General features: G+C 70.0%; 49 protein-coding genes and 4 pseudogenes (1 of these 53 running past the window's edge). 26 read left to right on the top strand and 27 right to left on the bottom strand.

Going from position 1 to position 57,190, the window contains the following annotated elements; all coding sequences use genetic code 11:
* Nucleotides 1-578, top strand: partial view of a chitinase gene (locus tag BIV23_RS14960; protein ID WP_071381374.1) — the 3' portion only. 1,141 nt of this gene lie to the left of the window's left edge; 578 of the gene's 1,719 nt are visible here — the last part of the coding sequence; its start codon lies off the left edge, out of view; its stop codon occupies nt 576-578.
* A 71-nt stretch (nt 579-649) separates the two neighbouring features.
* Here the strand turns inward: BIV23_RS14960 and BIV23_RS14955 are convergent, their stop codons facing one another.
* On the bottom strand, nt 650-1,054 hold the full coding sequence (locus BIV23_RS14955) for an ATP-binding protein (RefSeq protein WP_071381307.1): 405 nt from the start codon (nt 1,052-1,054) through the stop codon (nt 650-652).
* 189 nt (nt 1,055-1,243) lie between these two features.
* Between BIV23_RS14955 and BIV23_RS14950 the strand changes: the two genes are divergently transcribed.
* Nucleotides 1,244-2,095, top strand: coding sequence for a helix-turn-helix domain-containing protein (locus BIV23_RS14950; protein WP_071381306.1), 852 nt, complete (start codon nt 1,244-1,246; stop codon nt 2,093-2,095).
* Nucleotides 2,096-2,103: 8 nt separating this feature from the next.
* A complete protein-coding gene (locus tag BIV23_RS14945) occupies nt 2,104-2,304 on the top strand; it encodes a DUF397 domain-containing protein (protein ID WP_071381305.1) in 201 nt (66 codons plus the stop codon).
* 80 nt (nt 2,305-2,384) lie between these two features.
* Here the strand turns inward: BIV23_RS14945 and BIV23_RS14940 are convergent, their stop codons facing one another.
* The 5 genes from BIV23_RS14940 to BIV23_RS14920 all read right to left on the bottom strand — a co-directional run bounded on the left by BIV23_RS14940 (nt 2,385) and on the right by BIV23_RS14920 (nt 6,861).
* The gene (locus BIV23_RS14940) at nt 2,385-2,975 is read right to left on the bottom strand and encodes a prolipoprotein diacylglyceryl transferase (protein WP_071381304.1); all 591 of its coding nucleotides are present in this window, start codon (nt 2,973-2,975) and stop codon (nt 2,385-2,387) included.
* 101 nt (nt 2,976-3,076) lie between these two features.
* Nucleotides 3,077-4,561 (bottom strand): GntP family permease, encoded by a 1,485-nt coding sequence (locus BIV23_RS14935; protein WP_071381303.1) that lies wholly within the window; start codon nt 4,559-4,561, stop codon nt 3,077-3,079.
* Between the two features lie 121 nt (nt 4,562-4,682).
* On the bottom strand, nt 4,683-5,093 hold the full coding sequence (locus BIV23_RS14930) for a RidA family protein (RefSeq protein WP_071381302.1): 411 nt from the start codon (nt 5,091-5,093) through the stop codon (nt 4,683-4,685).
* Nucleotides 5,093-5,854 (bottom strand): IclR family transcriptional regulator, encoded by a 762-nt coding sequence (locus BIV23_RS14925; RefSeq protein WP_071381301.1) that lies wholly within the window; start codon nt 5,852-5,854, stop codon nt 5,093-5,095. Before BIV23_RS14925 ends, BIV23_RS14930 begins: the two co-directional genes overlap by 1 nt.
* Entirely contained in the window at nt 5,851-6,861 is a 1,011-nt protein-coding gene (locus BIV23_RS14920) for a sugar kinase (RefSeq protein ID WP_079173160.1), read from the bottom strand. Before BIV23_RS14920 ends, BIV23_RS14925 begins: the two co-directional genes overlap by 4 nt.
* Nucleotides 6,862-7,023: 162 nt before the next feature.
* Here BIV23_RS14920 and BIV23_RS14915 point away from each other — a divergent pair, with 162 nt between their 5' ends.
* Together BIV23_RS14915 and BIV23_RS14910 are read left to right on the top strand one after the other, a co-directional pair.
* Nucleotides 7,024-8,298 carry an amino acid deaminase gene (locus tag BIV23_RS14915; protein WP_071381300.1) on the top strand — a complete coding sequence of 425 codons (1,275 nt, stop codon included), beginning with the start codon at nt 7,024-7,026 and terminating at the stop codon, nt 8,296-8,298.
* 292 nt (nt 8,299-8,590) lie between these two features.
* Nucleotides 8,591-10,201 (top strand): N-acyl-D-amino-acid deacylase family protein, encoded by a 1,611-nt coding sequence (locus BIV23_RS14910; protein ID WP_071381299.1) that lies wholly within the window; start codon nt 8,591-8,593, stop codon nt 10,199-10,201.
* A 10-nt stretch (nt 10,202-10,211) separates the two neighbouring features.
* Here BIV23_RS14910 and BIV23_RS14905 read toward each other — a convergent pair whose 3' ends face one another.
* On the bottom strand, nt 10,212-11,069 hold the full coding sequence (locus BIV23_RS14905) for a trypsin-like serine peptidase (protein ID WP_071381298.1): 858 nt from the start codon (nt 11,067-11,069) through the stop codon (nt 10,212-10,214).
* A gap of 135 nt (nt 11,070-11,204) precedes the next feature.
* On the bottom strand, nt 11,205-12,980 hold the full coding sequence (locus BIV23_RS14900; protein ID WP_071381297.1) for a P-loop NTPase fold protein: 1,776 nt from the start codon (nt 12,978-12,980) through the stop codon (nt 11,205-11,207).
* Nucleotides 12,981-13,114: 134 nt separating this feature from the next.
* Here BIV23_RS14900 and BIV23_RS14895 point away from each other — a divergent pair, with 134 nt between their 5' ends.
* Nucleotides 13,115-14,326, top strand: a complete 1,212-nt coding sequence (locus BIV23_RS14895) for a pyridoxal phosphate-dependent aminotransferase (RefSeq protein WP_071381296.1) — start codon at nt 13,115-13,117, stop codon at nt 14,324-14,326.
* A 103-nt stretch (nt 14,327-14,429) separates the two neighbouring features.
* Nucleotides 14,430-14,861, top strand: coding sequence for an SCO4983 family protein (locus BIV23_RS14890; protein WP_071381295.1), 432 nt, complete (start codon nt 14,430-14,432; stop codon nt 14,859-14,861).
* A gap of 21 nt (nt 14,862-14,882) precedes the next feature.
* On the opposite strand, the gene BIV23_RS50290 is transcribed toward BIV23_RS14890, so the two are convergent.
* Nucleotides 14,883-15,050: a hypothetical protein gene (locus BIV23_RS50290; protein ID WP_177239896.1), complete on the bottom strand. Its 168-nt coding sequence runs from the start codon at nt 15,048-15,050 to the stop codon at nt 14,883-14,885.
* 232 nt (nt 15,051-15,282) lie between these two features.
* A complete protein-coding gene (locus BIV23_RS14885; protein WP_071381294.1) occupies nt 15,283-17,100 on the bottom strand; it encodes a phosphoenolpyruvate carboxykinase (GTP) in 1,818 nt (605 codons plus the stop codon).
* 291 nt (nt 17,101-17,391) lie between these two features.
* On the opposite strand from BIV23_RS14885, the gene trhA reads away from it, so the two are divergent.
* The 4 genes from trhA to BIV23_RS14865 all read left to right on the top strand — a co-directional run bounded on the left by trhA (nt 17,392) and on the right by BIV23_RS14865 (nt 21,184).
* Nucleotides 17,392-18,105 (top strand): PAQR family membrane homeostasis protein TrhA, encoded by a 714-nt coding sequence (trhA, locus tag BIV23_RS14880; RefSeq protein WP_071381293.1) that lies wholly within the window; start codon nt 17,392-17,394, stop codon nt 18,103-18,105.
* 125 nt (nt 18,106-18,230) lie between these two features.
* Nucleotides 18,231-19,784: an MFS transporter gene (locus tag BIV23_RS14875; protein ID WP_071381292.1), complete on the top strand. Its 1,554-nt coding sequence runs from the start codon at nt 18,231-18,233 to the stop codon at nt 19,782-19,784.
* Between the two features lie 11 nt (nt 19,785-19,795).
* A complete protein-coding gene (locus BIV23_RS14870) occupies nt 19,796-20,428 on the top strand; it encodes a TetR family transcriptional regulator (protein ID WP_079173167.1) in 633 nt (210 codons plus the stop codon).
* A gap of 33 nt (nt 20,429-20,461) precedes the next feature.
* The gene (locus BIV23_RS14865) at nt 20,462-21,184 is read left to right on the top strand and encodes a Mut7-C RNAse domain-containing protein (protein WP_071381290.1); all 723 of its coding nucleotides are present in this window, start codon (nt 20,462-20,464) and stop codon (nt 21,182-21,184) included.
* On the opposite strand, the gene BIV23_RS14860 is transcribed toward BIV23_RS14865, so the two are convergent.
* The 5 genes from BIV23_RS14860 to BIV23_RS14840 form a co-directional block, all read right to left on the bottom strand.
* On the bottom strand, nt 21,181-23,592 hold the full coding sequence (locus BIV23_RS14860; RefSeq protein ID WP_071381289.1) for a galactose oxidase early set domain-containing protein: 2,412 nt from the start codon (nt 23,590-23,592) through the stop codon (nt 21,181-21,183). The two genes, BIV23_RS14865 and BIV23_RS14860, sit on opposite strands and share 4 nt — an antisense overlap.
* Nucleotides 23,589-24,758: a glycosyltransferase gene (locus BIV23_RS14855; RefSeq protein WP_071381288.1), complete on the bottom strand. Its 1,170-nt coding sequence runs from the start codon at nt 24,756-24,758 to the stop codon at nt 23,589-23,591. Before BIV23_RS14855 ends, BIV23_RS14860 begins: the two co-directional genes overlap by 4 nt.
* Complete coding sequence (locus BIV23_RS14850) at nt 24,755-26,401, bottom strand: ArnT family glycosyltransferase (RefSeq protein ID WP_071381287.1); 1,647 nt, start codon at nt 26,399-26,401, stop codon at nt 24,755-24,757. Before BIV23_RS14850 ends, BIV23_RS14855 begins: the two co-directional genes overlap by 4 nt.
* Nucleotides 26,398-27,666 carry a glycosyltransferase gene (locus BIV23_RS14845; RefSeq protein ID WP_071381286.1) on the bottom strand — a complete coding sequence of 423 codons (1,269 nt, stop codon included), beginning with the start codon at nt 27,664-27,666 and terminating at the stop codon, nt 26,398-26,400. Before BIV23_RS14845 ends, BIV23_RS14850 begins: the two co-directional genes overlap by 4 nt.
* A 215-nt stretch (nt 27,667-27,881) precedes the next feature.
* Complete coding sequence (locus tag BIV23_RS14840) at nt 27,882-29,918, bottom strand: thioredoxin domain-containing protein (RefSeq protein ID WP_079173158.1); 2,037 nt, start codon at nt 29,916-29,918, stop codon at nt 27,882-27,884.
* Nucleotides 29,919-30,115: 197 nt separating this feature from the next.
* Between BIV23_RS14840 and BIV23_RS14835 the strand changes: the two genes are divergently transcribed.
* Nucleotides 30,116-30,682 (top strand): Uma2 family endonuclease, encoded by a 567-nt coding sequence (locus BIV23_RS14835; RefSeq protein ID WP_071381284.1) that lies wholly within the window; start codon nt 30,116-30,118, stop codon nt 30,680-30,682.
* A 609-nt stretch (nt 30,683-31,291) separates the two neighbouring features.
* On the opposite strand, the gene BIV23_RS14830 is transcribed toward BIV23_RS14835, so the two are convergent.
* From BIV23_RS14830 to BIV23_RS46240, 4 genes and pseudogenes are all read right to left on the bottom strand, one after another.
* Complete coding sequence (locus BIV23_RS14830; RefSeq protein ID WP_071381283.1) at nt 31,292-32,965, bottom strand: DUF262 domain-containing protein; 1,674 nt, start codon at nt 32,963-32,965, stop codon at nt 31,292-31,294.
* A gap of 2 nt (nt 32,966-32,967) precedes the next feature.
* A complete protein-coding gene (locus tag BIV23_RS14825) occupies nt 32,968-33,993 on the bottom strand; it encodes a hypothetical protein (RefSeq protein WP_071381282.1) in 1,026 nt (341 codons plus the stop codon).
* On the bottom strand, nt 33,983-35,245 hold the full coding sequence (locus BIV23_RS14820; protein ID WP_071381281.1) for an AAA family ATPase: 1,263 nt from the start codon (nt 35,243-35,245) through the stop codon (nt 33,983-33,985). Before BIV23_RS14820 ends, BIV23_RS14825 begins: the two co-directional genes overlap by 11 nt.
* 528 nt (nt 35,246-35,773) lie before the next feature.
* Nucleotides 35,774-35,929: pseudogene (locus BIV23_RS46240) on the bottom strand (DUF255 domain-containing protein); the annotation flags it as partial.
* Nucleotides 35,930-36,136: 207 nt separating this feature from the next.
* Here BIV23_RS46240 and BIV23_RS14815 point away from each other — a divergent pair.
* Nucleotides 36,137-39,340 (top strand): tetratricopeptide repeat protein, encoded by a 3,204-nt coding sequence (locus tag BIV23_RS14815; protein ID WP_071381280.1) that lies wholly within the window; start codon nt 36,137-36,139, stop codon nt 39,338-39,340.
* 9 nt (nt 39,341-39,349) lie between these two features.
* On the opposite strand, the gene BIV23_RS14810 is transcribed toward BIV23_RS14815, so the two are convergent.
* Together BIV23_RS14810 and mca are read right to left on the bottom strand one after the other, a co-directional pair.
* The gene (locus tag BIV23_RS14810) at nt 39,350-39,589 is read right to left on the bottom strand and encodes a hypothetical protein (protein WP_079173157.1); all 240 of its coding nucleotides are present in this window, start codon (nt 39,587-39,589) and stop codon (nt 39,350-39,352) included.
* Complete coding sequence (mca, locus tag BIV23_RS14805; protein WP_079173156.1) at nt 39,582-40,463, bottom strand: mycothiol conjugate amidase Mca; 882 nt, start codon at nt 40,461-40,463, stop codon at nt 39,582-39,584. The genes BIV23_RS14810 and mca overlap by 8 nt, the downstream gene beginning before the upstream one ends.
* Before the next feature lie 103 nt (nt 40,464-40,566).
* On the opposite strand from mca, the gene BIV23_RS14800 reads away from it, so the two are divergent.
* Both BIV23_RS14800 and greA read left to right on the top strand, forming a co-directional pair.
* Nucleotides 40,567-40,965 (top strand): DUF4307 domain-containing protein, encoded by a 399-nt coding sequence (locus BIV23_RS14800; protein ID WP_071381277.1) that lies wholly within the window; start codon nt 40,567-40,569, stop codon nt 40,963-40,965.
* Nucleotides 40,966-41,136: 171 nt separating this feature from the next.
* Nucleotides 41,137-41,637, top strand: a complete 501-nt coding sequence (greA, locus tag BIV23_RS14795; RefSeq protein ID WP_071376893.1) for a transcription elongation factor GreA — start codon at nt 41,137-41,139, stop codon at nt 41,635-41,637.
* Between the two features lie 81 nt (nt 41,638-41,718).
* On the opposite strand, the gene BIV23_RS14790 is transcribed toward greA, so the two are convergent.
* From BIV23_RS14790 to ilvA, 3 genes are all read right to left on the bottom strand, one after another.
* Nucleotides 41,719-42,576: an ABC transporter permease gene (locus BIV23_RS14790; RefSeq protein ID WP_071381276.1), complete on the bottom strand. Its 858-nt coding sequence runs from the start codon at nt 42,574-42,576 to the stop codon at nt 41,719-41,721.
* A complete protein-coding gene (locus tag BIV23_RS14785) occupies nt 42,573-43,583 on the bottom strand; it encodes an ATP-binding cassette domain-containing protein (RefSeq protein WP_071381275.1) in 1,011 nt (336 codons plus the stop codon). Before BIV23_RS14785 ends, BIV23_RS14790 begins: the two co-directional genes overlap by 4 nt.
* A gap of 201 nt (nt 43,584-43,784) precedes the next feature.
* The gene (gene ilvA, locus BIV23_RS14780; RefSeq protein ID WP_071381274.1) at nt 43,785-45,014 is read right to left on the bottom strand and encodes a threonine ammonia-lyase; all 1,230 of its coding nucleotides are present in this window, start codon (nt 45,012-45,014) and stop codon (nt 43,785-43,787) included.
* Between the two features lie 207 nt (nt 45,015-45,221).
* On the opposite strand from ilvA, the gene BIV23_RS14775 reads away from it, so the two are divergent.
* From BIV23_RS14775 to BIV23_RS14765, 3 genes are all read left to right on the top strand, one after another.
* Complete coding sequence (locus BIV23_RS14775; protein ID WP_177239902.1) at nt 45,222-45,725, top strand: MarR family winged helix-turn-helix transcriptional regulator; 504 nt, start codon at nt 45,222-45,224, stop codon at nt 45,723-45,725.
* A 156-nt stretch (nt 45,726-45,881) separates the two neighbouring features.
* Nucleotides 45,882-46,385 carry a sigma factor-like helix-turn-helix DNA-binding protein gene (locus BIV23_RS14770; RefSeq protein WP_071381273.1) on the top strand — a complete coding sequence of 168 codons (504 nt, stop codon included), beginning with the start codon at nt 45,882-45,884 and terminating at the stop codon, nt 46,383-46,385.
* A 64-nt stretch (nt 46,386-46,449) separates the two neighbouring features.
* Nucleotides 46,450-46,698, top strand: coding sequence for a hypothetical protein (locus tag BIV23_RS14765; protein WP_071381371.1), 249 nt, complete (start codon nt 46,450-46,452; stop codon nt 46,696-46,698).
* A 93-nt stretch (nt 46,699-46,791) separates the two neighbouring features.
* Here BIV23_RS14765 and BIV23_RS14760 read toward each other — a convergent pair whose 3' ends face one another.
* Nucleotides 46,792-47,946 (bottom strand): cystathionine gamma-synthase, encoded by a 1,155-nt coding sequence (locus BIV23_RS14760; protein WP_071381272.1) that lies wholly within the window; start codon nt 47,944-47,946, stop codon nt 46,792-46,794.
* A gap of 199 nt (nt 47,947-48,145) precedes the next feature.
* Here BIV23_RS14760 and BIV23_RS14755 point away from each other — a divergent pair, with 199 nt between their 5' ends.
* From BIV23_RS14755 to BIV23_RS51785, 6 genes and pseudogenes are all read left to right on the top strand, one after another.
* Complete coding sequence (locus tag BIV23_RS14755) at nt 48,146-49,264, top strand: hypothetical protein (RefSeq protein ID WP_071381271.1); 1,119 nt, start codon at nt 48,146-48,148, stop codon at nt 49,262-49,264.
* Nucleotides 49,265-49,407: 143 nt separating this feature from the next.
* Nucleotides 49,408-50,121, top strand: a complete 714-nt coding sequence (msrA, locus tag BIV23_RS14750) for a peptide-methionine (S)-S-oxide reductase MsrA (RefSeq protein ID WP_071381270.1) — start codon at nt 49,408-49,410, stop codon at nt 50,119-50,121.
* A gap of 389 nt (nt 50,122-50,510) precedes the next feature.
* Nucleotides 50,511-50,864 carry a hypothetical protein gene (locus tag BIV23_RS14745; protein ID WP_071381269.1) on the top strand — a complete coding sequence of 118 codons (354 nt, stop codon included), beginning with the start codon at nt 50,511-50,513 and terminating at the stop codon, nt 50,862-50,864.
* The gene (locus BIV23_RS14740) at nt 50,861-52,111 is read left to right on the top strand and encodes a DNA/RNA non-specific endonuclease (protein WP_071381268.1); all 1,251 of its coding nucleotides are present in this window, start codon (nt 50,861-50,863) and stop codon (nt 52,109-52,111) included. The genes BIV23_RS14745 and BIV23_RS14740 overlap by 4 nt, the downstream gene beginning before the upstream one ends.
* 6 nt (nt 52,112-52,117) lie before the next feature.
* Entirely contained in the window at nt 52,118-52,648 is a 531-nt protein-coding gene (locus BIV23_RS14735) for an SMI1/KNR4 family protein (protein WP_071381267.1), read from the top strand.
* Between the two features lie 105 nt (nt 52,649-52,753).
* Nucleotides 52,754-52,828, top strand: a pseudogene (locus tag BIV23_RS51785) (DUF4291 domain-containing protein); the annotation flags it as partial.
* Between the two features lie 401 nt (nt 52,829-53,229).
* Here the strand turns inward: BIV23_RS51785 and BIV23_RS14730 are convergent.
* Nucleotides 53,230-54,213, bottom strand: coding sequence for an HNH endonuclease (locus tag BIV23_RS14730; RefSeq protein WP_071381266.1), 984 nt, complete (start codon nt 54,211-54,213; stop codon nt 53,230-53,232).
* A 232-nt stretch (nt 54,214-54,445) separates the two neighbouring features.
* Here BIV23_RS14730 and BIV23_RS53925 point away from each other — a divergent pair.
* Both BIV23_RS53925 and BIV23_RS46225 read left to right on the top strand, forming a co-directional pair.
* Nucleotides 54,446-54,571, top strand: a pseudogene (locus BIV23_RS53925) (peptide-methionine (S)-S-oxide reductase MsrA); the annotation flags it as partial.
* A gap of 124 nt (nt 54,572-54,695) precedes the next feature.
* Nucleotides 54,696-55,287, top strand: a pseudogene (locus tag BIV23_RS46225) (DUF4291 domain-containing protein).
* A gap of 225 nt (nt 55,288-55,512) precedes the next feature.
* Here the strand turns inward: BIV23_RS46225 and BIV23_RS49605 are convergent.
* Entirely contained in the window at nt 55,513-55,956 is a 444-nt protein-coding gene (locus tag BIV23_RS49605; RefSeq protein WP_143079084.1) for a hypothetical protein, read from the bottom strand.
* Nucleotides 55,957-57,190: the final 1,234 nt, after the last annotated feature.

Genomic DNA, 57,190 nt, shown 5'->3' with positions numbered 1-57,190 from the left:
TCTATGCGCTGATGCAGACGTACGGCTTCGACGGCGTCGACATCGACCTGGAGAACGGCCTCGACGCGACGTACATGACACAGGCGCTGCGCGCCCTGTCCGCCAAGGCCGGCTCGTCCCTCGTCCTCACGATGGCCCCGCAGACGATCGACATGCAGTCGACGTCGAACGCGTACTTCCAGACGGCCCTCAACGTGAAGGACATCCTGACGGTCGTCAACATGCAGTACTACAACAGCGGTTCCATGCTGGGCTGCGACGGCAAGGTCTACAGCCAGGGCTCGGTGGACTTCCTCACCGCCCTCGCCTGCATCCAGCTCCAGGGCGGCCTCTCCCCGTCCCAGGTGGGCCTCGGCCTGCCCGCCTCGACGAGCGCGGCGGGCAGCGGCTACGTGTCACCGACCGTGGTGAACAACGCCCTCGACTGCCTGACGGCCGGCACGAACTGCGGCTCCTTCAAACCGTCCAAGACGTACCCCGACCTCCGGGGCGCCATGACCTGGTCCACGAACTGGGACGCGGCATCGGGCAACGCCTGGTCGAACTCGGTGGGGGCGCATGTACATGCGCTGCCGTGAGGTGAGATAGACGCGGCGGTCACGCCCGGACCCAGAGGGTCCGGGCGTTGCCGCCTGCCGTGATCAACTGGCTAGGCCGCCGCGAGTTCGCACCACACGTACTTCCCCCGGTCCCCGAACCGTGCCGACGGCTGCCACCCCCACACCTGCGCGCAGGCCGACACCAGCCCCAGACCCCGCCCGTCCTCCGACTCCCCCACCTCCTCCAGCGGCAACGGAGGGTCGGGCGGCGCCGGGTCCGTGTCCCACGCCCCGATCCACACGACGCCCTCCGGGGTGCGGCGGACCCTGAGCGCGGCGGGGCCCTTGGTGTGCCGTACCGCGTTCGACACCAGCTCTGCCGCCAGCAGTTCGGCGGTGTCCACCAGTCCGATCAGGCCGTGCAGGGTGAGGATCAGGCGCAGGGTGCGGCGGCACACCGTGACGGCTCTGGGGTCGTTGGGGATGTGGAGGGTGTAGTCCCAGGTTTCGGGCATGCGTCATCAACTCCGGTGGAGGTGGATTTCGCGCGCAGGGTGGCAACGCCGCGTAAACGCGGTGCACTTCCGCTGCGTGTGCGGTACGTCACTGACGGTAGGGCATAAATTTCATTCGCTGCAAGCAGGTCGCGTAACGTGACCCCGAACGAGTCACCTCACCAGGGCCGTTGAGGAAAGAAGGGCGCTGTGCCAGCACGACGGCACCCCACAGCACGCCAGGTACGCCTGGGCACCGAACTACGCAGGCTGCGCGAGGCCGCCGGACTCAAGGCAACCGAGGCAGCCGGCCTGCTGGGGACGAACTCCGTCCAGATGAGCCAGATCGAGTCCGGTATCGCGGGCGTGAGTGAGCAGCGGGTCCGGCGGCTCGCCGCCAACTACACCTGCTCCGACGCCGAGTTGATCGAAGCGCTCGCCGACATGGCGACCGACAGAACCCGTGGGTGGTGGGAGGAGTACCGGGGCACGCTGCCCGCCGCCTACCAGGATCTCGCCGAGCTGGACCATCACGCGAGGTTCCGCAACGACGTGGCGGTGATCCACGTGCCCGGACTTCTCCAGACCGAGAACTACGCCCGAGCCCTCTTCGCCTACATGAACCCCGAGTTCCCGGACAGCGAGGTGGATCTCCGGGTTGCACATCGAATGAAGCGGAGGGTCGTCATCGAGGGCGCCGACCCCATCCCGTACGAGACCGTGATCCATGAAGCGGCGCTGCGGATCAGGGTGGCCGGGCGGGCAGCCTCCCGGTCCCAGCTCGGCCGCATCCTGGAGGTGTCCGAGGCCGACCACGTCACGGTGCGGGTCGTCCCCCTCGCGCTGGACGACTTCGCCGGAGCTGGAAGCACCATGGTGCACCTGGGCGGATCGGTCCCACGGCTGGACACCGTCGTACGCGACGCTCCCCACGGCACGGCCTTCGTGGACTCGGAGGCCCAACTGGAGCACTTCCGAAGGCTCTTCCGTAAGGTGAAGGAACAGGCACTGTCCCCTCAGCAGTCGCGCGATCTCATCCACCGGCTCACGAAGGAGTTGTGAGGACCCGCATGAGCGCCCCCACCTCGTGGAAGAAGTCGTCCTACTCCGGCGGCGGTGAGGGGAACGACTGCGTCGAAGTGGCCGACCAGGACACCCACATAGCCCTCCGCGACTCCAAAGCCCCCGCCCGAGCCACCCTCACTTTCCCCGCCACCGCCTTCGCCCCCTTCATCGACGCCCTGAAGCGGTCCAGCCGGTGGCGCTGGTGACAGCCAGGGTGAGGAAGGTTTGGGCGGGACTCCAGGACGCCCGCCCGAGCCACCCGCGCCTTCCCTCGCCGGGGTACCCGTCAGTCGCCCTGCTCGGCTTCCTCGCCGTCCTCGAAGTACGCGTCCAGCACCGCGTCGATCTGCTCGTCCCACTCCTTGAAGCGGGACTTCGACGTCGCCTCGATCTCGATCGGGTACCAGCGGCGCTCGGGGGTGTGGACCGTGATCGTGTAGCGCTTGCCGAAGCGGGGGGACTCCGTCTCGACCGCCGCGATCTCGTCCCAGCGGAACTCGCAGGACTCCTCGTCGAGGCGGAGGCGGATGCCCTTGCGGTCGGCCACTATCCGCGCCCGGCGGTCGGACGCCTCGAAGACCGGGCCGTCGCCGTCCGTGGCGTCGGGGGACGCGTCAGTCCCGTCGGCCTCCCCGGGCTCCGCCGGCTTCCCGGACTTCTCCGACTTATCGGAATCGACCGACTCCTCCGGTTCGTCCGACTTCTCGGGCTCCCCCGGTTCGGCGGCCGTCGCCTCCTTCGTCGTCGACGTGTCCGCCTTGGCCGGAGCCGTGAGCCCCGGGATGAAGGCCGGGTCGAAACCGGCGCCCGTGACGGGCTCGGTCTTCAACGGCTCGGCCTTCGACGGCTTGCTGCTCGCTCCTGTGCGCTGCTCCACGGCGGCAGTATGGACGACTTCCCTGTGCCGGAACCAGTCGGACCGCTCATCCCAGGGGCAACATCAGTCACCTTCGGAGCCTTCAGGGCCTTTCCGAGGCTTCAGACGAACAGGCTCACCGCCGCCGCCACCGCGAAACCGGCCACCGAGAGCACGGACTCCAGGACGGTCCAGGTGCGCAGCGTGTCGCGTTCGCTGATGCCGAAGTACTTGGCGACCATCCAGAAGCCGCCGTCGTTCACGTGCGAGGCGAAGATCGAGCCCGCCGAGATCGCCATGATGACCAGGGCGACGAAGGCCTGGGAGTGGTCGCCCTCGGTGAGCAGCGGGGCCACGATGCCCGCCGTCGTCACGATCGCCACCGTCGCCGAGCCCTGCGCCACCCGCAGGACGAGCGAGATCAGGTAGGCGAGGACGATCACCGGGAGGCCCACGCCGTGGAAGGTGTCCGACAGGGCCTGGGCCACTCCGCTCGCCTTCAGCACCGCGCCGAAGACCCCGCCCGCGCCCACGACCAGCAGGATGTTGCCGACCGGCTTCAACGACGAAGTGGACACCGCCTCAAGGGACTTGCGGGTCCAGCCGCGCCGGATGCCGAGCAGGTAGTACGCCATGAGCAGGGCGAGCGTCAGGGCCACCATGGGGGTGCCGAAGAACTGGAGGACCGAGCGGGTGGGGGACGGGTCCAGGACGATGGAGGAGAAGGTGGCCGCGAGGATCAGGATCAGGGGGGTGCCGATGATCGCCAGGACCACGCCCAGGGGCACCGGCTTCTCCCGTGGTTCCACGCCGTGCGCGCGCTGTTCCGCCGTCACCGCCCGCTTCGCCTCCGCCGCCGCTTCCACCATGTCCTGCGGTACGGCGACGAAGATCCGCCGGCCGATCCAGGCGGAGAAGGCCCACGCGGCCAGCACGGCGGGGATGCCGCAGACGACGCCCATGAGGATGACCCAGCCGAGCTGGACGTGCAGGAGGCCGGCGGCCGCCACCGGGCCGGGGTGCGGGGGCAGGAAGGCATGGGTCATGGAGAGGCCGGCGAGCAGGGGCAGGCAGTAGAGGAGGATCGACTTGCCGCCTCGTTTCGCCGCCGCGTAGACCAGCGGGGCCAGGACGAAGATGCCCACGTCGAAGAAGACCGGGATACCGAAGACCAGGCCCGTCAGGCCCATGGCCAGCGGGGCGCGCTTCTCGCCGAACAACGTCAGCAGGCGCGCGGCCAGCACCTCCGCTCCCCCGCTCACCTCCAGGATCGCGCCGAGCATCGTGCCCAGCCCGATGATGATCGCGACGTGGCCGAGGATGCCGCCCATGCCGGACTCGACGGTGGAGACGGCGCTGGAGCTCTGGACGGTGCCGAAGAGTTCGGTGACCGAGAGGCCGGCCAGCAGGCCCACGGCTATGGAGACGGCGAGGAGGGCCACGAAGGGCTGGAGCCTGACCTTGATGATCAGGAAGAGGAGGAGGGCTATGCCGATCCCGGCGACCGTGAGGAGTCCGGGGGTGCCGTCCAGGAGGAGGAGCAGGCCTCCGGTGTGGGGCGGCGGGGGTGGTGTGATGGGGGCGGACGCGGCCAAGGAGCAGGACATTCGGGGGTCCTCTTCGTCAATGCATCGTGCTTCTGGGTAGGGGGGAGCGCGGCACGGCGGCCCGGGGGTGTGGGGCGCCGTGCCGTGCGGGGCGTGCGGGTGGCGGGAGACCGTCAGGGACTCAGCCGAGTACGGCGAGCGCGTCGATCTCGATGAGGAGGCCGGCCGGGAGACCGACGTAGACCGTGGTCCGGGCGGCGGGCGGCTGGGTGAGGCCCTGCTCCTCGAAGTAGGTGTTGTAGATCTCGTTCATCTCGGCGAAGTGGTCCACGTCCGTCAGATAGACGCGGATCATCATCACGTCGTCCCAGCCCGCGCCGCCCTCTTCGAGGATCGCCTTGACGTTGGCGAGGGTCTGGAGGGTCTGCTCGGCGAGGGTGGGACCGGCCGGCGTCGGGGGCCTGCCGTCCTCGGCGGGCAGGAAGCCGACCTGGCCGGCGACCTGGAGGATGTTGCCCTTCTTCACACCGTGCGAGAACTTCGCGGGCGGGGTGGTGTGGGTCTTGGGGGTGAGCGCGGTCTTCTCGGTCATCAGGTGGTTTCCTTGATCGGGGTTCTGCCGGAGTACTCGCCGCTGATGGCGTCCGCCGTACGGCGCACCAGCGGGAGCAGGGTGAGGAGTTCCTCGGCGGTGACGACCACGTTCGGCGCGGAGACCGACATCGCGGCGACCACCCGGCCGTCGGCGCCGCGGACGGGGGCGGCGACGCAGTTGATGGACTCCTCGTGGCCGCCGAGGTCGGTGGCCCAGCCCTGTTCGCGCACCGTGGCGAGTTCCCTGCGGAAGGCCTCGGCGTTCGGGGTCGAACGGGCCGTGTACATCGGGTAGTCGAGCTGGTCCGTGACGGCGCGGCGCTCGGGTTCGGGCAGGTCGGCGAGGAGGAGCTTGGCGACGGCCGCGACCGTGATGGCGACGGGCTTGCCGATCCTGGAGTACATGCGGACCGGGTAGCGGCTCTCCACCTTGTCGATGTAAAGGACCTCGTTCTCCTCGTAGACGGCGAGGTGCACGGTGTGGCCGCAGGCCTCGTTGAGGCGGACGAGGTGGGGGTGGGCGATCTCGCGGATGTCGAGGTTCTCCATCGCCTCCTGGGCGAGGGCGAACAGGCGGGCGCCGAGGCGGTAGCGCTGGTCGGACTGGCGGTAGACCAGGCCGTGTTCGTGCAGCGTGCGCAGAAGGCGCAGCGCCGTGGACTTGTGGACGCCCAGGCGGTCGGCGACCTGCCCGAGGTCCGCGGGGCCCTCGGCGAGCAGCGGCAGGATGCTCAGGGCGCGGTCGACGGTCTGACTCATGGGGTGTTCGCCTCCTGTTCGGCCGCGTCGGCCTGCGTCCAGCCGGGGCCGAGTCGAAGTCTCCCCCATGCGGCGCCGTCGAGGTCGCTCAGGCGGTCGGCGTGGTCCCGGGCGGGCGGCGGGGCGAGGTCGCCGGCGGTGGTGAGGGCCGCGGCGGCGAAGAGGTGGCCGTACCGCAGCCGGGCCGGCAGGGGCAGGCCGCGCAGGGTGGCGGAGAGGAAGCCGGCGGCGAAGGCGTCGCCGGCGCCGGTGGTGGCGACGACGTCCACGCGCAGGGCCGGTTCGAGGACGGGCGGCCGACGGCTCGCGAACGCCGTCGCGCCCCTCGCACCCCGCTTCACCACCAGCACGTCCGGCTCGGGCAGCGCCTCGCGGACGGCCTCGGGGCCGCCCTCGATCCCCCAGGCCTGCGCCGCCTCGTCCTCCCCCACGAACACCACGTCCGCGCGCCGGGCAAGGTCCAGCAGCACCAGCGGCCCATCGGCCGTACGCCACAGCCCCGGCCGGTGGTTCACGTCGAAGGAGAGCAGCGGCCGACCGGCGCGGGGTGCCGTGAGCGCGTCCATCAGCTCCCGGCACTCGGGCGACAGCGCCGCCGTGATCCCCGACAGGTGCAGCACCCGGCCCGCCCGTACCGCCGCCAGGTCCACGTTGCCCACGCTCATCGCCGACGCCGCCGAACCGGTCCGGTAGTACGCCACCTCGTGCGCGCCCGTGCCGCGGTCGCCGGCCGTGCGGAAGTAGATGCCCGTCGGGCGGGCAGGGTCCCGGTGTACGGCGCGGACGTCGACCCCGTACCCGGCGATCCGCTCCACCAGGTGCTGTCCGAACCCGTCCGCCCCCACCCGGCTCACCCACCGCGCGGAGTGCCCGGCGGCCGCCAGCACGCAGGCCACGTTGGACTCGGCGCCGCCGATCGCGCGGTCGAAGGAGGGCACGTCCGCGAGGCGGCCCGGGGCCCCGGGCAGGAAGGTGACCATGGACTCGCCGAGCGCTACGACGTCCACAGGCTCGTGCGGAACGGTTCCGGCGTAAGCAGCGTCGTCGATGATGGCTCCTGTCGATGTCCGGGCGGCGGCTCCGTTGACCCGGTGTCGGCGAGATGCTAGACACCAGTGAGCAAGACATGCAATGAGCGTTGCACATATTGCAACAGTCAGGAGAGGTCCATGCGCACCGAAGCGCTCGCCCGGCTGGCCGAGGAACGTGTCGACCACCGCTTCAAGGGCCTGCCGCCCGATGCCGACGGCCTGACCGTCGGCGCCCTGGCCGCCCAGCGCCGCAACCTCTTCCGCCCGGCCGACGGCTTCGCCACCCCCGTCCTCGCGCTGTCCGCCGAGCGTCTGGAGCACAACCTGGCGCTGATGGAGGCGTACGCCGCCCGGCACGGGCTGGCCTTCGCCCCGCACGGCAAGACCTCCATGGCCCCGCAGCTCTTCCACCGCCAGCTCGAACACGGCGCCTGGGGCATCACGCTGGCGGTACCCCACCAGGTGCGCGTCGCCCGGGAGTTCGGGGTCCCGCGGATCTTCCTCGCCAATGAACTGGTCGACGCCGCCGCCCTCCGGTGGATCGCGGGCGAGCTGGCCGCCGACCCCGGGTTCCGGTTCGTCGCCTACGTCGACTCCGTGCGCGGGGTCGAGCTGATGGACGCCGCGCTGCGGGGCTGCGCCAGGCCCGTCGACGTCGTCGTCGAGCTGGGTGCCGGTGACGGAGCCCGCACCGGTGTGCGCACGGAGGCGGACGCGCGGGCCGTCGCCGAGGCCGTGGGCCGCGCGTCCGGCACACTGCGGCTCGTCGGGGTCGCCGGGTACGAGGGCGAGGTGCCTCGGCCCGATCCGGAGCGGGTGCGGGCGTATCTGCGCCGCCTGGTGGCGCTCGCCGCCGGGCTGGACCGCGCCGGGCTGTTCAAGGGCGCGGAGGAGATCGTCGTCAGCGCGGGCGGCAGCGGCTGGTTCGACACGGTGGCCGAGGTGTTCGCGGAGATCCCCGAGCTGTCCGCGCCCGTGCTGAAGCTGCTGCGCTCGGGGGCGTACGTCTCGCACGACGACGGGCACTACCGCCGGATCACCCCCTTCGCCCGCGTCCCGGAGGAGGGCGCGCTGGAGCCGGCCTTCCGGCTGTGGGCGCAGGTCGTGTCGCGGCCGACCCCGGAGCAGGCCTTCGCCAACGCGGGCAAGCGCGACGCGGCCTACGACCTGGACCTGCCCGCCGCCCAGGTGGTACGCCGCGGCGAGGTCGAGCGCCCGGCCGACGGGATCACCGTGACCGGGCTGTCCGACCAGCACGCCTGGCTGCGCACCGAACCGGGCGCCGACCTCGAGGTCGGCGACTGGGTCGGGCTCGGGCTGTCGCACCCCTGCACGTCGTTCGACAAGTGGCAGCTGATCCCGGTGGCGGAGGCGGACGGGACGGTCGTCGACTACATCCGTACGTTTTTCTAGGGTCGTTTGGATCAGGCCGGCCGTGAGGAACGGCGCCTGTCGGCCGACCCGAGCGGGGTCTGGTGCGTGCGGCTGCAAGGCGGAGGAGTGAGTCGACGCGATGGGGGCCCCTCCCGCGCTGGGGGCCCCTCCCGCTCGAGCGAAGCCGAGAGTGGGGGAGAAGCCGAGCGTGGGGGAGAAGCCGAGAGTGGGGGAGTCGGCGATCGACGACAACGCCGCAGATGGGCGTGCCAGACCCCGCGACGCCGGCATGATCCGAACGACACCCCCTAGACCCGCAGGAGGGACCGCCGTGGAGCAGCTCGTCATCCGGGACGCCGACGTCGTGGACGGCAGCGGCGAACCGTCGTACCGCGCCGACGTGGTGATCGACGGCGGTCGGATCGTCTCGATCGCCAAGGAGGCCGCCCAGGCCGGCTGCCAGCGCCCGCGCGCCATGCGGGAGCTGGACGCGGAGGGACTGGTCCTCTCCCCCGGCTTCATCGACATGCACGCCCACTCCGACCTGGCCCTGCTGCGCGACCCCGACCACAGCGCCAAGGCCGCGCAGGGGGTCACGCTGGAGGTGCTCGGCCAGGACGGGCTGTCGTACGCGCCGGTGGACGACCGCACGCTCCAGGAGGTGCGGCAGGCGATCACCGGGTGGAACGGGTACGGCGACGACCTCGACGTCGACTGGCGGTCGGTCGGGGAGTACCTGGACCGGCTGGACCGGGGCATCGCCGTGAACGCCGCGTACCTCGTCCCCCAGGGCACGGTCCGGGCACTCGCCGTCGGCTGGGAGGACCGCGCGGCGACGCCGGAAGAGCTGGTCCGGATGCGGCGGTTGGTGGCCGAGGGGATGGAGCAGGGCGCGGTCGGGATGTCCTCCGGGCTGACGTACACGCCCGGCATGTACGCCCCGGACGCCGAACTGACCGAGCTGTGCCGGGTGGTGGCGTCGTACGGCGGCTACTACTGCCCGCACCACCGCTCCTACGGCGCGGGCGCCCTGGCGGCCTACGCCGAGATGGTGGAGCTGACCCGGGCGGCGGGCTGCCCGCTGCACCTGGCCCACGCGACGATGAACTTCGGCGTGAACAAGGGCCGGGCGCCCGAGCTGCTCGCCCTGCTCGACGCGGCCCTCGGCGCCGGCGCGGACATCACGCTGGACAGCTATCCCTACACGCCCGGCTCCACCACGCTGGCCGCGCTGCTGCCGAGCTGGGCGGGCGCGGGCGGGCCGGAGGAGGTCCTGGCCCGGCTCGGCGACCCGGCGACGGCCGGGCGCATCCGGCACGACCTGGAGGTGACCGGCGCGGACGGCTGTCACGGGGTGCCGGTGGAGTGGGAGACGATCGAGATCTCCGGCGTCGCCGACCCCGCGCTGGGCGCGTTCGTGGGCCGTACGGTCCGGGAGGCGGCACGGCTGCGCGGCGAGTCCCCGTGGGACACCGCCCGGCACCTGCTGCTGGCGGACCGGCTCGGCACGACGATCCTGCAGCACGTCGGGCACGAGGAGAACGTCCGCGCGATCATGCGGCACCGCGCGCACACCGGCGGTTCGGACGGCATCCTGCGGGGCTCCAAGCCGCACCCGCGCGCGTACGGCACGTTCCCGCGCTATCTCGGGCACTACGTACGTGAGTCGGGGGTGCTGGGACTGGAGGAGTGCGTCGCGCATCTGACGTCCCGGCCCGCAGCCCGGCTGCGGCTGGCGGACCGCGGGCTGGTGCGCGAGGGGTACCGGGCCGACCTGGTGCTGTTCGACCCGGCGACGGTGGCGGCGGGCGCCACCTTCGCCGAGCCGCGCAGGCTGCCCGTGGGGATCCCGTACGTCCTCGTCGACGGCCGGTTCGTCATCGAGGACGGCAGGCGGACGGACGTGCTCGCGGGCCGCTCCGTCCGCCGTACCGCCACGTGACCTGGATTCCCTACGGCTTGGGCAGGGTGCAGCCGGAGGCGTCCAGGTTCAGCTTGTTGCCGGTGGTGAAGCAGGCCGGGATGTTGTACGTCTCCTCGGCGTAGTTGATGCCCTGGCGGACGGTGACGTTGCCGCTCTCGTCGACCTCGCAGGGGTTGTTCTCGGTGCAGCGCTCGCCGTCCTCGTTGCCGGTGTTGTTGACGGCCACGACGTTGCCGGTGGCGGTGTCGATCACCGGGGAGCCGGAGGTGCCGCCGATGGTGTTGCAGGCGGAGGTGTAGCGCAGGGAGTCCTTCCAGGTCCAGTCGCCCTCCTTCAGCCGGTACACGAAGCCGTCCACGTTGCAGCTGTAGATCGTCTTCCAGTACCCGGAGACCACCTTGATGGCGGCGCCGGCCGTCGGGTGGGTGTCCTGCACGGTCAGCGGGCTGATGCCGTAGCTCTTCTTGATCACCGCGTACGTGGTGGTCGTGCGGTAGATCGTGACGTCCGTGTCCGTCATGGTCGAGTACACGACCTGGTCGGCGCGCAGGGTGGCGATCTTGTTGCCGGCGGAGTTCAGCAGGCCGAAGGTGCGGCTGGAGGACTGGCCGGTGATGACCTCACCGGGGCCGGGGAAGCCGGTCTCCAGGCAGTGGCCGTTGGTGAGGACGAGGGCCGGGTCGGTGTCCGCGGAGTTGGGGAAGCGGATGACCGAGCCGGAGCAGTTGCTGAGCGAGACGGTGCCGGCGAAGTCGACCGTGACCGCCTTGGCCGCGGCCGCCCTGGCGGTGTGCGGCTGCGCCGGGTGCGCAGCGGCCACCGCCGGGGTGGCGCCCAGGGCGGCGAGGGCCACGGAGGAGAGCACGGCAAGGAGAGGCTTGTTCATGTGGGGGTCCCCTCTGACGACATGGGCGACCGGAGATCTTCCGGCCGCCCTCATGTTTGTCATGCGCATTCTCAAGGCGAGAGGGGGGTGTGAACAAGAAGGCGGAGAGCGCCATAGGGGTTTCCCTGTGCCTGCTCAGTCGTCCGCGCGGGCGGCCGGCACCTCCCGCAGCACGGCGTCGACCAGGCGGGCCAACTCCGCGGGGGACGTGGTGATCCGCGCGCCGAGCCGGTCGCAGCGCTCCAGTCGGTTCGGCGTGATCCGGCCGGTGTAGAAGACCACCGGCCCCGCGTAGCGCCCGCTGTCGCGCCAGCGCCGCAGCGCGGCGAACCCGGCGTCGCCGTCCCAGCCCCGCCCCACGTCCGAGAGCAGCAGGTCGATCCGGTTGCCGACGAGGACCCGCTCGGCGTCCCGGGCGTCGGTGGCGCGCCACACCCGCGCTCCGCGCGACTCCAGACGCCACACCTCCAGGTCGTTGTTCCCCGGGTGGTCGTCCACCCAGAGCACCTGCGCGCCCGCGTACGGCGTCGGGGGCTCCGGGCTCCCCCCGTCCGCGGGGGGCCGGTCCGCGCCGGGGTACACCGCCGTGACCGGCGCCGCGCCGTCCCGGAGCCGGCGCAGCAGCTCCGCGGCGCCCTCCAGGTCCATCAGCTCCTGAAGCAGCGTCACGAAGTTCCGGTCCCGCTCCAGCACCGGGAAATCGGTGGGCAGATGCTCCTCCAGCCGGGCCAGCGCCGCCTCCCACTCCTCGGGCCGGTCCCGGGGCGGCGGGGTCAGGCCGTGCCCCGCGACGCAGGAGACCGCGACCCGCCAGTCCTCCGGGTCGGGCGCCGCAGAGGGGCTGCCCAGCACCCGGCGCGCTCTGCGGTAGTCCAGGAACTCCCGGGCCGCGTCGGGGTGGTTCAGGTCGCCCGCGAGCAGGGTGCGGTAGAAGTCGGCGTACAGGTGCTGGAGCAGTAACGTCCTGACCACCGCTTCCGGGTCGGCCTCGTACCACACCGGGTTGAGCCCGTACTCCAGCCCGAAGCCGTTGATGAGCCGCTTGATCCGGCGCGGGTTGCGGGCGCAGCGGTCGGCGATCAGCCGGACCAGGTCCTCGTCCAGCAGTTCCCGCAGGCCCGAGCGGACCGCGCACCGGCGGACGTACACGGCGATGTCGTCCGCGCTCGGCACCGGCAGCCGGTAGCTGGTCTGGAAGATCTTCTCCATGAACGCCGATCCGGCCGGCGACAGGTCCCGCAGCAGGCCCGACGCGCCGAGCGCCGAGCGGTCGCAGCCGACGACGAAGGCGAGGCCCGGCACGTCGAGATAGACCTTGACCGCCTCGCACACCGCGAGCACCGTCTCCTGCGCGCAGCGGTCGAGGTCGTCGATGAAGACGACGAGCAGCCGCCGTGGCTCGTGCTGCGCCGACTCGGCCCATTCCGTGGCCAGTTGGCGCAGGGCGTCCCGCATCGCGTTGCGGGACGTGGCGTCGACGGACAGCTGCTGCCACAGCCGGTCGACGAGCCCGGCCACGCCGAGCGGCACCGCCGCGGCCGTTGCCGCCGCGCGGACCGCCGCGACGAGCGTGCGCCGCTCGGACAGCCGGTTCAGCGCCCGCCGCAGCACCCGCCGGTCGAAGCGCAGCAGCACGGACTTGATGAGCCCTTCCAGCGCGTCCGCCCCGGTCGAGGTCCACGCGTTGTACCAGACGGTCGCCACGTCCTCGCGCTGTCGCAGCTCGGCCTCGATCAGCCGCATCAGGCTGCTCTTGCCCATCCCCCACCCGGCGTCGACGGCCAGGGTGAAGGGGGTGGCGGCGCGGGAGTCGTGGAGCAGCCGGGCCAGTTCCCGCGCGGCCCGGCCCGTGCCCAGCAGATCGGCGTCCGCCCCGGTCACCGGCTCGTCGTTCAACAGCGAGAACGCCATGCCCGCCCTCCCCCTCGGGGCCTGAAGGTGTCGGCACTCTCCCTTCCCCCGGACGGGCCGGTGACACCACCCGCGCATCTCACGTGGCGGAAGACACGGCCCGGGAGGCGATACCGGGTCGTAAGCTCACACGTATGCAGGTGATCCAGTCGACCAAGCTCGCCAACGTCTGTTACGAGATCCGGGGCCCGGTGCTCGAGGAGGCGATGCGGCTTGAGTCAGCGGGTCATCGCATCCTCAAGCTGAACACCGGCAACCCGGCCGCCTTCGGCTTCGAGTGCCCGCCGGAGATCCTGGAGGACATCCTCCGCAACGTCTCGACGGCCCACGGGTACGGAGACGCCAAGGGCCTGCTGGCCGCCCGGCGCGCGGTCGTCATGCACAACCAGACGCTCGGCATCGAGACCGACGTCGAGCACGTCTTCATCGGCAACGGCGTCTCCGAGCTGATCGTGATGGCCATGCAGGGCCTGCTCGACGACGGCGACGAGGTGCTCGTACCGGCGCCGGACTACCCGCTGTGGACCGCCGCGGTCTCCCTCGCCGGCGGCACGGCCGTGCACTACCGCTGCGACGAGCAGGCGGACTGGACGCCGGACCTCGCCGACATCGAGCGCAAGGTCACCGACCGCACCAAGGCGATCGTGATCATCAACCCGAACAACCCCACGGGCGCGGTCTACGACGAGGCGGTGCTCAAGGGGCTGACGGACATCGCCCGCCGGCACAATCTGCTGGTCTGCTCCGACGAGATCTACGACAAGATCCTCTACGACGGCGCCACGCACACCCCGACCGCGAAGGTCGCCCCCGATCTGCTCACCCTCACCTTCAACGGCATGTCGAAGGCGTACCGGGTGGCCGGGTACCGGGTGGGCTGGATGTCGATCTCCGGGCCGCGCGCGCACGCCGACTCCTACATCGAGGGCCTGACGATCCTGGCGAACATGCGCCTGTGCGCCAACATGCCGGGGCAGCACGGGGTGGTCGCCGCGCTCAGCGGACGCCAGTCGATCAACGACCTGGTGCTGCCGGGCGGCCGGCTGAAGGAGCAGATCGACACCGCCCATGAGCTGCTGACCCAGATCCCGGGCGTGAGCTGCGTACGGCCCAAGGGCGCGCTGTATCTCTTCCCGCGCCTCGACCCGCAGGTCTTCAAGATCAAGGACGACCGGCAGATGGTCCTGGACCTGCTCCGCCAGGAGAAGATCATGGTCGTGCAGGGCACGGGCTTCAACTGGCCCGAGCCGGACCACTTCCGGGTGGTGACCCTGCCGACGGTCGGCGATCTGCGCGACGCGATCACCCGGATCGGGAACTTCCTGGACGGATACAGCCAGGCGTAGCCGAGCGGACCGTAGCCGGTGGGCCGCGTTCCGTGAACCGACTCAACTTTAGACGAATTCCAAGCTAGGATGGCTTCCTGTCACGCACAGGAGGCCATCCCCCATGTACGAACCGATCCGCAGCAAGTCGGTGCACAGCACGATGGCCGGCGCCGCCTCCTCCGACTTCCCCCACCGCTCGCGCGAGGAGGAGCTGGACATCCAGCTCGCCGGACACCTCGCCGCGCTGCTCGCGGTCACTGACGAACTGCGCGGGCTGACCCCGTCGGCCGACCTGGACTCCGCCGCCGAGCGGCTCGCCGCACAGGTGGCCCGGCTCCGCGGCGGGCGCCCCCCGCTGAGGGCCACCGCGTCCGCCACCGGCGACCCCGCCGCGCTGCACCGGCGCGCGCACACCCTCGCGGGCCGTGCCCTCGTCGTCGCCGCGTCACGGGCCGACACGGCGGTGGCGATCCTGACGGCCGGGCGCATGGACGCCCATGCCGCAGCGATCACCCCGTCCGCGGACGCGGACCGGCGGTGCGTTGCGCCGTGACGGTGGGTGTCGGACGAAGGTTCAGATGAACATGAGGAACAGGACCAGGACCAGGGCCGCCAGCAGGATGTAGAGCACCCACAGGTGCAGCGCCGTGCCGGCGCCCGGGCTGCCGCCGCGGGGGCGGTCCTCCGGCAGCACCGGGTGCTCCGGACGGTCCTTCGCATAGAAGTGATCACCGCTCGCCATGGGCTCATCCCTCCTTCCGGTGGGACGGCGACCGAGTACCCCGAAAGCCCCTCGCCACGCCGCCGGCCGGACGAGTCGCCCAAGAGTTGACGGGAGCGCCCTCCATCACGAGCACCGCAACTGACACGGGTGCCCCGCACGCCGTTGTGCGGGGCACCCGGGGTCGTCCCACGGCCGGTCGTGACGATCACTGGTCAGGGCATCCCAACCGGCCGTGGAGTTCGGGGCGGGACTAGCCGAGGCGCTCCACCAGGGCGCGGTACTGGTCCCACAGCTCCTTCGGGGTGTGGTCGCCGAAGGTGTTCAGGTGCTCGGGGATGAGCGCGGCCTCCTCGCGCCACACCTCCTTGTCGACCGTGAGCAGGAAGTCCAGGTCGGACTCGGACAGTTCGAGACCGTTCGTGTCCAGCGCGCCCTTCGCCGGGAGCACGCCGATCGGGGTCTCGACGCCCTCGGCCCTGCCGTCGAGGCGGTCCACGATCCACTTCAGGACGCGGGAGTTCTCGCCGAAGCCGGGCCAGACGAACGCGCCCTCGTCGTTCTTGCGGAACCAGTTGACGTAGTAGATCTTCGGCAGCTTGGACTGGTCCTTGTCCTTGGCCACGTCGATCCAGTGGGCCATGTAGTCGCCCATGTTGTAGCCGCAGAACGGCAGCATCGCGAACGGGTCGCGGCGCAGCTCGCCGACCTTGCCCTCGGCGGCGGCGGTCTTCTCGGAGGCCACGTTGGCGCCCAGGAAGACGCCGTGGTTCCAGTCGAAGGACTCGGTCACCAGCGGCACCGCGGAGGCGCGGCGGCCGCCGAAGAGGATCGCCGAGATCGGCACGCCCCTGGGGTCCTCCCACTCGGGCGCGATGATCGGGCACTGGGCGGCGGAGACCGTGAAGCGGGAGTTGGGGTGCGCGGCGGGCTCGGCCGAGTCCGGGGTCCAGTCGCGGCCCTTCCAGTCGGTCAGGTGGGCCGGGGTCTCCTCCGTCATGCCCTCCCACCACACGTCGCCGTCGTCGGTGAGCGCGACGTTGGTGAAGACCGCGTTGCCCCACAGGGTCTTCATCGCGTTGGCGTTGGTGTGCTCGCCGGTGCCGGGCGCGACGCCGAAGAAGCCGGCCTCGGGGTTGATCGCGTACAGGCGGCCGTCCTCGCCGAAGCGCATCCAGGCGATGTCGTCGCCGATGGTCTCCACGGTCCAGCCGGAGATCGTGGGCTCCAGCATGGCGAGGTTGGTCTTGCCGCAGGCACTCGGGAAGGCCGCGGCGACGTACTTGGACTCGCCCTGCGGCGGGGTGAGTTTGAGGATCAGCATGTGCTCGGCGAGCCAGCCCTCGTCACGTGCCATGACGGAGGCGATCCGCAGCGCGTAGCACTTCTTGCCGAGCAGGGCGTTGCCGCCGTAGCCGGAGCCGTAGGACCAGATCTCGCGGTCCTCGGGGAAGTGCGAGATGTACTTGGTGGAGTTGCACGGCCACGGAACGTCCTGCTGGCCCTCCTCCAGCGGGGCGCCGAGGCTGTGCACGGCCTTCACGAAGAAGCCGTCGTCGCCGAGTTCGTCGAGGACGGCCTGGCCCATGCGCGTCATGGTGCGCATGGAGACGGCGACGTAGGCGGAGTCGGTGATCTCCACGCCGATCGCGGACAGCCTGGAGCCGAGCGGGCCCATGCAGAACGGGACGACGTACATCGTCCGGCCGCGCATCGAGCCGCGGAAGACCCCCTTCTCACCGGCGAAGATCTCCCGCATCTCGGCGGGGGCCTTCCAGTGGTTGGTGGGACCGGCGTCCTCCTCCTTCTCGGAGCAGATGAAGGTCCGGTCCTCGACGCGCGCGACGTCGGAGGGGTCGGAGGCGGCGTGGTAGGAGTGCGGGCGCTTGATCGGGTCGAGCTTCCTGAACGTTCCCTTGGCGACCAGTTCGTCGGCGAGCCGCTCGTACTCGGCCTCGGAGCCGTCGCACCAGACCACGCTGTCCGGCTGCGTCAGTTCGGCGATCTCGTTGACCCACGAGATCAGTTCCTGGTGGTTGGTGGGGAGGGGAGCCGCGTTGTCGCGCGCCACGGTTGCTCCTAAGTGAGGGTTTTTGGTTTGTCGCCCCGTGGGGGCCGCGACCCGGATGCTTCGCTGCGCCGATCAGGCGTGCGCTCATCCGGTGCCGACCGCACTCATTTGATCATCCGACGCGAATGCCCATCTGTCCAGGGGGTGTCACAGGTGAGCGCAGTGACCCATGCCACGATTTCCATGATTCTTTGCGTCCATGTTGGATTCAGCTGAAAGTTCTTTTGCGTTTTCCCTGGTCACCACCAGCCGTTGACGGGCGACTTACGGTGTCGTAGGTACCATGCGCGCATGACTGCGTCCGTCCCCGACGCGCCCACGGACACGCCGCCCCACGGCCGCGGTCCCGCCGCGCTCTCCTTGCCGCAACAGGTCAAGCCGAAGCTGCGCGGCTGGCTGCACCTCGGCATGTTCCCGGCCGTACTCATCGCGGGGCTGGTGCTCACCGCCCTCGCCGACTCCACCAGAGGCCGCATCGCCTGCGGCATCTACGTCCTGACGGCCTGCCTGCTCTTCGGCGTCAGCGCGCTGTACCACCGGGGCAACTGGAGCCCGCGGATGGACGGCGTCCTGCGCCGCCTCGACCACGCCAACATCTTCCTGATCATCGCGGGCACCTACACCCCGCTGACCCTGCTGCTCCTGCCGGGCGGCAAGGGCGAGTGGCTGCTGTGGGGGATCTGGGCCGCCGCCGCGGCCGGCATCGCCTTCCGCGTCTTCTGGGTCGGCGCCCCCCGCTGGCTCTACACGCCCTGCTACCTCGCGATGGGCTGGGCGGCCGTCTTCTTCCTGCCGGACTTCATGCGCACGGGCGGCATCGCCGTCCTGGTCCTCGTGATCGTCGGCGGCCTGCTCTACAGCGCCGGCGGCGTGGTCTACGGCATCAAGCGGCCGAACCCGTCACCGCGCTGGTTCGGCTTCCATGAGGTCTTCCACTCCTTCACGCTGGCCGCGTTCGTCGTGCACTACGTCGGCATCTCACTGGTGGCCTACCAGCACGCGTAACCCCTGCCCGCTCCGTCCGCCACGGCCACAGCTCTCCGAGCTGTGGCCGTCTTCCGTGTGCCCGGATCCGCATGGCAACACCTACCTGTTGACAGCAACCATATTTTGAGAGCTACTCTCATTCCATGGTTGCTGTCACTGCGAACCCACGGCGCTGGTGGGCCCTCGCGGCCCTGGTCGCGAGCATGCTCACGCTCGGCTTCGACATGACGATCCTCAACGTGGCGCTGCCGACGATGGCCGCCGAACTGGGCGCCGGTACCGGCCGGCAGCAATGGATGGCGGACGCGTACGTCGTCGTCTTCGCCGCCCTGATGCTCCCCGCCGGCCTCCTCGGCGACCGGTTCGGGCGGCGCCGGATGCTGATCACCGGGCTCGCCCTCTTCCTCGCCGGCTCGCTGACGGGCGCGCTGGCCCCCGACGTGAACTGGGTCGTCGCGGCCCGGGCGTTCATGGGCGTCGGCGGCGCGCTCGTCACCCCGCTCGCCCTGTCCGTGCTGCCCTCGCTCTTCGGCGCCGACGAGCGCGCCAAGGCCGTCGGCATCATCTCCGCCGCCTCCGCGCTCGGTCTGCCGCTCGGCCCGATCATCGGCGGCTGGCTGCTGAACCACTTCTGGTGGGGCTCGGTCTTCCTGGTCAACGTCCCGATGGCCGCTCTCGGCATCGCCGCCTGCGTCCTCCTGCTCCCCGAGACCGGCGACCCCGCCTCCCCGCGGGTCGACGTCCTGTCCGCCGCGCTCACCGCGACCGGCCTCGGCGCCCTCGTCTACGCGATCATCGAGGCGCCCGACCGAGGCTGGAGCGACCCGCTGATCCTGACGGTGTTCGCGGCGGCCGCGGCGCTGCTCACCGCGCTCGTGCTGCGCGAGCGGCGGGCCGAGCGCCCCATGCTCGACATGACGCTGCTGGCCCACCGCGGCTTCCTGTTCAACACGCTCGCCGCGACCCTGGTGATGTTCGTGCTGTCGGGCCTGCTGTTCGTGCTGCCCCCGTACCTCCAGGCCGTCCTCGGCCACGACGCCCTCGGCACCGGCGTGCGGCTGCTGCCGATGATGGGCGGCCTGATGCTGGCCGCGCGGGGCGCCCAGCCGGTCGTCGCCCGGTTCGGCGCGCGGGCCGTGGTGAGCGCCGGGCTGGTGGTGCTGGCCTTCGCCGCGCTGCTCGGCAGCCGTACGACGGCGGGCTCCGGCTACGGCTTCGTCGCGCTGTGGCTGTCGATCACCGGCGTCGGCTTCGGCTTCGCCGTCGTGACCGCGATGGACGGCGCCCTCGGCACCCTGCCGCGCGACCGGGCGGGCAGCGGCTCGGGCCTGCTGATGACACTGCGCCAGGTCGGCGCCGCCGTCGGCATCGCCCTGCTGGGCAGCCTGCTCGCCGGGATCTTCCGCGACCGGCTCGACGTCACCGGGCTGCCCCCGCACGCCGCGCACACCGCCGGCGAGTCGGTGGTCGCCGCGCACCTGGTCGCCGAGCGGACGGACCCCGCGAGCGCGGCCCGCCTCGCCGCCTCCGCGAACGACGCCTACGTCCACGGCATGGGCGTGGTCCTGCTGGTGTGCGGGATCGCCGCGCTGGTCGCCGCGCTGCTGGCGGCCCTCCTCCTGCCGAGGACGGCGTCACCCGCACGGGAGGCGGAAACCGGCGACGCCACCATGGTCGTCGCCGCGGAGGATGCCTGACAATGAACCGTATGACGGCCGCACGTTCCCCCCTCTCCCCCGCCGAGCGCCCCCGGCTGGGCCTGCGCGAGCGCAAGAAGATCAAGACCCGCGAGGCGATCCGCACGGCGACGTACGCACTGATCAGGGAGCAGGGGTACGACGCCACGACCGTCGAGCAGATCGCCGAGCGGGCCGAGGTGTCGCCGTCGACCGTCTTCCGGTACTTCCCGACCAAGGAGGACATCGTCCTCACGGACGAGTACGACGCGCTGATCGTGGAGGAGTTGCGCGCCCGGCCCGCCGGCGAGCCGTGGATGGAGTCGATGCGGCACGTCATGCACAAGGCCCTGGAAGCCAACGCGGGCGAGGACCCCGAGGTGGTGCGCCTGCGCACCCAGCTCACGGTGCAGGTCCCCGCCGTCCGCTCGCGGATGTTCGAGAGCATGTCGGAGACCGGCCGCCTGCTGCGCGGCGCCCTCGCCGAACACTACGGCCTGGACCCCGACGCCCTGGAGGTCCGCGTCTACGCCATGTCCCTGATCGGCGGCCTGATGGAGGTCTCCATGTACTGGGCCGAGAACGACTTCGGGGGCGATCTGCACGACCTCATGGACCGGGCCCTGACCGTCATGGACCGGGGACTGCCCCGCGAAAACCGCTGAGGCCGCGGCGCCCCGGCGTGCGATGCTGACGAGGTGAACGCAGCCGAGATCCACGTCGAAGTCGCCCCCGCGCTCCATGTGTTCGTACCGCAGTCCCGGCGCGGCGGTGCGACGGCGCTGGCCACGGACGGCGTCTCCACGCTCGGCCATGTCATCGAGTCCCTGGGCGTCCCGCTGACCGAGGTCGGCGCGCTGGTCGTGGACGGCCGCGAGGTGCCGGTGTCGCACATTCCGCGGGCGGGCGAGCAGGTGCGCGTGCGCCCCGTCGAGCGCCCCCAGCGGGTCCCCGGCGCCCCGCTCCGCTTCCTCCTCGACGTCCACCTGGGCACCCTCGCCCGCCGCCTGCGCCTCCTCGGCGTGGACACGGCGTACGAGTCGACGGACATCGGCGACCCCGCCCTCGCGACCCGCTCGGCGGCCGAGAAGCGCGTGATGCTCAGCCGCGACCGGGGCCTGCTGCGCCGCCGCGAACTGTGGGCCGGCGCCTTCGTCTACAGCACCCGCCCCGACGACCAACTCCACGACATCCTCGACCGCTTCGCCCCCGACCTGCACCCCTGGACCCGCTGCACGGCCTGCAACGGCCTGCTCAGGCAGGCCACCAAGGACGAGCTGGCCACTCAGCTCAAGCACGGCACCCAACGCTCGTACGACGTCTTCGCCCAGTGCACGGACTGCGGGCGCGCCTACTGGAAGGGCGCACACCACGACCAGCTGGCGGCGATCGTGGAGCGCGCCCTGGCGGAGCACGGCTAGCGCCTGCTCCCACCGCCCTTCACATCGCCCTTGTCACAGGCGATTCCGTTCCGGTCCGGGTCCAACCCCAGTGGATCGTCTGCGCCGTTGACCTTCAGCCGGCCGTAGTCGTTCCGTTGCAGCCAGGCGCAGCGCGCCGCGGTCGTCTTCCTCACCTGCGCCGGGAAGGCCGTCGGCACACACACGTTGATCGAACCGTAGTGCCGGTCGCAGCCGGAGAGGGTCGGGCTCACCTGCTGGGACGTGCGCTTCTTGCCGGGGCCCGCGACCTTGCCGGTGAGGCCGTCGGCGAAGGCGTGGATGTGCGGGGACGCGGCGGTCATGGCCGCCGGGCCCGTCAGGTGCACCCACTGGGCCACCGAGGGCACCCCGTTGGCGTCGACCGCGAAGAGCATGTACCAGCCGGGCGGGGCGATGTTCGGGTTGTTCGTCACGTTCAGGTCGACGTTGTTGCCGTCGACCGAGAGCGGCAGATCCACGAACCGCTGGTTCGGATCGGACGAATGAGTCACCGCGGCCGGGCGGATCAGCTCCGCCTTGGCGATCGGCCGGTCGACGGTGATCCGCTGGGTGTCGCCGTACTTCCACTCCTGACTGATCACCGACGTGATCGTCGGGCGGGTGCCCTTGTAGAGGTACGGCGGGGTGTAGATCGACACGTTGTGGTTCCAGCTGCCGTTGCCCGGGTTGTCGCCGGTGGCCATCACCCGGCCGTCGGGCAGCAGGAACGCCGAGGAGTGGTAGCCGCGGGACTCGGGGTCGGCGGCCACCTGCTGGAAGGCGTTGGTGGCGGGGTCGTAGAGCGAGGACTCGTACACGGGATTGGCGCGGTTGTGCAGGGCGCCGCCGGTCTCCAGCACCTTGCCGTCGGGCAGCAGCACGGTGGAGACGTACATCTTGCCCTGGTTGCCGGTCTCCGGGACCTTGCCGTTGCCCAGGTTGACCGTGCCCTGCGGGATCGGCGGCCCGGCGACGTACGACGGGTTCGCCTGCTTGAGGTCGATCACGTCGGTGAGGCGGCCCGCATCGGGGTTGGAGTCGATGTTGCCGCCGCCGACCGTCAGCACCCGCTGATCCTGTGCCGGAGGCAGCAGCACGGACGACGACTGGTCCCGCTGGTCCTTGTTCTGCAGCCCCGGGATCTGCGTGATCGTGTTGGCGCCGTAGTCGTAGACCGCCGAGCCGGTGCCGGGGATGTTGTTGCCGAAGACATGGCTGCCCGTGTAGAAGAGGCGGCCGTCCTGCATCAGGATCATCGCCGGGTACAGGCCCCAGTACGACCAGGTCTGGTTGACCTGAGACGTGGGAAGCCACTGGTTCTGCGCGGCCGAGAACCTCTCCGCCGTCACCGAGCCGGTGGAGTCCTCGCGCAGCCCGCCGAAGGTGATGACGTCACCGTTGCCCAGCTCGGTCGCCGACGGGTACCAGTGGCCGTCGTTGAGGTCGTTGGTCCTGGTGTAGGTCTCGGTCTTCGGGTCGAAGACGTACGAGTCCCTGAACCCCTCGTAGCCGTGCGTGCCGTTCGGGTCCGGATAGGACTTGTTGCCGCTCAGTACGAGCACCCGGCCGTCCTGGAGCTGGACGTGTCCCGCGCAGAACATGTCCTTCGGGGTGGGGATCACCTTGTACGTGCCGTTCACCGGGTCGTACACGGCGCTCGTGAACGTCCCCGCGTTGAAGGCGTCCTGGCTGTTGCCGGAGCCGGCGATCAGCAGCACCTTGCCGTCGCTGAGCACGACGGAGTGCATGGAGCGGACCGGGTTCTGCGTCGGCAGGACGGACCAGCTGCCGTGGGCGCACTGGTCGTCGGTGCCGGTGCACTGGGCGGGCGGGGTCACGTCCGGTACCTGGTCCATGGTGTAGTCGTCGGTGGTCGCCGAGCCGGTGCCGTAGACGGAGACACCCCAGGTGATACGGTCGGTGCCGGGCGGGATCTCGGGGGTGCGGACGGTGGCCTGCGTCCAGGCCGAGGCCATGTCGAGGGTCTTGACGTCGGTCCAGTACTGCCAGCCGGCGGTGGTGTCGTGCCGGAACAGCGTGACGTTGGCGTCCGGGGTGGTGGTCTTGTACCAGACCCCGAGGTCGTACTGCTTGCCGACGGCCACGGCCGGTGCGCAGTCGGTGGACTCCGTGAGCATCGCCTTGCGGTCGCCGTCGACCCGGCGGGTCAGCGTGACCTTCATGGCCGCCGACCCCGAGTGCGCGTCCGAGGTCGTCTCGAAGGTGAAGTCGTTGTCACCCCAGCCCGACTTCTCCCAGCAGTACGGCATGCCGTCCGTACCGGCGGTCTCGAAGCCGGGGTTCTTGATCAGGTTGGCGGCCTCGGCGCTCTGCGGCGCGGCCAGGAGCAGCCCGGCGGTCAGGGCGCCCACCCCGGCCAGCGCGGTCCGTCTGCGGTACGTGCTCAAGCGGCTCTCCTTGCTCGGCTCCCCCGGCGGCGAGGGAGGTAGACCAGCGCTTCGGTCCCGACGAAGCGCAGGACGAACGTCATGGCCAGCGCAAGTGCGGTGGCCGGCAGGGCGCCCATGCCGAACCGGCCGACGAGCAGCGCGATCAGCGGGATGCGCAGCACCAGGTCGGCGTTGGCCAGCAGCGCGAACCGGCCGAGCCGGTCCCACCGACGGCGGTGCGCGCGCCGGTCGCGGAACAGCAGCTGCTCGATGAGCAGGAAGTTCCAGGCGACGCCCAGTTGGTTGGCGAGGATCTCGGCGGGCACGTAGTGCGTCCCGAGGGCGGTGAGCGCCCAGAGTCCGACGAGGTTCGGCACGAAGCCGCTGGCGCCGATCAGCCCGAAGCCCACCATGCGGGCGACGGGTGAGGCGGTGCGCAGTCCGGCCAGATGACGCAGGAAGCGGAAGCCCTCCTGCGCGGTCGACTTGGACTCCCCCGCGAACCGGTCCTGGAAGACGAACGGCACTTCGGCGACCCGGCCCGGACGGCTGCGGACGGCCAGCTCCAGGAGGATCTTGTAGCCGAGAGGCTTCAGCACCTCGGCGCTGACCGCGCTGCGCCGGATGGCGAAGAAGCCGCTCATCGGGTCGCTGATGCCGTGCAGCCGACGCGGGAAGAGGGCCTTGGTGAGCCAGGTCGCGCCGCGCGAGACGGTCACCCGGTAGCCGCCGGCGAGCCCGGCCCGGCTGCCGCCCTCGATGTACCGGGAGGCGACGACGAGCCCGGCGTTCGCCCGCTCGCCGGTGGCCACCAACTCCGGTATCAGGGACGGCGGATGCTGGCAGTCGCCGTCCATGACGACGATCCACTCCGAGGTCGCGGCCTTGATCCCCTCGACGACCGCCCCGCCGAGCCCGCCGACGGGTTCCGCACGGTGCAGCACGGCCACCGGGAACGGGCAGTCCTGGGCGGCCGCGCGGATCACCTCGGGCGTGTCGTCGGTGGAGTCGTCCACGAAGACGACCTCACAGGGCAGCCGCGCGGGCACCGACTCGGTGATCAGCCGCAGCAGCCGTCGGATGTTCGCGGACTCGTTGAAGGTCGGGACGACGACGGTGACGGCGCCGGGCTCGGCTATCTCTGCGGCGTCCAGGCCGGGTGTCGGGGCGGTGTGCTCGCTCATCGGGCACCGCCCACGGCCTGGATGCGGCGGATCTCGATGCGGTCCTCCCCGGTGCCGAAGGTGGCGACCGGCACGGAGTGCTGGATGGCGGCCCTGACGTTCGGCAGGTCCTTGGCGTCGCGGCGGACGGTCGGCGAGGCGACGACGTAGTCGATGTCCCGCCAGCCGTGCGGCATGGTCCTGGTGACGGCCGGGTCGAGGTCGGCCTTGTAGAACCAGACGGCGCCGAGCCCGGGCCGGTACCCGGCGTGCACGAGGTCCAGCCAGAGGGCGTCGTCGACCAGGACCCGGGTGTCCTTCGGGTCCGCGACCTTCGTGCCGAGCCAGTGGGAGGCCTGCCGGTAGGGCTTGTTGGCGTCGGCGGTGACGGCGGTGCGGTCGCCGTCGTACCAGTGCGGTACGACGTAGGCGCCGGCGGCGAGGACGAGCACGGCGGCAGCCGCGTACCGGCCGCCGGTGACGTACCGCTTCTCGCCCTCCGTCCGCCGGCGGCGCAGCACCGCGTGCCCGACGGAGGCCAGGCCGCCCGCCAGCACCAGGGCGAGGAAGGGCAGCGCGCCGATGACGTACATGGCGGGCAGATAGCCGTTCGGCCGCAGGGCGACGAGGGCGAGGATCGCCACGGCCAGGGACGGTCCGGTGAGCGCCCGGGCGGTGCCGGACCAGCGCCGGGTGAGCAGCAGGAGCAGGGCTCCGGCGAGGCCCCCGAGAGGCAGGACGCGGTCGTAGTACAGCCAGGAGTGGAGCACGCCGTACGACCCCGAGCCCCGGTCGAGGAGGAAGCCGGAGCCCGGCCGGGACATCTGGTAGGTGATGCCGTCCCACAGGGACACGTGCCCGGCACCGGGGAACAGCTCGCCCTTCAGCAGCGCGAAGAGCGGGTACGACATACCGATCAGGGCGCAGGCGGTGACGGCTCCGGTGAGGGCGAACTTGCGGGTGTCGCGGTGGCTGTGCGCCCACATGGTGACGAACAGGGCGGGCAGGACGACGAGCATCGTCTCCTTGGTGAGCACGCCCGCGGCGGCGGCGAGACCCGCGCCGAAGTGGTGCCAGAGGTGGCGGCTGGGCGAGGCGGCGAGGCAGAACGCCAGCAGCAGCCACATCACGGCGATGTTGTCGAGGAAGATCTCCCGGCTGAGCACGACCGCGAGCGGGGAGAGCCCGAGCAGGGCCGTGCCGAGTCCGGCGGCCCAGCGCGGCAGCGAGAGCCGACGCCCGAGGACGTACACGAGGACCGCGCTGACACCGCTGATCAGCAGCATGGCGACGCGCATGGTGGCGACGGTCATGGAGCCGGGGCTGAGCGCCGAGGGGATCCAGCCGAGCAGGGCTATCTGGATCCAGCCGAGCGGCGGGTGGTCGTACCAGTAGGTGTAGTGGGCCAGGCCCCGGCCCTGCTGGACGGCCCAGGCCTGGGCGAGGTAGGTGCCCTCGTCGTCGCTGAGGGCCGGGTAGTCGGCGATGTTCCAGCCCTGGACGACGAGGATCACCGTGAGCAGGGCACCGCAGAGCAGCAGGTCGGGCCGGGAGGAGCGGAGCCGTACCGGAGGCTCGGCCCGGCCGGCCGGACGGTCCGTGGGCACAGGCCGGCCCTGCGCGGGGACCGTGGCTGCGGTCACCGCGGGAAGAGTGGAGGTCACGCGGGAACGTCCTCTCGGATCGGCTCGGCCGCGGTGAGGTGCGCGCCGACGTGCGAGGTCAACTCCCAGTCGTTGCGGCCGCGTTGTTCACGCCATACGGCGCGGATCGCGGCACCGGCGAGGAGGACCTGGTAGAAGGGGCCGCCCACGATGAGCTTGACGTAGTGCGCGAGGCGGACCCGCAGGCCGTACTGGACGCCGAAGTCGTGCAGGCCGACCACCTCGAAGACGAAGGTGACGACGGCGGTGACCAGCGGCAGGAAGGTGAGGAAGGCGACGCCGACGGGCACGTCGAGGAAGAGCGCGACGGCCGCGTTCAGCGGGATGACGACACCGGAGAAGGCCTGCATGAACGGGGTCATCAGGGTGTACCTGGCGAGCAACCGCTGTCCGAGTCCCGGCAGTTCGCGCCAGTCCTTCTTCCGGTACACCTGGAGGAAGCCCTGGTTCCAGCGGGTGCGCTGCTTGAGGAGCGACATGAGCGAGCCCGGCGTCTCCTCGCGGGTGACCATGTCGGAGTCGTAGGCGACGACGACCTTCTTGCCGACGGACGAGAGCCGCACGCCCAGGTCGCAGTCCTCCGCCAGGCAGTCGGGGTCCCATCCGTCGGCCTCCCTGAGGACCTCCGTCCGGACGAAGACGGTGTTGCCGCCGAGCGGGATGAACCCCTTCTGCGCGTGCAGGTGCAGCCGGGAGCGGAACCAGAAGAAGTACTCCAGGCAGTTGCGCAGGCTGTACCAGCTGGAATGGAAGTTGATGAGCTGGACGCCGCCCTGGACGACGTCCGCGCCGGTCGTCCGGAAGGCGTGGTCGACGTGGGCGAGCAGCTCCGGATGGACCTGGTCCTCGGCGTCGAAGACCCCGACGACGTCACCGCGGCAGTGCGGCAGCGCCGTGTTCATGGCCTTGGGCTTGTTCTTCTTCTCGTGGGTGTCGACGACGACCCGCACACGCGCGTCGCGCGCGGCGGCCTTCTCGGCCACCTGCGTGGTCTCGGGGTCGTCGTGCCCGACGATCACGATGATCTCGAAGTCGGTGTGTGTGGACTCCAGCAGCCGCTGGATGGTGTGGTCGAGCACGGCTTGCTCGTGCCGGGCCGGCAGGAGCAGCGAGAAGGACAGCTGCTCGCCCCCGTCCGGTCTGCCGAAGCGGGTGGCGGCGAGCACCTCGGGCGTGCGCCACGCGTGCATCTGCCACCACAGGGTGAACGCCGCCATCCAGAAAAGGGCAAGCGAGACGGCAGCGATGAAGACAGACGTCAGCAAAAGATCCCCCCAGATCCCCCTGAGCGCACGACGGTCGGTCATCACCGTGTCACTCGTCGTGTCGTTGTGGAGATCGTAGGAGGGATCTGTGAAGCGTGGGAGCTCTTCAGATAAATAGCTTGTTTCGGAACGGGGATGCGGTAAGCGGTATCTATCCGAACACCCGCTCACTTTCGGACAGTTGCCGCTTACCGGCTGCCGTGCGTGTCCGCAGCTCAGTGCTCGTTCAGGGCCGTGCGCAACCGCTCCGGATCGGTCGTCGGCGCCTCGCACGTGAAGTTACGGCAGACGTAGGCCGCGGGCCGGCCTTCGACGAGCGGGCGGTCCGCGAGAAGCGGGAACTCGTCGCTCCCCACGGCGCCGACGGCGACGACGGCACCGGGGGCGGTGCCCAGAAGTGCGGTGCGGTGCAAGGCCGTTGTGCTCTTGTCGGGGGTGGTGCCGGTTGCGACGACGGCGATCTCCCGCGGCCCGTCGCGCAGGGCCTCGGCGACGGCGAGCCCCCAGCCGATGAACCGCGGCACACGCGGACCGAGCGTGGTGACGACTCCCAACGCCCGCTCGGCGGCGGCCCGGTGGGGCTCGGAGCCGGTGTGCGCGGCGTAGCCGAGCAGCGCGCCCGCCGCGGCGGTCCAGCCGGAGGGGGTGGCGTTGTCGGTGGGGTCCTGCGGGCGGCGGATGAGCCGCTCGGCGTCGGCGGCCGTGTCGTACAGCGCGCCGGTGTCCGGGTCGGCGAAACGGGTCAGCACATGGTCGAGGAGCAGCCCGGCGAAGTCGAGCCAGACGCCCTCCCCCGTCACGGAGGCGAGCGCCAGGAAGCCCTCGGCGACGTCGCCGTAGTCCTCCAGCACCCCTGCGTTGGCGCCGGCGCGGCCGTCCTTGCTGGTCCGGGCGAGCCGGGCGTGCTCGTCGAGGTGCACGCGCACCAGGAGGTCGGCGGCACCGACCGCGGCCTCGATCAGGTCGGGCCGCTCGAAGTAGGCGCCGGTCTCGGCGAGCGCGGCGATCGCGAGCCCGTTCCAGGCGGCGACGACCTTGTCGTCCCGGCCGGGCGCGGGCCGCCGCCGACGCTCGTCCAGCAGCCGTTCCCGCACGGAGGCGATCTTCGCGGCGTCGAAGAGGGTGTCCTGCTGGGGAAGCTGGAGGACGGACTGCCCGTGCTCGAAGGTGCCCTCGTCGGTCACGCCGAAGTACTGGGCGGCGAGGTCGCCGTCCGCGTCCCCGAGAACGGCGCGCAGCCGCTCCGGCGTCCAGACGTAGTACGCCCCCTCGACGTGCCGTCCGCTGCCGTCGTCGCTGTCGGCGTCGAGCGCCGAGGCGAACCCGCCCTGCTCGGTGCGCAGTTCACGGACGAGGAAGTCGGCGGTCTCCAGAGCGACGCGCCGGGCGAGGTCGGAGCCCGTGGCCCGCCACAGGTGCGCGTACACGCGGCAGAGCAGCGCGTTGTCGTACAGCATCTTCTCGAAGTGCGGAACGACCCAGTCACGGTCGACGGAGTACCGCGCGAAGCCGCCGCCCAACTGGTCGTAGATCCCGCCCCGGGCCATGCGCTCGCACGTGTCCTGTGCCATCTGCAGCGCACCCTCGGCGCCGGTCCGCGCGTGGTGGCGCAGCAGGAACTCCAGCACCATGGACGGCGGGAACTTCGGCGCTCCGCCGAATCCGCCGCGCTGCGGGTCGTACTCCCGGGTCAGCCCGAGCAGCGCCCGCGCCAGCTCCTCCTCGCCGGGCACCCGGTCGCCCTGGTGGCTGATCTCCCGCTGGGCGAGGTCGCGCACGATCTTCCCGGCGATCTCCCCGACCTCGTCCCTGCGCGTGTCCCAGGCCTGGCGGACCCCTTCCAGCACCTGCCGGAAGGAGGGCATGCCGTGCCGGGGCGCGGGCGGGAAGTACGTGCCGAAGTAGAAGGGTTCGGCGTCCGGCGTGAGGAACACGGTCATGGGCCAGCCGCCCTGCCCGGTGGCGGCCTGCACGGCCTCCATGTAGACGGCGTCCACGTCGGGCCGCTCCTCGCGGTCGACCTTGACGCTGACGAAGTGTTCGTTGAGGTACTCGGCGGTGGCGTGGTCCTCGAACGACTCGTGGGCCATCACGTGACACCAATGACACGCAGCGTAACCGACCGACAACAGAACGGGTACATCGCGCCGTTTCGCTTCCTCGAACGCCTCCGGTCCCCACGGCCACCAGTCGACCGGATTATCGGCATGCTGAAGCAGATAAGGCGAGGTCACACCAGCCAGCCGGTTCATACGACCCAGCCTCTCACAGCGCCTGCCTCGACCGGTGAATCACTGACGAGCCCGCCTCACTTGGCCGAATTGCACTTGTGCGCCATCACGTGGTGAGCGACTCCGTCCACCTCTGGGTCGGGCGACCCGGCACCTCTGAACAGTAGGCTGGGCACAGCAGCGCTGGACCTGCCGAGGCTCCTCGAAGGAGGTACACCATGACCGCCGAGATGGTGGCGCCCGCGTGGATGCATTCGCAGATCAGCGCGGAGCAGTACGACTCCTGGTCCGAGGAGCAGTGCGCCGGCATCGAGATCGTGGACGGGATGGTCGTCGTGAGCCCGAGCGCCTCCAAGCGGCACAACCGGCTGGCGCGGATCCTGGCCAATGCCCTGGACGCCGCCGCGGGCCCGGACTGGAACGCGGACACGGACTTCGACGTCCGCCTGCAGGATGTTCCGCTCACCAACCGACGGCCGGACGTCACCGTCTACCGGGCGGAGACCATCGACCTCACACCCACCCGCCCCGAGCACGTACTCCTGGTCGTCGAGGTCGTGTCGCCCGGTTCGGAGACCACCGACCGGATCGTGAAGGTGGACCAGTACGCCAAGGCCGGCATCCCCTTCTACTGGCGGGTCGAGCAGGCCGCCACCGGTATCCCGATCGTCTACACCTACGTTCTCGACCCCGCCACCAGGGCTTACAGGGACGGCGAGATGTTCACCGGGACGGTGAAGGCCACCACGCCTTTCTCCATCACGGTCGATCTTGGGCTCTTGTAACGTACCAAGAAGCCGCCCCGCTATCGACGCTTGACCGTCAGCGCCCACATCACAGTGCTTCGCGCACCGATCAGGACATTCTCCGACTACGGACCGGATGCACCCCGTGCGGATGCCACTCCAGCTCGTACACGATCGTTCAGCCGTGCTCGGTCAAGAACTACTCAAGGGCACGTTGGCGGACAGTCGCACCAACAGGGCAGCCGTCCAAAGACCCAAGTCTTGGTATCCAGTTGCGGTTCATCGACGCTAACGGGCTACGACTGTCCCGCTTTGCCATCGACGCCACTGAAGCTCCAGTCGCGAGCTGGAACCATGGCGCTGCAGGCAGGTACGAGCTGACATGCTCGACCACCAGCTGACCATCCATGCGGACGTCACTGTCGGCGGCGATACAGGAGGGCACGGGAAGGTAGGCCGATCCTCACGAGTCGAGCGTAGAAGCTCGTGTGGTGATCCCGGCCGTGTGGGACGGTGGAGAGGCATCCCGCACGGCATGTCGGTTCAGACAGAGCTCAGGTAGGTGGTGATCGCCATGCCGACTGCGGCTCCAGGGCAGGAGAGCCGCGTTGCGCCTTCGAGGCTGTACAAGCCTGGACTCGCTACCCCTCACTCGGTGTCGATGTCGGCCTCGCCGACCTCCTTGTCGGCCGACTTGATGCCCAGGCTCTCGATGAACTGCCTCTCCCGCGCCGCCAGTTCGTGCTGCCGGGCGAGGATGAACTCGGTGAACGCGTCGGCCTTGAGGTGCTCGATGGACGCGAGGCTGACTCCGTGCGAGTCCAGGATGTCGGTCCGCCCGTCCTCCGCGAGCCTGATGAGCGCCTGCCGGATCGACACACCCGGCGGCGTCGTCATGACGATCCGGTTGGCGGGACTGGAAGCCCCGGGGACCCCGCTCTGGGTGATGACGTGTCGATAGGTCTCGCTGTGCGCCGTCGCCAGCTGTTCCAGCACGTTGACGGTGCCGTCGTCGAGGTTCTTCCGGTCCGGGAACGTCTGCAGGTCCCAGAGGAGGTAGGCGCGCACACGCGCGCTGCGCAGGTCGAAGCGTTCGGGGAAGGAACGGGCCCGCTCAGCGGAGTAGCTGAGCCCGCCCTTACCCCGGGCGAAGGCCTTCATCTCCGTGATGAATTTCCGGACCTGGGTGGTGGTGGACCCAGCGAAGGTGCCCGCCAGGGACGTGGTCCAGAACCAGAGCCGGAGCTTGACCCGCTGCTCCGCTTCGACCTTGTCGGAGAAGTGGAAGAAGACGGCGAGCAGCATGATCTGGATGTTGTAGGGAACAAGGCGAGCCAGCGGGACCCGGACCTCATCCCGCAGGAACTCGACCACCTGCTGGAGGATCAGGTCGGTGTCCTCCACCGCGGTCATGAGCTGGCCCTGGACCTTGCGGGCCATCGTCTCCCAGGAGGTGTCCCCGTATACGTCCTCCTCGCCGGACAGCGCGAGGACGGTCTGGAAGATCGTCATGATCGGGATTTCGCCGAAGCCCGAAGCGGCGATCCGCCCCTTGATCTCCTCCATCTTGTCGCTGAGCGTCTCCGAGCCGATGGTCCCGTAGGTCAGCGCGGAGACCATCTGGTCGGGACGCATCTTCTGGCCGCTGCTGTTGATTCTGGAGAAGACCTCGATGGCCTGCTGGAGAGTTCCGCCCTCCATGCGCACCACGGAGACCTTGTAGTTCTTCACCCGCTTCGCGATGCGCTCGCTCTCCTTGGTGAGGCGGTCGGCCTCCTCGCGGGAGTCGGAGACGTCGGACAGCGTCCGTGCGTATTCGAGGAAGTCCAGGGTCCCCAGTACGGACCGCATAGGCAGGAAGTGGCTGGGCACCGGCTCGCCGCTCTTCCAGTGGCGGTAGCGCACGCCGTCGTGTTGCGACCGGACGAGCGGCCGGTAGACCCACCACATCCAGTCCTCCTGGCGCGCGGACCGCGGGGCATCGGCCGAGCGGTGGAGGACGCCGAAGAGCGTTGAGAGCCGCTGGTGACCGTCCAGGACGTAGGCGACCTTCGCCCCTTCCGGTGCCAGCGGAATCCTGCGCCCACCGATGGTGTCGAGGCTTTCGAGCGGCATGGCGGTCTCCCAGATGAGCAGGCTGCCCATCGGGTAGCCGCGCTCCATGCTGTCGAAGAGCTGGAGCATCTGCTCGGGGCGCCACAGGAACGGGCGCTGGAACTTCGGCACCCGCAGCTCGCCCTGCGCGATCCGCTCCAGCACCTGCTCCAGGAAGTGGACCTCCGGCACCACGGAGATATCCTTGACCACCTCGATGTCTCCCATGCTCAGATCACGCCCCGAATCGTTTCGAACATCGATCGCAACTCCTGTTTCGCTCCGGGGCCCAGGCCGTCCAGGTCCCGCTCCGATATGCCGCCGCGCACCACCTCTTGCAGGAACAGACCCGGCAAGTCCGTTCCGAATCCCTCCTGGAGGGTGATGAGATCCTGCTCCGCCACTCCGTCGTACAGATCACCGTGGCGCGGCGGGATGACGTAGGTGGTCCCCGCCTTCCCGGAGTGGCGCCCCTTCTGGGCGGCACCCTTCTGCGGCTTTCCCTTGAATCCGTGCTTCATGTCGAAGTGGGCGCGCTGCTCGGGCGAGAAGGTCTTGAGGGACTCCAGGCGCTTGGCCATGGAGGACATTCCGGCGGTCTTCTTCGGCTGCCGGGCCAGGACGCGGTTGGGAATGTAGTTCTCCATCTCCCGGAAACTGAGGACGTGCGCACTCACGCCTTCGCGCGCCGCGGCTTCGGCCTTCTCGTGATTGCCGGTCCGGTCCGTGGGGTGGAAGCTGTCGCTGTCGATGACGAGGACCACACGCTTGGTACGGGAGAACTGAGCGGCCTGGTCGACGGCGTGCAGGGTCGCCCCGTCCTTGCCGCCTCCGTTGTACACACCGAGTCGGCTGCCCTCCTTGGCGTCGATGACGTCCTCGCAGCCAAGCAGGCGCGCGAGCGCCTCGATCATCTGCCAGTCGTAGATCGCGTTCTCCACGACCAGCACGGCCGGCCGTTCCAGGTCGCGGATGTCCGCCGCGAGCGTCTCGTCGGCCACCCTGACCACGCCTGTGGTCCCCCCTTGCGGCCTCCAGGCCTGCGCCATGCTCGCCTTCTGCGCGAGCAGCAGGTAGCTCTGCGCCAGGACCGGGAGGTGACGCTCCAGGAACGTATGGACGGCATCCACATCACGCGGGGAGATCGCCCACTCGTGCCGCGCCTCCCTGAAGAACGCGATCAGCTTCAATATGAGCTCTGCGTTCTCGTCGCCCTGACGGTCCTTCAGCAGGTCGACGGGAATCTCAACGCGCATCGTCGATCCGATTCGCCTGCGCATCCGCGAGGGCGCGCACCTCCTCGAAGTCCTCCGCGAAGACCCCCCGCGGCCAGTAGTCGAGGTTGCCGAGGGCGTCCACCTCGATCTTCCGCAGGGTGGCGGCCCCCTCGGCCTGCTCGACGAAGTAGATCTTCACGTCCTCCGGCGCCAGTTTCCGCTCCGCGACCCGCCGGCGCAGCCTGAGGAGGAAGTTCTCGCTGTGCGTCTCCACCAGGAAGCGCACCTGCGACTCCTGCACGGCGTCGACGTAGAGATCGGCGATCGCGGCATGCGCCGAAGGGTGGAGATGGAGTTCGGGCTCCTCCACGATCTCGATCACCGGCCCGGCGGGCGGTTCCACGCGGTCCGCGGCCCGCTGGATCACTATCGGCAGGAACTGGACCACACCGGTGCCGACGTCGTCGATGTGGACGACGAGATCGGGGTCGCGCAGGGAACGCAGCTTGGGGATGTACATCCCGGAGCCGACATCGGTGACTTCGAGGCGCCACCCGGGCAGGATGCTTTCCAGCAGGGTGTTCACCTCACGGCCGATCAGACCGCGCCCATACACCTCGTCCGCGGCGAGCATGCCGAGCGCCCTCTCGCCCCGATAGCCGACGCTGCCCAGGGTTCTGGCCGGAGACCGGAAGAAGCGCTCCGGGCTCTTCCTGAACGGACCCAGATACCGGATCTCGTCGAGGCCTTCCCGAATGAGCCCAGTGACGCCGCTGACACCGCCGACGGAGTCCGGCCAGTCGGCCGGATCGGGCAGCAGCCCGCGAAATCCGACTTTGGCCTCCTGGCCGTCGACAAGATACGCGCGCTTCTCCGAGGAGTAGGCGTCGATGCCGGGGATCCAGGAGAGGTTCGCGACCTCCGTCCCGGAGGAGATCTGCACCGAGGAGACCAGCTGCATTCCCTGGTTGGCGATGTTCTGGACCTCTGCGGTGGCGCTGACGGTCTCGCCGTCCTCGTGCCCGATCGACGCTCCCAGGCGAATGTGCCCATGGGGTGACGAGCCGTGGATCAGATCGGCGAACGAAGGAGTGAAGCCCTGGATCAGGTCCAGGTCCAGAGGGTACGGGGAGTCGCCGCGGATACCGAGGGAAAGGAGCGGGAGCGCTCGCACGACCGCACTCTTGCCGGAATTGTTCCGGCCCAGCACCACGGTGATCTTTCCAAGCTCCACCTCCTGTCTCTCCCTGAAGCAGCGATAGTTCTCCAGTGAGAACCGTTCCAACGACACCTGGGCTCCCGTTCGGTGAAACCATGTCTGGCGAGGCCGTGCCGATCTCAGCGAACACCACTCCAGCGGCGCGCCAGCTTAGCCGCGGCAATACTCTCAGACGGTGGAAGCCGGCACCCGAGTTTCGCTCTTCCATCTGCGGAGATGCCCGACGTCTGCCTCGAAGTTCCAGCTATCTGGCGAGACCGTCAGCCTCCACACAACAATCCTCCCCCTGTGCGGCAGAGGTGCTCCGCGCGGCTGTCGGCCTGAGCGCCGGGAAGGGCAGCCGACCGATCAGCTTTCCCCAGGCCGCGGCCTGGCCCGACCCTTGGACCTCCGGGAAAGGGCACGGTCGACGTCACCTGCGGCCAGCAACAGCTCCGCCCCTTGATGTGGCTGGTGTCGGATGCCTTGCCACATCCGTCAACTTGCGGTCCGCTCGGGCTCAGTATTTCCACCTCCAGGTAGCCACCACCTCCTGAGTGTGTCGCCCCGCGCCTCAGACAGACGCGAGGGCCGCGGACTACTCGGTTTGCGAGTTCACTGGCACCAGTGACAGCTGCTGTATCCGACGCTCAGCAGCACGGGCTTGTTCGTCTTGCGGGCCTCGTCGAAGGCCTCGGCCGACCAGGGCCACCAGTCGACGGGGTTGTCGGCGTGCTGGAGGAGATACGGGGAGGTCTCATGCGCCAGTCGGTTCACCGTTCCACTCTCCCACGGGCCCGGGGAGGGCGTGCAGACGCGTCACCACCGGGCGCGCCGGTGGCCGGCAGCGGGCGGAGCCGAACTCGACCGGCACGAGAACTGGCACGAAATCCTCACCCCTGAGGTGATCGTCGCACCCTCGCCATCTCGTCCCGCCCGAAGGACACTCGTGGGCAAGGACATTGCCGCCGGAGGGGACAGGACATGCGGGAGAACCATCGGGCGGAGGCCGAACGGCTGCTGGTGCGGGCCGTGGAGGAGGAGGTACGGCGCTCGGGCGGACGGATCGACGGGCAGGTGCTGCTGTCGCGGGCGCGCGGTGGGCTGGAGGCGATGGCGGGGGCGGCCGGTGAGGAGTACGAGGCGTACACCCACGCGCTCGACGAGGCCGAGGCCGGACGGCTGACCTTCGCCCAGCGCTACGGCCGCGAGGGCGCCGGAACCGCCTTACTGGTGGCGGCCGTTGCAGCGGTCGCCGCGGCGGTGGCCGACCTGTCCCTCGGCACGGGCACCGGCACGGCCGTCGGCGCGGGCGTCACCGCGGGCGTCGCCGGTGCCGCCGCCTCCGTGGCGAAAGTGGCAGGCTCCCATCTGCCGGCCGCCCACCACCACGCCGGAGCGACGGGGCAGCCCGGCGGGCCGGAGCAGTTGCGCCTGCAGTGGCTGACCGCGCTGGAGGTGCGGGGCATCCGCCCGTTCCTCGACCAGCAGCGGATGCTCAGCGCCTCCACGGGCCCGAAGAAGACCACGAGTCCCACCCTGCGCGGCGCGGACAAGAGCGCGGCGGCCCGCAGGCGCAGCGTGCTGGAGCAGTCGTTCGGCCAACTCCCCGAGCCGGACGGTCGGTTCGCGGGCCGCAGGACGGAGCTGGGGCGGATCCGCCAGTGGGCGCAGGCGGCCCGCGCGGCCACCGAGACCCGGCCGACGGTGGTCGTCCTGCACGGCGAGCCCGGCTCCGGCCGGACCACGCTCGCGGTGCGCGCGGCGCACGATCTGCGGGACCACTTCCGCGGCGCCGTGGTCGTGGACCTGCGCGGCGGCGGCCAGGAGCAGGCGCCGCTGCCCACCCGCGACGCCCTGCTGCACCTGCTCAACCGGCTCGGCGCACCCCGCGAACAGCTGCTGTTCCGGGAGCGCTCGTCCCCCGACCAGCAGCTCAAACGGCTCGCCGAGCTGTACCACCAGCACCTGACCGGCCTGCCGGTGACGATCGTGCTGGACGACGCCCGCGATCCGGAGCAGGTCCGGGCCCTGGTGCCGGAGCGCTCCGACAGCCTGGTCCTGGTCACCGCGCGCACGGACCTCGACCTGCCCGCTGACCTGCCGGCCTGGGTGCACCACCTGCCGGTCGAGGCGCTGGACGCGGCGGGCGCCGAGGAGCTGCTGAACGCCGCCGCCGAGGACGCGTCGGGACCGTACGACGCCGATTCCGCCGACCGGATCCGGGAGCTGACCGGCGGTCTGCCGCTGGCGCTGCGCGTCGCGGGCTCCGCGCTCGGCCCGCGCTCGCCCCGGCAACTGGCGGCGGACCTGAGCGCGTACGGCCCGGTGGAGCCGGCGGAGCGTGCCCTGTGGCTGCGCTACACCGACCAGCCGGATCCCGAGCGCCGGCTGCTTCGCCGGCTCGCGCTCGCGGGGCGTGCCTCGCTCGGCGCCGCGGCGGCCGCCGCGCTGCTCGCCACGGACGAGGCCGAGGCCACCCGCCGGCTCACCGCCCTCGCCCGGGCCGGACTTCTCGACCACGTGCGCGGCGACCGCTACCGGCTGCACGACGTGGTACGCGTCTTCGCGCAGGCCCGGCTGCTGGACGAGGAGGACCCGGCCGAGCGCACGGCGGCGCAGGAACGGCTGATCGTGAACTACGCGGAGCTGGCCGACTCGGTGCTGCGCCTGGTCGACGGGAACATGTCGACGCGCTCGCACCAGTTCGGCCCGCACGGCTTCACCTCGCTCGACGACGCGCTGCGCTGGCTGGACGACGAGTCCAGCTTCATCACGGCGACGCTGCGTCAGGCGGAGGGCGTGAACCAGGCCGCGGTGCTGAACCTGCTGGGCGCGCTGTGCGACTACTGCCTGCTGCGCGGCGACCTGTACCGGCTCGGTGAGATCAGCGAGCTGGCGCAGGCCGTGGACGAGGGGCTGCTGATGCGCTCGGTGCAGTGGCGCACCGGCATCGCGGCCCGGCAGCTGGGCGAGCTCGACAAGGCGCGCACCACCCTCACCTCGGTGGTCGACCTGTACCGGGAGGCGCATCACGACGCCGGCGCGGCCCGCGCCCTGTGCTCGCTCGGCATCACCCTGCACCACCAGGGCAACCTCACCGAGGCCGCCGCGAAGCTCCAGGAGGCGCTGGACCTGCAGGCGGCGCCGGAGCTGGCGACCGACCGGGCCTGGACGATGCACGCCCTCGCGGCCGTCCAGCGTGACCGGGCCCGGCTGTCGGAGGCGCTGGAGCTGCTCACCCGCTCCCTTGTCCTGCACCGCGAGGGCGGCTCGGTGCACGGCGAGGCCTGGGCCCACTTCCAGCTCGGCCAGCTCGCCCTGCGGATGGGGGACGTACCGCGCGCGGAGACCGAGCTGCGCACCGCTCTGGAGCGCTACGGACAGACGCGCGACGCGCGCGGCGAGGCCTGGGCGCTGACCCAGCTGGCCCGGGCCCGCCTGGTGGACGGCGACGCCGCGCCGGCCGTCGAGGGCCTGCGCCAGGCGGGCGCCCGGCACCGGGAGAACGAGGACGCGCGCGGCGAGGCCTGGACCCTGTACTACCTGGGCCAGGCGCTGGAGGAGTCCGGCGACCTGGACCAGGCGGTGCGCGACCTGGAGCGGTCCCGCACCATGTTCTCCCGCATGCGGGACGTCTACGGCCTGGCCTGCGCCCGGCACCACTCGGCCCGGGCCACCCGGGACCAGCGGGCCGCGCAGACCGGTTCGCTGCGCAACTCCGGCTTCGCCCGCCAGCTCCTCGTGGACGCCCGCGCCGACTTCCAGCGCATCGGCGTCGCCCACGGCGAGGCGTGGACCTGCCTGGAACTGGCCGTGGTCGACGCGGGCAACGCGCGCACGCAGCCGGCGCTGGCCCTGTGCGAGGAGGCACGGGACCTGTTCGCCTCCTACGGCGACCTGCGCGGCGAGGACTGGGCCCGCTTCCTGCGCTGCACCCTGCTGCCGTACGCGGCACCGGGCGGCATCGAGGTGGGCACGGCCGTCGCCCAGGAGGAACTGGCCCAGCTGGCCCGCGCCGCGCACCCCCTGCGGGACGAGAAGCTGACCGAGGGCCTCGCGGCGTACGCCGTGCTGCTGGAGCGGGGCGTCAGCCTGGAGGCGGGCTGGCAGGCCTGGCGTCTGCGCATGACGCCGGACCGCCACGCCCGGGAGGTGATGGGAGTGGCGGTTGCGGCCGGGCGCTGACGCCCCGGGTCAGCCCCGCTGTGCCGCGGAGTCGGCCTTCTGCTCGGCCTTCGTGTCCGAGGCCTCCTTGAAGTCGACCTTGCCCATGTGCTTGCTCATCGACTTCATCAGGCCCCACACGGCCAGGGCCATCACCGCGAAGACGATGAAGCCGAGGACACCGGGGGTGACCTTGTTCTCGTCCACCTCCTTGGCGAGGGGGACGAGGTGCGTCACTGCCAGGCTCACGCTTGCGCTCATATCAGGCATTGTCGCGGATGCCCGCGAAGAGGTCGTCCTCGGGGAGGGATGTATCGACGAGAGACTTCGCCAGCTCGTACTCCTCCGTGGGCCAGACCTCCTTCTGGAGCTCCATCGGCACCTTGAACCAGCCGCCGTCCGGGTCGATCTGCGTGGCGTGCGCGATCAGCGCCTTGTCCCGGATCTCGAAGAAGTCCGCGCACGGGATGTGCGTGGTGAGCGTGCGCTCGACGCGCTCCATCTCGCTCCAGCGCTTGAGCCACTCCCCGTACGGCGACTCCAGGCCGCGGTCGAGCATCGCCTGGTGCAGCGCCTCGGTGCGGGGGCGGTTGAAGCCCTGGTTGTAGTAGAGCTTCTGCGGCTGGTGGGCCGGGCCGTACTCGCTCTCGGGGTACTTCTCGGTGTCCGCCGCGCCCTCGAACGCCACCATCGAGATCTTGTGGGTCATGATGTGGTCGGGGTGCGGGTAGCCGCCGTTCTCGTCGTAGGTGGTGATCACCTGCGGGCGGAAGGCGCGGATCTTGCGGACCAGCTCGCCGGCCGCCTTGTCGACGTCCTCCAGGGCGAAGCAGCCCTCGGGCAGCGGGGGCAGCGGGTCGCCCTCGGGCAGGCCGGAGTCGACGAAGCCGAGCCACTCCTGCCCGACGCCGAGGATCTCGCGGGCCTCGTCCATCTCCTTCTTGCGCACCTCGTGGATGTGCTCCTCGATGTACGCGTCGCCCTGGAGCTTGGGGTTGAGGATGGACCCGCGCTCTCCCCCGGTGCAGGTCACCACCAGGACCTCCACCCCTTCGGACACGTACTTCGCCATGGTGGCCGCGCCCTTGCTGGACTCGTCGTCGGGGTGCGCGTGTACGGCCATCAGTCGCAGCTGGTCAGTCAAGACTCAATCCTTGGTTAAGTCGGCGCCCCGCGGCTTGGGGTGCGTTCGGCGGCTTCTATAGTGACCGAATCGGGGGGCGAATAATTCCGCGGAGAGGACGATCATGAGTACGGCGAGTGCGCGGCTGCCCGAGGGCCGCTACGGCCGCTCCTCGGACGAGCGTGCCGACCGCAAGCTCCGGGTCGCCGCCGTGGTGCTGGGCGCCCTCCTGCTCTCCCTCGTCGGCTACTTCGCCTACCACTACCTCGTCGAGACCAGGATCAGCGCCCAGGTGATCACCTTCGAGGCCTCCGACAACGCGGTCCAGGTCCATCTGGAGGTCCACAAGGACTCCGGCACCGACGGCTACTGCACCCTGCGTTCCCAGGCCGCGGACGGCACCGAGGTGGGGCGCGCGGACTTCCGTTTCGACGGCAGGGCCACGCGGATCGACAAGGTCGTCACGCTCCGTACGACGGCGAAGGGCACCACGGCCGAGCTGCTCGGCTGTCACACGGGTTGATCCATCACCCGGAGCGGGCACACGCTGACCTGCTTTGATGTGATTCTGATGGCTTATGTCCTCCCCCTTTGGCCCGTGAATTGTTAGGCTCGTGGTTTCGCCCATCCAAGAGGGAACATTCTTCTGGGTAGGGCGATGCTTTGTATTCCCAGTACCGACGAGGAGCACCCTGTGACCCAGACCAGCGAGAACGTCACCTGGCTGACCCAGGAGGCGTACAACAAGCTCAAGGCCGAGCTTGAGTACCTTACTGGTCCTGCGCGCACGGAGATCGCCGCCAAGATCGCGGCCGCGCGCGAGGAGGGCGACCTGCGCGAGAACGGCGGGTACCACGCAGCCAAGGAGGAGCAGGGTAAGCAGGAGCTGCGTGTGCGGCAGCTGACCCAGCTTCTCGAGAGCGCTCAGGTGGGCGAGGCCCAGACCTCCGCCGACGGCGCCGTCGCGCCGGGCATGGTCGTCACGATCGCCTTCGACGGTGACGAGGACGACACTCTGGCGTTCCTGCTCGCATCCCGCGAGTACGCAAGCGCCGACATCGAGACGTACTCGCCGCAGTCGCCGCTCGGCGCCGGTGTCCTCGGCCACAAGGTCGGAGAGGACGCGGAGTACGAGCTGCCGAACGGCAAGAAGGCCTCGGTGCGCATCCTGAAGGCCGAGCCGTACTCGGGCTGACCGACCGGCCCTTCCCGGCATCGAGCCCCCGGTGTCCACCGGATCCCGCGGACACCGGGGGCTTCGCCGTGCCCGGAGCCGTCAGGCGGTGGCCGAGCGGTACTTGCGGACCGCGAGGGTGCGGAAGACGGCGATGATCAATATGGAGTAGATCAGCGAGGCCCAGACCGGGTGCTCCATGGGCCAGGCGTGCGAGGTGGACTGCCCGGGGTCGGCGAAGAGCACGCGGCAGGCCTGCGCGGTGGCGCTGAAGGGGTTCCACTCGGCGACGTGCCGCAGCCACGGGGTCATGTGCCCGGGGTCCACGAAGGCGTTGGAGATGAACGTGACCGGGAAGAGCCAGATCAGGCCGCTGGACGTGGCCGCCTCCGGGGTGCGGACGGACATGCCGATCAGCGCGCCGATCCAGGTGAACGCGTAGCCGAGCAGGAGCAGCAGGCCGAAGGCGGCGAGGACCTTGGCGATGTCGGTGTCGCCCTGGGATCCGACGCGCCAGCCGACCAGCAGGGCGACCACGGCGAGCACGACCAGGGTGACGGTCGTCTGCACCAGGTCGGCGAGCGTGCGTCCGGTCAGCACCGCGCCGCGCGCCATCGGCAGCGAGCGGAAGCGGTCGATGAGCCCCTTGTGCATGTCGTCGGCGATACCGGCGCCGGAGCTGGCCGTCGCGAAGGTGACCGTCTGCGCGAAGATGCCGGCCATGAGGAAGTTCTTGTAGTCGACGGCGCTGGTGCTGCCGCCGATCTGCATGGAGCCGCCGAAGACGTAGGTGAACAGCACCACGAACATGATCGGCTGGATCAGCCCGTAGATGATCATCTCAGGGATCCTGGACATGCGGATCAGGTTCCGCTGCGCCACGACCATCGAGTCACGGACGGACTGCACGAAGGGGTTTCCCGGCGGTGCCACCCGCACGGCATCGGTGACGGCACTCACTTCACGGCCTCCTTGCCGCCCTGCGGGCGGCTCTCGTCGTCCTCGTCCCGGGCGTCCGGGCCGGCCGCTTCGGCGACGTGTCCCGTCAGCGACAGGAAGACGTCGTCGAGGGTGGGGCGGCGCAGCCCGATGTCGTCTATCTCGATCCCGCGGCCGTCGAGCTCCCGGATGATCTCGGCGAGCAGCTTCGCGCCGCCGGTGACCGGGACCGTGAGCTTGCGGGTGTGCTCCTCGACGGTGGTGTCGCCCTTGCCGAGGCCCCGCAGCACCTGCGCCGCGGTCGCGATGTGCTCGCGCTCGTGCACCACGACCTCGACGCGCTCGCCGCCGGTGCGGGCCTTGAGCTGGTCGGAGGTGCCCTTGGCGATGACCCGGCCGTGGTCGACCACCGCGATGTCGTGCGCGAGGTGGTCGGCCTCCTCCAGATACTGCGTGGTGAGCAGCAGGGTCGTACCGCCCGAGACGAGGTGCTTGATGACCTCCCACAGCTGCTGGCGGTTGCGCGGGTCGAGGCCGGTCGTCGGCTCGTCCATGAACATCACCGGCGGCGAGACCACCAGGGCCGCGGCGAGGTCGAGCCGGCGGCGCATGCCTCCGGAGTAGGTCTTGGCGGGCCGGTCGGCGGCGTCCGCGAGGTGGAACTGCTCCAGCAGCTCCACCGCACGCGCCTTGGCCGCCTTCGGCCGCAACTGGTAGAGCCGGCCGACCATCTGGAGGTTCTCCCGGCCGGTCAGATACTCGTCGACCGCCGCGAACTGGCCGGACAGGCCGATGGAACGGCGCACGGTGTCGGGGTGCCTGCGCACGTCCACGCCCGCGACGACCGCCTTGCCGCTGTCGGGGCGCAGCAGGGTCGTCAGGCAGCGCACGGCCGTCGTCTTGCCGGCGCCGTTCGGCCCGAGCAGGCCGAGCACCGTGCCCTCGGGCACATCGAGGTCGACGCCGTCCAGAGCCTTTACGTCGCCGAAGGTCTTCACCAGGCCTTCGGCATAGATGGCGCCTGGCATGTCTGTCTCCACGTCGTCGGGGATGGGGCGTCCGGAGTTCTCCGGGAAAGGCTAGGTTTGCGCGCTCGCACACGCCTGCGGTTTTTCCCGGTCCGGGCAGGCGGTCCGGTGGCCACGCGACACACTGTATCGCGATGTATCGCGTCCTTCAAGAGGGTTCACGAGGGCTTACTCGAACGAGTGACCGTGAGGGGGCGGGCTTCAGTCCATGACCGTGTAGCCCGCGTCGCGCAGGGCCCGGCCGACCTCGGCGCAGTGCACCGGACCCTTCGTCTCGAGGTGCAACTCCACCTCCGCCTCGGTGAGGCCGAGCCGGGGGTCGGTGCGGACGTGGCTCACGTCGAGGACGTTGGCGTCGACCGCCGACAACACGCCGAGAAGCGTGGCGAGAGCGCCCGGACGGTCCGTCAGCCGCAGCCGAACGGCCAGGTAGCGGCCCTGCGCGGCCATGCCGTGCCGCAGTACGCGCTGCATCAGCACCGGGTCGACGTTGCCGCCGGAGAGCACCGCGACGACCGGACCGTCGAAGGTGTCCGGCGCGGCCAGGAGCGCCGCCACCGGGCTCGCCCCGGCCGGCTCGACGACCAGCTTGGCCCGCTCCAGGCACAGCAGCAGGGCCGCCGACAGGTCGTCCTCGCCGACCGTGCGCACCTCGTCGACCAGGTCCTTGACGATCCCGAACGGCACCACGCCCGGCCGCCCCACCTTGATGCCGTCGGCCATCGTCGCCGGGTTCCGCACCGACACCGGGTGCCCGGCGGCCAGCGAGGGCGGGTAGGCCGCCGCGCCCGCCGCCTGCACGCCGACGATCCTCACGTCCGGCCGTATCGCCTTCACCGCGACCGCGATGCCCGCAGCGAGCCCGCCGCCGCCCACGCCCACGACGATCGTGCGCGCCTCCGGGCACTGCTCCAGGATCTCCAGGCCGACCGTGCCCTGACCGGCGATGACGTCCGGGTGGTCGAAGGGGTGGATGAACACCGCGCCCGTCTTCGCCGCGTACTCCTCGGCGGCGGCCAGCGTCTCGTCGACCACCTGACCGTGCAGGCGCACCTCCGCGCCGTACTCCTGGGTGGCACTGATCTTCGGCAGCGGCGCGCCCTTCGGCATGAACACCGTGGCGTGCACGCCCAGCAGGGCGGAGGCCAGCGCGACGCCCTGCGCGTGGTTCCCGGCGCTCGCGGCCACCACCCCGGCCGCCCGCTCCTCCGGCAGCAGCCCGGCGATCCGCACGTAGGCGCCGCGCAGCTTGAACGAGCCGGTCCGCTGGAGGTTCTCGCACTTGAGGTGCACCGGCGCGCCGACCAGCTGCGACAGGTGCCGGCTGCCCTCCATCGCGGTCACCCGTGCCACGCCCGAGAGCATCTTCTGGGCGCCGCGCACGTCGTCGAGGGTGACGGAACGCAAGGAGTCAGCCGTGCCGTAGCTCATGACTCCAGCATCGCAGTTCACGCTCGTACCCGGCGGGTGTGACCAAGCACCGAGACCGGTTTGCGCAGCGCCGGTACGGTCCGTGCCCGGGCCGCGCAGACCGGTTTGCGCAGCGCCGGTACGGTCCGTGCCCGGGCCGCGTACCCTGTCCCCCAACCCAGCAGTCCTTCATGAAGCGAGCCTCCGGCCATGCCCACAACACCTGAAATGTCGATGGACATGACGACCGTCGGTGACACCGGTCTCCTCGACACCCTCCAGCACGAGGTGGCGGTGTTCGCGCGCCGTGCCGAACAGACCCGGCTCGGGGGCGTCGGGCAGGTGCGCAACTCCATGGACCGCGCGGCGTATCTGCTGCTCAACCGCCTTGACCGGGAAGGCCCGATGGGCGTCAAGGCGCTCGCGGCTAGCATGGGCATCGACTCCTCCACGGTCACCCGGCAGGTGGCCCCGCTGGTCGACACGGGGCTCGTCAAGCGCACCTCGCACCCCGAGGACGGGCGAGCCGTGGTGCTGCAGCTGTCCCCGCGCGGGGCGGCCCGGCTGGAGGAGGTGCGCGACTCCAGGCGTCAGCTGATGGCCGAGCTGACCGAGGGCTGGGAGCCCGAGGACCGCGAGCAGTTCTGCTCGCTGCTCACCCGCTTCAACCGCGCGCTCTCCGCGCGGATGACCCCGGGGACCGTACCGGCGGAGCAGCCGCCGGCCTCCTGACCGCGGGCGCGCCCGGCCTCAGCCGCCGACACCACCGGTCGGTTCCGGCCTCTTGACCGGGGGCCGCCGCTGTCCTCATATGAGACCGGGTCCTGCGTCGTACGCGGTTCACCTGTCCCGTACCGGACAGGGCCCCTTCGTATGGGGGGAGGAGCGGTGTCTGACCGGCAGGCGGCCCGACAGGCCCACCGGGCCCGGGAGTTCGAGGCGTTCGTCGCGGGCGCCGCCGGGCGCCTGCTGCATGCCGCCACGCTGCTCACGGCGGAGGCACCGGACGCCAACCCGCGCGCGCGGCGCCTGCTGACGCACGCGCTCGCCCACACCTACGCGCACTGGGACCGCCTGCACGGCGAGGACCCGTACGACCGCGCCCGCCAGTTCCTCGCCGGCCGCTTCGCGCGCGCGATCTGGCACCAGTACGGCGTCTTCGGCCGCGCCCGGACGGATCCGCGCAGCCCGCTCGCCGCCCTCGCCCCGCAGGAACGGCTGATCCTGGTGCTGCGGCTCTACGAGGGTGTCGCCGAGCAGCAGACGGCGGCCCTGCTGGGACTGCCCATCGAGCGCGTGCACACCGTCTGCGACCGCGCGACGGCCACCATGCTGCACCCCGCCCGCCCGGCCGCCCCGCGCGCGGTGGGCACGAAGGTGGCACCGTCGTGAGGCGGGGCGTTCGTGATGAGACGTGCGGTGCCACGGTGGGCCCCACGCGTGCGTGGCGGGCGCCGTGAACCGGACCGAGCGGGAGGCCGCCGTACGGCAGATCATGGAGCGGGCCTCGGCGCCGGTCCCGCCGGACCTGCGCGCCGAGGCGGTGCGCCGCGGCGAGCGGCTGCTGCGGCGCAGGCAGGTGGCCCGCCGGGTGCTGTGGCTGCTGGCGTGCGCCGCCGCCGTCGCGTTCGGCGTGTGGGCGGCCCGCGTGCACCCGTGGACGCAGCCGCCCTCCCAGACGACACCACCGCTCACGGGCTGGTGAGCCCGCCGCCCGGCACGCGTACGCGGGCGCGCGCCGGGCGGGTACGACGGAGGTGCGGGGACGGAGGTGCGGGGACGGGCGTGCGGGTCCGGCCTAGCCCAGGGCCTGCTGAAGGTCCTGGAGCAGGTCGTCGACGTTCTCGATGCCGACCGACAGACGCACCAGGTCGGCGGGGACCTCCAGCGCGGAGCCCGCCGCGGAGGCGTGCGTCATCCGGCCGGGGTGCTCGATCAGGGACTCCACACCGCCGAGCGACTCGCCGAGGGTGAACACCTTGGCGCGGTTGCACACGTCGACGGCGGCCTCCTCGCCCCCCTCGACACGGAAGGACACCATGCCGCCGAACGCCCGCATCTGCTTGGCGGCGGTCTCGTGACCGGGGTGCTCGGGCAGGCCCGGGTACAGCACCTGCGTCACGCGCGCGTGCCGGGTCAGCATGTCGGCGATCTTCGTGGCGTTCTCGCTGTGCCGGTCCATGCGCACCGCGAGGGTCTTGGTGCCGCGCAGCACCAGCCAGGAGTCGAAGGGGCCGGCGACGGCGCCCATCGCGTTCTGGTGGTAGGCCAGTTCCTCACCGAGCGCCTGGTCCGAGACGATCAGCGCGCCGCCGACCACGTCCGAGTGACCGCCCATGTACTTGGTGAGCGAGTGCACGACGACGTCGGCCCCGAGCGCCAGCGGCTGCTGGAGGTACGGCGTGGCGAAGGTGTTGTCGACGACGAGCTTCGCGCCCGCGTCGTGGGCGACCTGGGCCACGGCGGCGATGTCGGTGATGCCGAGCAGCGGGTTGGAGGGGGTCTCCACCCAGACGGCCTTGGTCTTCGGGGTGAGCGCGGCGCGCACGGAGGCCGGGTCGCTGGTGTCGGCGACGGACCACTCCACGCCCCAGCGGGTGGCGACCTTGGCGAAGAGCCGGAAGGTGCCGCCGTAGGCGTCGTTGGGGATGACCACGTGGTCGCCCGGGGTGAGCAGCGTGCGCAGCAGGGTGTCCTCGGCCGCGAGGCCGGACGCGAACGCGAGGCCGCGGCGACCGCCCTCCAGCGCGGCGAGGTTCTCCTCCAGGGCGGTACGGGTGGGGTTGGCGCTGCGGCTGTACTCGTAGCCGCCGCGCAGCCCGCCGACGCCGTCCTGCTTGTAGGTCGACACCTGGTAGATCGGCGGGACGACCGCGCCGGTGAGGGGATCCGCGGTGTTGCCGGCGTGGATCGCGAGTGTCTCGAAGTGCTGACTGATGTGCCTGTCGCTCATGTGCACCGAGCGTAATGCGCCTTACCGGATCCGTCGCCCGCCGGGCCCGAGGAGCGGTGCGAGGAGCGCGGGAAGAAGGGATTTCCCTGTGCCGGCGATCCCGCGGGACAGCCCACGCCTGTCATGGCCCCGACGAGAGTTTTCCACAGCCCGCGGCGGGGGTTGGCGCTTTGTCGGCGGTGTCTGGTTCGCTTGACGCATGGCGATTCTCTGGCTGCTGATGGCGCTGCTCATGCTGAGCTTCGTCCTGCTCCCGTTCATGCGGCGCAGGCGCGGAGTGATCGAGCAGGTCCCCCCGGAACACCCGGACGCCGCCGACCCGGCGGCCTACGGCTTCGTGCGCCAGGAGGAGCTGGACATACGGATGCCCGGCGCGGACCAGGACCTGCTGGACGTGCTGGAGCTGGTGCAGCGCACGCAGGACTACCGCGCGGCGGCCCAGCTGCTGGCGGGCACCGAGAAGGAGGGCGAGCGGCGCTGGCAGCGGGTGCAGGCCTTCGCGGGCGCCGCCGCACTGGAGCTGCAGCAGCGGCCGGGCGGGGTGCACGAGACGCCGGGCGGCCAGTGGCTGCGGGTGTGGCGGGCCGAGCAGCCCAAGGACGCGGGCGGTGCCGCCGTGCACGCGGAGTTCCTGGTGCAGCAGGCGTGGCGCACGTCGACACCGGGCACGGACGACTTCCGGATCATCATGGAGGAGGCCCGGGAGGCGTGCGGGCAGGCGGCGCTGCTGGCGCCCGGCGACCCGGTGCCGTACATCGTCGAGCTGTCCGTCGCTCGTGGACTGGCCTGTCCGCAGGCCGAGTTCGAGCAGCTCTGGCTGAAGATCCTCGACCGCGCGCCGCATCACATGGGCGCGCATCTGGCGGCGCTGCACTACTGGTGCGAGAAGTGGCACGGCTCGCGGCAGCTGGCGTACTCCTTCGCCGAGGCGGCGGCGGCCCGCGCCCCGCAGGGCTCGCTGCTCGCCGCGCTGCCGCTCTTCGCGGTCTTCGAGCACCTCCCCGAGGTGAACCTGGTGTCGGGCTTCTACCAGAGCGAGGTCGTCACCAAGGCGATGCACGGCGCCCTGCACGCGGTGCACTCGGCCCGCCCCGACGACCCGATGCTGGCCCACGTCCGCCATCTGCTGGTCTTCTTCCTGGTGCGCGCCGAGCGCTGGGCCGAGGCCATGCAGCAGCTGATACACATCGACGGGCACGTCGGTGCGCTGCCCTGGACCCTGTCCGCCGACCCGGCCGCCGAGTTCGCCGTCTACCGCGCACTCGCCGTGGCGGGGTACGAGGCCAACGGCGGCAGCCCCGCGAGCCTGCCGGGCTGAGCGGACGGGCCGGGTCCAAGGGAGATATGACGCAACGCTGACGGCGAGGGCGTGACCGGAATGCGCCCACGCCGCCGGACGTTCCTCCGTCGTGCCGGCCCGTTCACCGGGGTCGGCCCCGCCCCGACCGACAGGGAGACCCCATGCTCTTCGGCCGCATCCCCCAGCTGCCCACCCCCGAGCAGGCACTCACGGGCCGCCCCTCACTCCCCTACGCGGTCCCCGACCGCCACACCGTCCTCGGCACCCCGCTCCTCGGTCCCTACCCCGAGGACCTGGAGGTCGCCGACTTCGGGATGGGCTGCTTCTGGGGTGCCGAGCGCAGGTTCTGGCAGCTCCCGGCGGGCGTGTACACGACGCTGGTGGGCTATCAGGGCGGCTACACCGAGTACCCCACCTACGAGGAGGTCTGCTCGGGCCTGACCGGCCACACGGAGGTGGTCCGCGTGGTCTACGACCCGAAGGCGGTGTCCTACGAGCGTCTGCTGAAGACGTTCTGGGAGTCCCACAACCCGACCCAGGGCTTCCGCCAGGGCAACGACGTGGGCACGCAGTACCGCTCGGCGATCTACACCCACACCCCCGAGCAGGCCACCACCGCCGAAGCCTCCCGCACCGCCTACCAGACGGTTCTCTCCTCCTCCGGCCACGGCACGATCACCACGGAACTCCTCCCCTCCAAAGGCCGCCCCTTCTACCCGGCGGAGGCGTACCACCAGCAGTACCTGGCCAAGAACCCGGCCGGCTACTGCGGGCTCGGCGGGACCGGGGTCAGGCTAAGTACCCCGTTCGAGACGAACTGGGGGGCTTCCTGCCCGACGGGCGTCGCTCAGGCGCCGGGCGTCACGGACGAGTAGCCGGTAGCGCTGAAGCGGGTGTCGTGCATGGTGCTGCGGTCGGCACTCTCCGTCGCAGCGAACGGCAGTCGAAAATCAGTGATCAAGCCGCGCTCGTAACCTCTTTCCGGGTTGAAGAACGACACGGACCAGCAGAAGAGGCAGTTGCGGCGAGCAGGCTTAGAGCGGCCGGGCAGCCCCCGGCGGCGCCGTCAAAGGCGAGATGGAATCAGTTAGCCGTTGTCACCGGCAGGGCTGCCTCACCAGCGTCATGCCCATGGATTATGAGAGAGCTCACGATCAGCGGACAGGGCCTTTACTCACCCTTTGTGATCAGGCAGTCGCGAAGTAGTGATCAGCGGTTAGGGTCGAACGTCCGTGCAGTTAACGGATAGGGAGGACGTCAAGTCATGGGCGACGACGGCAAGATACTCGACATCAAGATTGCCGACCTCAAGGCGACAGCGCCTCACTTCGACCATGAAAGCGTTGCTCTTGCGCATGCTCTGACCAAGCTGAAGCACGGGTTGGAGGCGGCCGGGGCGCCGTGGGGTGACGACGACAAGGGCCAGGAGTTCCACAAGGCGTACGGCCCGCACGTCCCACAGATCGAGCGCGCCACCCAGATCCTGGTCGACGGTCTGGCCAGCATTCGTGAGGCCATGGTCGACATGGCGGACGGCCACATCGACAACGAAGAGCTGATCCGCAGCATGTTCAGCCGGATCCACGCCGACCACGGCGGTAAGGGCGCGCATCAGTGAGCGTCGCCGACAAGGCCCGCAAGATCGTCCAGGACATGACCGGCATGTGGTGGCCGGCTGCCGACGAGGGCGGGCTGCGGCATGCCGCGAAGACGTGGCGGGACTTCGCCGACGACGTAGACGATGTCACCTCTGCCGCCAACAAGGCGGCCCGCACCATCATCGAGCACAACAAGGGCGAGGCGATCTCCGCCTTCGCGGACCCGTTCTGGCGCCGCTACTACTACGACAAGCGCGGCTGGCTGAAGGACCTCGCCGACGCGGCGCGCGACATGGCCAAGTCGCTGGACGCGTACGCGGACTATATCCACGGGGTGAAGAAGAAGCTGGAGCACGAGCTGGAGATCGCCGGGGCCACGCTCGTGGTCGGCGGGGTCCTCTCGGTCGTCACCTTCAGTCTTTCCGCGGACGCCGCTGCGGCGGTGGCTGCCGGTGTCGCGGACCTCGCCGCCAGCCTGGGCGTCGCGGTGTCGGAGGAGATCGCGGCCATCGCCAGTACGACCTTGGCGACCGCGGCGTTCGCCGGCGTCGAGTCCGTCGCCGTGAACCTCGCCGTGACCCAGCCCATGTCCATCGCGCTCGGCGAGCAGAAGGGCGGGCTCAACATCGACGAGGCCCGCGACGCCGGGGAGTATGGTGCCCTGGCCGGTGGCTTCCTCGGAGGAGCGGGTTCAGCGATCCGTGCCGCGGGCAACGCTGGCGGATGGACAGAACTGTTGGGCGGTGTACGGGTACCGGGTTTGGCGCCGCGAGTGGCGCTGCCCGGTGGGTTGACCGCCAGCACAGATGACCTGGGCGTGGCGCTCAGGTCGGGGCAAGGCGGCTACGGAGCGGCACGCCAGCCACCGCCGTACTGTGAGCCACTCGATTCCCTGGGGCGGGCCCAGGGCGTCAAGACCACGATCACCAAGTCGATGCTCAACACAGGGACCAAAGCCAGTCGGCGAGTCAAACCGCCGGGCTGGCTCGGGGACGCCGCCGACCATACACGGGGGCACCTCCTGGCAAGGGCCTTGGGCGGTGACGGTGCAGCACCTGAGAACATCGTGATCATGTACAAGACTGCGAACAACGAGGTCATGGAGAAGCTCGAAGAGCAGATCTATAAGGTTGTCGATGCGGGCCATGACGTGGAGTACGCGGCGACACCTGTCTACAGGAATCCGACCGACCTCATACCCTCAGGCGTGCGGATCACCGCCAAGGGCGGGGGCCTCGACATCGACCAGACCATCATCAACAAGTAGGCAGACATGACTGACCTGGATCTTCTGGCTGCCCTTCCGGCAACTGGCCAAGCCGGCCTGGTCCCCAACGACTGGGAGCGTGTCGAGGCTGCGCTGGGCGTGACGTTCCCCTCTGCCTTCATCCGGTTCCTGGACGTGTTCGGTGGTGCGAAGTTCGATGACTTCCTTCGCGTCTACCGAGCGGGGGCCGACAATGCGAACGTCGATCTCCTCACCCAGACCCACCGGGCCAGGAAGACCATGGCCACAACTCGTCCGCACATCGAGGAGCTGCTGACGCAGCGCGGATCGGACCCGTCCCAGCTGGTGTGCTGGGGCGGAACCGACAACGCGGACATGTGCTTCCTGATCCCTCACCGGGACTTCGACAAATGGGCGGTGCTCACCGTGATCGGCCGCGGGCGCGAGTACGACCTGTTCGAAGGCCCCGTAGAGAGCTACCTTTTGCAGGTCCTGCGACGAGACTTCATCAGCGACGTCTTCCCGGACGACTTTCCCGACGAGTCACCCTCTTACGAGCGCAATCCGTACATCTGATCCGTCTGGCGGCCAAACTTCTCAGAAGGCGTCCACCAGGCGATACTCGGCGTCGCCCATCTACACAACCTCGCGTGCAGAACACGCGATGCTCCAGGCACACCGCCCGCCTTCCAGGAGGGCCGTTTCCCTGCCGCGTGGAAGCGCGACAGGATGACGTGGATCAAGCCGCTATTCCTGTCGCGAGCGGTGGATGACCGCTTGACGTGCACCCCCACCCTGTGCTGGTGGACTGCCAGTTCGTCGATTCCAGGGCACTACCGCTCCTGGGGCAGCAGTTGGGCCGCGGAGTCCCGGCGAACGCGTGGATCTCTTCATCCACAGGAACGATGGCTTGATCCATGTCAAGCCGCGCTCACGAACCTTTTTGTAATGGCCCTCTGCATGTCCTGGGGCTCCGCGCAACGCCTCAGCGAATGTGACCACCGGTACCCGGTCTTCGACTATGCCGTCTTTCTGACATTAAGGGGCCCAAACGGGTTTCCCGGGCCCAGGGAGGACGAGTGTCGCCTGCCCGTTGGGGATCCAAGTCCGACGGCAGAGGCCTTCTTCGGCCCGCTGATGTTTCGGCGACCGCTGCATCACCACCTTCGGTAAGCTCGCTGCACCTCCCTCGTGACCTCATCAGCTACGTTCCGATCCGCGTTGATCTCACAGATGATTGTCAGCACCACAGGCTCGGTGCTTCCTTGAGAGACTCGCTCCATCGCACCGTTCAACTGGGCAACTAGTCGTTGAACGTAGGTTTCAACGTCCTGCATGGGCCTATCCGCCATGTGTACAAGGGCTGCAAATGCCCGTCGGGCCTGTCGAGGAACTACGGCGTTCCCCACCGAGGCCGACCAGGCTGCGAACTCCTCATAGGCTGCGACCAACCTACGTGCAAGGTCACCGATCAATCTGAACTCGCCAGGCCTTCCCGGCTCACCCAACGCCTTCGACAAGACCAAAGGGTCAAAGCAGTCCATCACCTGTTGAACGATGACGGTGAGCTCGTCCAGGAGAACCGAGACATGTCTCAGAGCCGCCTGTTTGTCGCGGAACTCCAAACCCAGCGATCGATGCCCCTCCGCCCTCCGCTTCGCGTCGAGTAGCCCGACCTGGAGCAGACCCGCGTACATGAGGTACTCCCAGGAGTACGGCCGGTTCCCTATGACGTAGTTGATCTCCTCAGTGGTCTTGGGAACATGGTCGAAGACCTCCGGGGGGACGCCATCGAGATCAACAGAATGGTCCAGCTCTCTGAGCTTCTGCTCGGCCCACTGCTCATGGGCGCGCTTCATCTCACGCAAGCGCTCCACTGTGTACGTGCCCGGCTGATCATCTATGAGCTTGTGGTGGACCTTGCAGAGAAGCATGAGGTTCTCGTACCGATCGACTTCGCCGTCCGGGATCAGCCCGGCGCGTGGCCCCTTACCCGACTGAGCGACGATGTGGGCCTCGTCCCCTACAACCGACTCCCTATCACCCTCAGTGGCATCCTCCACCAGCGATCGCCTGCAGTAGGCGCACGAGTTGTGCGCACGCGCCCAGAGGATCTTTCGATCCCGATCCAAGATGGCCACGCCGACAGTGTCTCAGGTGGCTGGCCGTGACGGAGCGGCAACGAACCGACCCCGGCCCCAAGCGCGACTGGATGACGAACGCTGCGCCGTCGCCGAGCTGGTACGCGGCGGTGGATTACCACCGAGCCAAGCTCGTCACCTGGCTGGTCGAGCCGAAGTCTTCGCCCTCAATCCCGACCAAGCCGGCCCTTGACCATGGAGTATTTCCACCAGCAGTACCTTTCGGAGACCAAAAAACCCGGGCGGGTACTGCGGGCTCGGCGGGACAGGGGTCAAGCTAAGTGCCCCGTTCGAGACGAACTGGGGGGCTTCCTGCCCGACGGGCGTCGCTCAGGCGCCGGACGTCACGGACGATTAGCCGGTAGCGCGGTAGCCGCTGAAGCGGGTGTCGTGCATGGTGCCACGGCGGGCGCTCTGCGTCGCAGTGAGCGGCAGTCGAAAATCGGTGGCCGCCTGTACCGGCTGGCTCCACGCTGTATGCCATGGCACAACCCCAACGCGAGATCCGCGCGGACTACACGGACTCCACGATCACCGTCTACCAGGCGTACGCCCCGGAAATCGGCCTGCCCGCCGTCCAGGAGGGCCGTTTCCCCGCCGCATGGAAGCGCGACAGGATGACGTGGATCAAGCCGTCCTTCCTGTGGATGATGTACCGATGCGGCTGGGGCGCCAAGGAAGGACAGGAGACCGTTCTCGCGGTCGAGATCAGCCGTGACGGCTTCGAGTGGGCGCTGCGACACGCGTGCCTGTCGAGTTACGTTCGCGAGGTTCACCCGAACCGGGCCGCATGGCAGCGTCAGTTGAAACGCGCGCCCACCCGCGTGCAGTGGGACCCCGAGCGGGATCTGCACCTGGAACCCCGGCCGTACCGGTCCCTGCAACTCGGCCTCTTCGATGAGGCCGCACGACGCTACGCGGACGAGTGGACAGTCTCCATCCGCGACATGACCCCACTCGCCCACGAAATCCACGCTGGTCAACAGCGGCGATCTGGCCTCCGCCACCCGGCTGCTGCCCCGAGAACGCCCCTACCCCGGCGAAGACGAAGCCCTCGGCCACCTGCACGCGTGAGGGGCCGGTCCACCCGTGAGCCGGCTCCGGCCCATGGGTCACATGACAGCACAGGCTCGCAGGGACGGGGGTCAAGCTAAGTGACCCGTTCGAGACGAACTGGGGAGCGTCCTGCCCGACGGGCATCGGTCCGGCACCGGACGTCACCGAGGGGTAGTCCGCGCACAATGAGCGCAGGCGAGATGGGGCGGTTTTCCACTTCCAGGAACTCCGCCCCACAACGAACTAGAAGGCTTTTGTGCAGGCTGTGATGCCCGTGTCGGCATCCCACGCGCAAGCCCTGGCCTTGTAGCCCGGGCCATCGTAGTACCAGCCGGTGAACTCTTGGTCTCCAGGGCCGGTGGTAAAGGTTTTGCCGGATATCGTGCTCCAGGTTGCACCGCCGTCGGTCGACCGCTGCAGCCAGCCTTCACAACCGTAACCAGAATCGCGCGTGCTTTGGTAGACACCCGCCTGGGCGTAGTAATTGCTGTTGGTTTCGCCGATGTAGTTTCCGTTGATGTTGTAGAGGTTAGCCAGGCATTTGTTAGTCGAGGTCCACGCCTGCTCCGTCAGGGTCGCAGCCTGCGCAGCCCCCGACGAAAAAAGCACCGTGGCAGCGACACCCAAGCCCGTCACTGTGATCGCGGCGGCACGGTGCCGAATACGCCCGAGATTCTTGATGGTCAACTTGAATCGCCTTCCCTTTGGTGAGCTTGATAAACAGTGCTTGTCTGTGCGAGCAAGATCGCTTGATGCTGCGGGGGTCGAAACGCCGGAGTCGTAGCCGCGCTCAAGCCGGCGTCACGGCTAGGGGCTGTCCGGCGAATCTTGTCAGGGTCGCGGGGTCCGCTACGCCGACCTGCGGGGTTGTCGTAGGTTGCCAACGCTCCGCGTTGACGCCATTCCCCGCCTTGCCTCTCGACGCACCGGCCCCGCTCAGCGGCACCGATCGCGTGCGGCCGACCGAGTCCGGCCTGATCCGCCGGACAGCCCCAGGCCCACGCATGGCGCTGCGCGTCGCCCCAAGTCCTTTCCCGGCATCGAGATGTTCGTGCCTGGTGAAGCCGCCGGTGTCCGTCATGGCCCGCACCTGGAGCGATGTCACCGGCTTGCCGATCGACCAGCCCACCTCGGCCGCATGACAGTTAGTGATCAAGGTCAAGGCTCGCATGGATCGACAAGCTGTCCGCTATCACGGATCGCCGGGAGGTGTGCCTGGAGCTGAGGAGCATCGAGAACTCTCGCGTTGGCCGAGGAACAGGACTTCGGGCGCACTGCCCAGCGTCTGCATGTCTCCCAGAAGCGGACCAGTCAGGCCGTCAGGATACAGGAGCAGAGGATCATGCCCGGTCGTTCGAGCAGAGCAGTCGAACCGTTGCACCTGACCGAAGTTGGCCACCAGAACTGGAACTTGAGAGGTGGGGCAGGTCAACCTGTCACCAAACCCTGCAGCAGGCCCGGGGCGCATGTGGGTGGCGACCTGCCCGCAGATGGATACGGCCATACAAATCGGCCCGACCGGCAAGAAGTTGCTCCCTCTGACGGTCAAGAACGCAGGTCCGACGCCGGCGGCGAGTGGTCACGCGCACTGAGGTGGGCGAGGCACTCGATCGGGTGGTTGAGGCGCTGACGGGGGTGAGCGAGGAGGAGGTGGCTGCGGCGTTGGCTGCGGCCGGCGCTTCGGCCTCCCGCCCGCCCGCGCCGCCAGCGTCCCCGCGGACGCCGTTGCCGGGCCCTACAAGCTACCCGGTGCATCGTTTCCGAGGTGGAGTGAGTCTGAGGAGCCTGCAGCTTGCGTAACTGTTCTGCCCCCGAGCCCCTCTCCTGATGGGAGGAGGGCTCGTGGGCGTGCGGGCGAGAGCGGTCTGATTGGATCTGTAAGGCCCCCAGATCAGCTGTCACCAACGTGCCGAGCTTGTTG

The organism is Streptomyces monashensis (assembly GCF_001866665.1).
In the GTDB taxonomy this organism is placed as follows: domain Bacteria; phylum Actinomycetota; class Actinomycetes; order Streptomycetales; family Streptomycetaceae; genus Streptomyces; species Streptomyces monashensis.
The sequence above is the reverse complement of the archived record's forward strand: the minus strand, read 5'-3'. Positions and strand labels throughout refer to the sequence as shown.

Excerpts from the sequence above, each read along its gene's own strand:
- BIV23_RS14930 (WP_071381302.1), bottom strand. The coding sequence starts at position 5,093 with ATGACCGAGAAGACCGCGCTCACCCCCAAGACCCACACCACCCCGCCC.
- BIV23_RS14870 (WP_079173167.1), top strand. The coding sequence starts at position 19,796 with ATGACGGCCGCACGTTCCCCCCTCTCCCCCGCCGAGCGCCCCCGGCTG.
- trhA (WP_071381293.1), top strand. The coding sequence starts at position 17,392 with ATGACTGCGTCCGTCCCCGACGCGCCCACGGACACGCCGCCCCACGGC.
- msrA (WP_071381270.1), top strand. The coding sequence starts at position 49,408 with ATGCTCTTCGGCCGCATCCCCCAGCTGCCCACCCCCGAGCAGGCACTC.
- BIV23_RS14895 (WP_071381296.1), top strand. The coding sequence starts at position 13,115 with ATGCAGGTGATCCAGTCGACCAAGCTCGCCAACGTCTGTTACGAGATC.
- BIV23_RS14855 (WP_071381288.1), bottom strand. The coding sequence starts at position 24,758 with ATGAGCGAGCACACCGCCCCGACACCCGGCCTGGACGCCGCAGAGATA.
- BIV23_RS14755 (WP_071381271.1), top strand. The coding sequence starts at position 48,146 with ATGGCGATTCTCTGGCTGCTGATGGCGCTGCTCATGCTGAGCTTCGTC.
- BIV23_RS14835 (WP_071381284.1), top strand. The coding sequence starts at position 30,116 with ATGACCGCCGAGATGGTGGCGCCCGCGTGGATGCATTCGCAGATCAGC.
- BIV23_RS14935 (WP_071381303.1), bottom strand. The coding sequence starts at position 4,561 with ATGTCCTGCTCCTTGGCCGCGTCCGCCCCCATCACACCACCCCCGCCG.
- BIV23_RS14915 (WP_071381300.1), top strand. The coding sequence starts at position 7,024 with ATGCGCACCGAAGCGCTCGCCCGGCTGGCCGAGGAACGTGTCGACCAC.
- BIV23_RS14810 (WP_079173157.1), bottom strand. The coding sequence starts at position 39,589 with ATGCCTGATATGAGCGCAAGCGTGAGCCTGGCAGTGACGCACCTCGTC.
- BIV23_RS14735 (WP_071381267.1), top strand. The coding sequence starts at position 52,118 with ATGACTGACCTGGATCTTCTGGCTGCCCTTCCGGCAACTGGCCAAGCC.
- BIV23_RS14785 (WP_071381275.1), bottom strand. The coding sequence starts at position 43,583 with ATGCCAGGCGCCATCTATGCCGAAGGCCTGGTGAAGACCTTCGGCGAC.
- BIV23_RS14830 (WP_071381283.1), bottom strand. The coding sequence starts at position 32,965 with ATGGGAGACATCGAGGTGGTCAAGGATATCTCCGTGGTGCCGGAGGTC.
- BIV23_RS14900 (WP_071381297.1), bottom strand. The coding sequence starts at position 12,980 with ATGGCGTTCTCGCTGTTGAACGACGAGCCGGTGACCGGGGCGGACGCC.
- BIV23_RS14825 (WP_071381282.1), bottom strand. The coding sequence starts at position 33,993 with ATGCGCGTTGAGATTCCCGTCGACCTGCTGAAGGACCGTCAGGGCGAC.
- BIV23_RS14815 (WP_071381280.1), top strand. The coding sequence starts at position 36,137 with ATGCGGGAGAACCATCGGGCGGAGGCCGAACGGCTGCTGGTGCGGGCC.
- BIV23_RS14945 (WP_071381305.1), top strand. The coding sequence starts at position 2,104 with ATGAGCGCCCCCACCTCGTGGAAGAAGTCGTCCTACTCCGGCGGCGGT.
- ilvA (WP_071381274.1), bottom strand. The coding sequence starts at position 45,014 with ATGAGCTACGGCACGGCTGACTCCTTGCGTTCCGTCACCCTCGACGAC.
- BIV23_RS14800 (WP_071381277.1), top strand. The coding sequence starts at position 40,567 with ATGAGTACGGCGAGTGCGCGGCTGCCCGAGGGCCGCTACGGCCGCTCC.
- BIV23_RS14775 (WP_177239902.1), top strand. The coding sequence starts at position 45,222 with ATGTCGATGGACATGACGACCGTCGGTGACACCGGTCTCCTCGACACC.
- BIV23_RS14745 (WP_071381269.1), top strand. The coding sequence starts at position 50,511 with ATGGGCGACGACGGCAAGATACTCGACATCAAGATTGCCGACCTCAAG.
- BIV23_RS14955 (WP_071381307.1), bottom strand. The coding sequence starts at position 1,054 with ATGCCCGAAACCTGGGACTACACCCTCCACATCCCCAACGACCCCAGA.
- BIV23_RS14890 (WP_071381295.1), top strand. The coding sequence starts at position 14,430 with ATGTACGAACCGATCCGCAGCAAGTCGGTGCACAGCACGATGGCCGGC.
- BIV23_RS14840 (WP_079173158.1), bottom strand. The coding sequence starts at position 29,918 with ATGAACCGGCTGGCTGGTGTGACCTCGCCTTATCTGCTTCAGCATGCC.
- BIV23_RS14905 (WP_071381298.1), bottom strand. The coding sequence starts at position 11,069 with ATGAACAAGCCTCTCCTTGCCGTGCTCTCCTCCGTGGCCCTCGCCGCC.
- BIV23_RS50290 (WP_177239896.1), bottom strand. The coding sequence starts at position 15,050 with ATGGCGAGCGGTGATCACTTCTATGCGAAGGACCGTCCGGAGCACCCG.
- BIV23_RS14875 (WP_071381292.1), top strand. The coding sequence starts at position 18,231 with ATGGTTGCTGTCACTGCGAACCCACGGCGCTGGTGGGCCCTCGCGGCC.
- BIV23_RS14760 (WP_071381272.1), bottom strand. The coding sequence starts at position 47,946 with ATGAGCGACAGGCACATCAGTCAGCACTTCGAGACACTCGCGATCCAC.
- BIV23_RS14925 (WP_071381301.1), bottom strand. The coding sequence starts at position 5,854 with ATGAGTCAGACCGTCGACCGCGCCCTGAGCATCCTGCCGCTGCTCGCC.